Annotated in this window: 44 protein-coding genes, 1 tRNA gene and 2 pseudogenes (1 of these 47 running past the window's edge); 26 read left to right on the top strand and 21 right to left on the bottom strand. The window is 71.9% G+C overall.

Going from position 1 to position 57671, the window contains the following annotated elements:
- The first annotated feature begins 23 nt into the window (after positions 1 to 23).
- Complete coding sequence (locus OG702_RS24310; protein WP_327291052.1) at positions 24 to 524, top strand: MarR family transcriptional regulator; 501 nt, start codon at positions 24 to 26, stop codon at positions 522 to 524.
- 112 nt (positions 525 to 636) lie between these two features.
- On the opposite strand, the gene OG702_RS24305 is transcribed toward OG702_RS24310, so the two are convergent.
- Positions 637 to 1452: a dienelactone hydrolase family protein gene (locus OG702_RS24305; protein WP_327291051.1), complete on the bottom strand. Its 816-nt coding sequence runs from the start codon at positions 1450 to 1452 to the stop codon at positions 637 to 639.
- A gap of 319 nt (positions 1453 to 1771) precedes the next feature.
- Here OG702_RS24305 and OG702_RS24300 point away from each other — a divergent pair, with 319 nt between their 5' ends.
- From OG702_RS24300 to OG702_RS24290, 3 genes are all read left to right on the top strand, one after another.
- Positions 1772 to 2662 (top strand): SIS domain-containing protein, encoded by an 891-nt coding sequence (locus tag OG702_RS24300; RefSeq protein ID WP_327291050.1) that lies wholly within the window; start codon positions 1772 to 1774, stop codon positions 2660 to 2662.
- Between the two features lie 37 nt (positions 2663 to 2699).
- Positions 2700 to 3551 carry a class II fructose-bisphosphate aldolase gene (locus OG702_RS24295; protein ID WP_327291049.1) on the top strand — a complete coding sequence of 284 codons (852 nt, stop codon included), beginning with the start codon at positions 2700 to 2702 and terminating at the stop codon, positions 3549 to 3551.
- A gap of 147 nt (positions 3552 to 3698) precedes the next feature.
- Positions 3699 to 3902, top strand: a complete 204-nt coding sequence (locus OG702_RS24290) for a MarR family transcriptional regulator (RefSeq protein ID WP_327291048.1) — start codon at positions 3699 to 3701, stop codon at positions 3900 to 3902.
- Positions 3903 to 3905: 3 nt separating this feature from the next.
- Here the strand turns inward: OG702_RS24290 and OG702_RS24285 are convergent.
- Positions 3906 to 4211: pseudogene (locus OG702_RS24285) on the bottom strand (MMPL family transporter); the annotation flags it as partial.
- Between the two features lie 20 nt (positions 4212 to 4231).
- Here OG702_RS24285 and OG702_RS24280 point away from each other — a divergent pair.
- Positions 4232 to 4642 (top strand): annotated as a pseudogene (locus OG702_RS24280) (hypothetical protein); the annotation flags it as partial.
- Here OG702_RS24280 and OG702_RS24275 read toward each other — a convergent pair.
- From OG702_RS24275 to OG702_RS24245, 7 genes are all read right to left on the bottom strand, one after another.
- The gene (locus OG702_RS24275) at positions 4611 to 5420 is read right to left on the bottom strand and encodes a DedA family protein (protein ID WP_327291047.1); all 810 of its coding nucleotides are present in this window, start codon (positions 5418 to 5420) and stop codon (positions 4611 to 4613) included. The pseudogene OG702_RS24280 and the gene OG702_RS24275 overlap by 32 nt on opposite strands.
- A gap of 188 nt (positions 5421 to 5608) precedes the next feature.
- Positions 5609 to 6358: an SDR family NAD(P)-dependent oxidoreductase gene (locus tag OG702_RS24270; protein WP_327291046.1), complete on the bottom strand. Its 750-nt coding sequence runs from the start codon at positions 6356 to 6358 to the stop codon at positions 5609 to 5611.
- A gap of 450 nt (positions 6359 to 6808) precedes the next feature.
- Positions 6809 to 8098 carry a citrate synthase gene (locus OG702_RS24265; RefSeq protein ID WP_327291045.1) on the bottom strand — a complete coding sequence of 430 codons (1290 nt, stop codon included), beginning with the start codon at positions 8096 to 8098 and terminating at the stop codon, positions 6809 to 6811.
- A gap of 124 nt (positions 8099 to 8222) precedes the next feature.
- Positions 8223 to 10442, bottom strand: coding sequence for an SF1B family DNA helicase RecD2 (gene recD2 / locus OG702_RS24260; protein ID WP_327291044.1), 2220 nt, complete (start codon positions 10440 to 10442; stop codon positions 8223 to 8225).
- Positions 10443 to 10750: 308 nt separating this feature from the next.
- Entirely contained in the window at positions 10751 to 11596 is an 846-nt protein-coding gene (locus OG702_RS24255) for a sugar phosphate isomerase/epimerase family protein (protein WP_327291043.1), read from the bottom strand.
- A complete protein-coding gene (locus tag OG702_RS24250) occupies positions 11593 to 12747 on the bottom strand; it encodes a dihydrodipicolinate synthase family protein (protein WP_327291042.1) in 1155 nt (384 codons plus the stop codon). The genes OG702_RS24255 and OG702_RS24250 overlap by 4 nt, the downstream gene beginning before the upstream one ends.
- Positions 12744 to 13895, bottom strand: coding sequence for a Gfo/Idh/MocA family protein (locus OG702_RS24245; protein WP_327291041.1), 1152 nt, complete (start codon positions 13893 to 13895; stop codon positions 12744 to 12746). Before OG702_RS24245 ends, OG702_RS24250 begins: the two co-directional genes overlap by 4 nt.
- A 276-nt stretch (positions 13896 to 14171) precedes the next feature.
- On the opposite strand from OG702_RS24245, the gene OG702_RS24240 reads away from it, so the two are divergent.
- The 5 genes from OG702_RS24240 to OG702_RS24220 all read left to right on the top strand — a co-directional run bounded on the left by OG702_RS24240 (position 14172) and on the right by OG702_RS24220 (position 19910).
- Positions 14172 to 15257, top strand: coding sequence for a LacI family DNA-binding transcriptional regulator (locus tag OG702_RS24240; protein ID WP_327291040.1), 1086 nt, complete (start codon positions 14172 to 14174; stop codon positions 15255 to 15257).
- 169 nt (positions 15258 to 15426) lie between these two features.
- On the top strand, positions 15427 to 16224 hold the full coding sequence (locus OG702_RS24235) for a sugar phosphate isomerase/epimerase family protein (RefSeq protein WP_327291039.1): 798 nt from the start codon (positions 15427 to 15429) through the stop codon (positions 16222 to 16224).
- Positions 16225 to 16322: 98 nt separating this feature from the next.
- Positions 16323 to 17225: a LysR family transcriptional regulator gene (locus tag OG702_RS24230; RefSeq protein ID WP_327291038.1), complete on the top strand. Its 903-nt coding sequence runs from the start codon at positions 16323 to 16325 to the stop codon at positions 17223 to 17225.
- Between the two features lie 148 nt (positions 17226 to 17373).
- Positions 17374 to 17913: a hypothetical protein gene (locus OG702_RS24225; RefSeq protein WP_327291037.1), complete on the top strand. Its 540-nt coding sequence runs from the start codon at positions 17374 to 17376 to the stop codon at positions 17911 to 17913.
- A gap of 158 nt (positions 17914 to 18071) precedes the next feature.
- Positions 18072 to 19910 carry a glycoside hydrolase family 3 protein gene (locus OG702_RS24220; protein WP_327291036.1) on the top strand — a complete coding sequence of 613 codons (1839 nt, stop codon included), beginning with the start codon at positions 18072 to 18074 and terminating at the stop codon, positions 19908 to 19910.
- A 31-nt stretch (positions 19911 to 19941) separates the two neighbouring features.
- On the opposite strand, the gene OG702_RS24215 is transcribed toward OG702_RS24220, so the two are convergent.
- Together OG702_RS24215 and speB are read right to left on the bottom strand one after the other, a co-directional pair.
- Complete coding sequence (locus OG702_RS24215) at positions 19942 to 23916, bottom strand: ABC transporter ATP-binding protein (protein ID WP_442814522.1); 3975 nt, start codon at positions 23914 to 23916, stop codon at positions 19942 to 19944.
- A gap of 70 nt (positions 23917 to 23986) precedes the next feature.
- Positions 23987 to 24946, bottom strand: coding sequence for an agmatinase (gene speB / locus OG702_RS24210; protein ID WP_327291035.1), 960 nt, complete (start codon positions 24944 to 24946; stop codon positions 23987 to 23989).
- 202 nt (positions 24947 to 25148) lie between these two features.
- Here speB and OG702_RS24205 point away from each other — a divergent pair, with 202 nt between their 5' ends.
- On the top strand, positions 25149 to 25952 hold the full coding sequence (locus OG702_RS24205; protein ID WP_327291034.1) for a phosphatase: 804 nt from the start codon (positions 25149 to 25151) through the stop codon (positions 25950 to 25952).
- 29 nt (positions 25953 to 25981) lie between these two features.
- On the opposite strand, the gene OG702_RS24200 is transcribed toward OG702_RS24205, so the two are convergent.
- Genes OG702_RS24200 through OG702_RS24190 form a run of 3 tightly spaced genes read right to left on the bottom strand, consistent with a single transcriptional unit; the run spans position 25982 to position 28691 of the window.
- Positions 25982 to 26857, bottom strand: a complete 876-nt coding sequence (locus tag OG702_RS24200; RefSeq protein WP_327293350.1) for an acyl-CoA thioesterase — start codon at positions 26855 to 26857, stop codon at positions 25982 to 25984.
- 5 nt (positions 26858 to 26862) lie between these two features.
- A complete protein-coding gene (locus OG702_RS24195; RefSeq protein ID WP_327291033.1) occupies positions 26863 to 28020 on the bottom strand; it encodes an acyl-CoA dehydrogenase family protein in 1158 nt (385 codons plus the stop codon).
- Between the two features lie 59 nt (positions 28021 to 28079).
- Positions 28080 to 28691: an SACE_7040 family transcriptional regulator gene (locus tag OG702_RS24190; protein ID WP_327291032.1), complete on the bottom strand. Its 612-nt coding sequence runs from the start codon at positions 28689 to 28691 to the stop codon at positions 28080 to 28082.
- A gap of 97 nt (positions 28692 to 28788) precedes the next feature.
- On the opposite strand from OG702_RS24190, the gene OG702_RS24185 reads away from it, so the two are divergent.
- The 6 genes from OG702_RS24185 (at position 28789) to glmS (ending at position 37264) form a co-directional block, all read left to right on the top strand.
- Positions 28789 to 30417, top strand: a complete 1629-nt coding sequence (locus OG702_RS24185) for a carboxyl transferase domain-containing protein (protein WP_327291031.1) — start codon at positions 28789 to 28791, stop codon at positions 30415 to 30417.
- Between the two features lie 8 nt (positions 30418 to 30425).
- Positions 30426 to 32492, top strand: a complete 2067-nt coding sequence (locus tag OG702_RS24180) for an acetyl/propionyl/methylcrotonyl-CoA carboxylase subunit alpha (RefSeq protein ID WP_327291030.1) — start codon at positions 30426 to 30428, stop codon at positions 32490 to 32492.
- A gap of 86 nt (positions 32493 to 32578) precedes the next feature.
- Positions 32579 to 33682 carry a hydroxymethylglutaryl-CoA lyase gene (locus OG702_RS24175; RefSeq protein ID WP_327293348.1) on the top strand — a complete coding sequence of 368 codons (1104 nt, stop codon included), beginning with the start codon at positions 32579 to 32581 and terminating at the stop codon, positions 33680 to 33682.
- Positions 33683 to 33690: 8 nt separating this feature from the next.
- Positions 33691 to 34851 carry an acyl-CoA dehydrogenase family protein gene (locus OG702_RS24170; RefSeq protein WP_327293347.1) on the top strand — a complete coding sequence of 387 codons (1161 nt, stop codon included), beginning with the start codon at positions 33691 to 33693 and terminating at the stop codon, positions 34849 to 34851.
- A 232-nt stretch (positions 34852 to 35083) separates the two neighbouring features.
- Positions 35084 to 35359, top strand: coding sequence for a hypothetical protein (locus OG702_RS24165; RefSeq protein WP_327291029.1), 276 nt, complete (start codon positions 35084 to 35086; stop codon positions 35357 to 35359).
- 90 nt (positions 35360 to 35449) lie between these two features.
- Entirely contained in the window at positions 35450 to 37264 is a 1815-nt protein-coding gene (gene glmS, locus OG702_RS24160) for a glutamine--fructose-6-phosphate transaminase (isomerizing) (RefSeq protein WP_327291028.1), read from the top strand.
- A 66-nt stretch (positions 37265 to 37330) separates the two neighbouring features.
- Here glmS and OG702_RS24155 read toward each other — a convergent pair whose 3' ends face one another.
- Positions 37331 to 37852, bottom strand: coding sequence for a universal stress protein (locus tag OG702_RS24155; RefSeq protein ID WP_327291027.1), 522 nt, complete (start codon positions 37850 to 37852; stop codon positions 37331 to 37333).
- Between the two features lie 772 nt (positions 37853 to 38624).
- On the opposite strand from OG702_RS24155, the gene OG702_RS24150 reads away from it, so the two are divergent.
- From OG702_RS24150 to OG702_RS24140, 3 genes are all read left to right on the top strand, one after another.
- Positions 38625 to 39944 carry a helix-turn-helix domain-containing protein gene (locus OG702_RS24150; protein WP_327291026.1) on the top strand — a complete coding sequence of 440 codons (1320 nt, stop codon included), beginning with the start codon at positions 38625 to 38627 and terminating at the stop codon, positions 39942 to 39944.
- Positions 39945 to 39949: 5 nt separating this feature from the next.
- Positions 39950 to 40567 carry an oligoribonuclease gene (gene orn / locus OG702_RS24145; protein ID WP_327291025.1) on the top strand — a complete coding sequence of 206 codons (618 nt, stop codon included), beginning with the start codon at positions 39950 to 39952 and terminating at the stop codon, positions 40565 to 40567.
- Positions 40568 to 40686: 119 nt separating this feature from the next.
- A tRNA-His gene (locus tag OG702_RS24140) sits at positions 40687 to 40759 on the top strand.
- A 117-nt stretch (positions 40760 to 40876) separates the two neighbouring features.
- Here the strand turns inward: OG702_RS24140 and OG702_RS24135 are convergent.
- Together OG702_RS24135 and OG702_RS24130 are read right to left on the bottom strand one after the other, a co-directional pair.
- The gene (locus OG702_RS24135; protein WP_327291024.1) at positions 40877 to 41374 is read right to left on the bottom strand and encodes a hypothetical protein; all 498 of its coding nucleotides are present in this window, start codon (positions 41372 to 41374) and stop codon (positions 40877 to 40879) included.
- Between the two features lie 342 nt (positions 41375 to 41716).
- Positions 41717 to 44647: a glycoside hydrolase family 48 protein gene (locus tag OG702_RS24130; RefSeq protein WP_327291023.1), complete on the bottom strand. Its 2931-nt coding sequence runs from the start codon at positions 44645 to 44647 to the stop codon at positions 41717 to 41719.
- Between the two features lie 296 nt (positions 44648 to 44943).
- On the opposite strand from OG702_RS24130, the gene OG702_RS24125 reads away from it, so the two are divergent.
- Together OG702_RS24125 and OG702_RS24120 are read left to right on the top strand one after the other, a co-directional pair.
- Positions 44944 to 46488 carry a cellulose binding domain-containing protein gene (locus OG702_RS24125; RefSeq protein WP_327291022.1) on the top strand — a complete coding sequence of 515 codons (1545 nt, stop codon included), beginning with the start codon at positions 44944 to 44946 and terminating at the stop codon, positions 46486 to 46488.
- Between the two features lie 346 nt (positions 46489 to 46834).
- Positions 46835 to 48655, top strand: a complete 1821-nt coding sequence (locus tag OG702_RS24120; protein WP_327291021.1) for a discoidin domain-containing protein — start codon at positions 46835 to 46837, stop codon at positions 48653 to 48655.
- Between the two features lie 161 nt (positions 48656 to 48816).
- Here the strand turns inward: OG702_RS24120 and OG702_RS24115 are convergent, their stop codons facing one another.
- Together OG702_RS24115 and OG702_RS24110 are read right to left on the bottom strand one after the other, a co-directional pair.
- The gene (locus tag OG702_RS24115; protein WP_327291020.1) at positions 48817 to 49095 is read right to left on the bottom strand and encodes a hypothetical protein; all 279 of its coding nucleotides are present in this window, start codon (positions 49093 to 49095) and stop codon (positions 48817 to 48819) included.
- Between the two features lie 115 nt (positions 49096 to 49210).
- Positions 49211 to 50245 carry a LacI family DNA-binding transcriptional regulator gene (locus tag OG702_RS24110; protein WP_327293346.1) on the bottom strand — a complete coding sequence of 345 codons (1035 nt, stop codon included), beginning with the start codon at positions 50243 to 50245 and terminating at the stop codon, positions 49211 to 49213.
- A gap of 309 nt (positions 50246 to 50554) precedes the next feature.
- Between OG702_RS24110 and OG702_RS24105 the strand changes: the two genes are divergently transcribed.
- The 4 genes from OG702_RS24105 to OG702_RS24090 all read left to right on the top strand — a co-directional run bounded on the left by OG702_RS24105 (position 50555) and on the right by OG702_RS24090 (position 55586).
- Entirely contained in the window at positions 50555 to 51913 is a 1359-nt protein-coding gene (locus OG702_RS24105; protein WP_327291019.1) for an ABC transporter substrate-binding protein, read from the top strand.
- 173 nt (positions 51914 to 52086) lie between these two features.
- A complete protein-coding gene (locus OG702_RS24100; RefSeq protein ID WP_327291018.1) occupies positions 52087 to 53088 on the top strand; it encodes a carbohydrate ABC transporter permease in 1002 nt (333 codons plus the stop codon).
- Positions 53089 to 53091: 3 nt separating this feature from the next.
- Complete coding sequence (locus OG702_RS24095) at positions 53092 to 54009, top strand: carbohydrate ABC transporter permease (RefSeq protein ID WP_327291017.1); 918 nt, start codon at positions 53092 to 53094, stop codon at positions 54007 to 54009.
- A 95-nt stretch (positions 54010 to 54104) separates the two neighbouring features.
- Positions 54105 to 55586, top strand: coding sequence for a GH1 family beta-glucosidase (locus tag OG702_RS24090; RefSeq protein WP_327291016.1), 1482 nt, complete (start codon positions 54105 to 54107; stop codon positions 55584 to 55586).
- A gap of 223 nt (positions 55587 to 55809) precedes the next feature.
- Here the strand turns inward: OG702_RS24090 and OG702_RS24085 are convergent, their stop codons facing one another.
- A complete protein-coding gene (locus OG702_RS24085; RefSeq protein WP_327291015.1) occupies positions 55810 to 57180 on the bottom strand; it encodes a HAMP domain-containing sensor histidine kinase in 1371 nt (456 codons plus the stop codon).
- A protein-coding gene (locus OG702_RS24080; protein WP_327291014.1) for a response regulator transcription factor crosses the window boundary here: on the bottom strand, positions 57177 to 57671 show its 3' portion. The gene runs 195 nt beyond the window's last position; 495 of the gene's 690 nt are visible here — the last part of the coding sequence; its start codon lies beyond the right edge, outside the window; it ends in the stop codon at positions 57177 to 57179. Before OG702_RS24080 ends, OG702_RS24085 begins: the two co-directional genes overlap by 4 nt.

Here is a 57671-nt window from a genome sequence, read left to right as displayed (position 1 = left end):
ATCGATGCGAGGATCGTTTGCGTATGGATTCCACACTCCCCGGGGCCACCTCGGCCGCGTCGGCGGCGCGGCGGCGGAGACGGCTGACCCACCGGATCAGGGACGGGCTGCGCGATCTGAGCGTCCAGTTGGCGCTGCTGAACCACCAGATCGGCATGCATCTCGATCTGCGGGACGCCGATCTCGAATGCCTGGACCTGATCAGCCGGTACGGGCCGATCGGGCCCACCGCGCTCGCCAAGCGCGCCGGCATGCACCCCGCCACCCTGACGGGCGTACTCGACCGGCTGGAACGCGGCAACTGGGTGGTCCGCACGCCGAATCCGACCGACCGCCGTGCCGTGCTCATCCAGGTCGTCAAGGAGCGAGCCGCCGAGGTGACCTACCTCCTGTCCGGGCTGAACAGCGCGGTCGACGGAATCTGCGCCGAGTACGACGACGACGAACTGGTCATGATCGCCGACTTCCTGCTGCGTACCGCGCGTGCCGGACGGATCGCCACCGACGAGCTCGCCGACACCTGACGCCCCCGCTCCGGGTGGCCCGCGGCCGTCATCCCGCCGCGGTCCGTCCTGTCCGTGGGCGACGGCGGGCGTCGGACGGCGGGCGGAGGCCGCCGGCGCAGGGCGGCGGCGGTCATCCGGCCGCGGGCGCCAGGCGCTCGCGCAGGAACGCCACCACCCGCTCACGGGCGGCCAGCGCGGGGTGCACGGGGGTGTCCCTCACCTCCGCCGTCAGCACGGAGTGCGCGCTGCTCTTGAAGCCCCCGGCGTTGCCCTTGGACGAGTCAAGCTCGATCACTTCGAAGGCCGCACCGAGGCTGCGGCGCAGCGTCGCGAAGCGGTCGCGCGTGGCCGCCTTGTCCTCGCTGAACCGCAGGCCGAGCAGGCACAGGCCCGACTCCTGGGTGCGGACGACCACGGAGTCCAGCTCCTCCGGCGACACGCCCGGGTCCGCGGCCCGCTTCCCGCCCACCGGGAAGGGCAGCGCGGGCTGGCTCAGCACGGGGGCGAGCACCACGTCGTCGACGGCGGCGGCCAGCGCGAAGCCGCCGGTGAAGCACATACCGATGACGCCGACCCCGCCTCCCGGCGTGCGGGCCGCCAAGTCCCTGGCCAGCGCCCTCAGGTAGTCGGCGAACGGGCGGTGCGCGCCGGTGGCGAAGGCCCGGAACTCCGCGGACACGCACAGCCTGGCGAAGGTCGCGGCCACGTAGCCGGCGCTCAGCTTGCGCCCGGGCACGCCGAACGGGGACGGCATCACGACGGTGAAGCCCTCGTCGACCAGGTGATCCGCAAGGCCCAGCGTCTCCGGCGTCATGCCGGGGACCTCGGGGACCAGCACCACCCCCGGTCCCGCGCCCTTCTCGTACGTGTCGTGGGTCAAGCCGCCGGCGGTGAACGGGGTGCGGCGCCAGCCGGTCAGGTCGGAGGTGGGTGCGGAGCCGGTCATCAGCGGATCTCCTCGGTGGTCTGGTCGCCCGCGGCACGGCCGTGGTGAACGTCCGTCCGCCGCCTGCGGCACGCCGTCGCGCCCGGGTGCCCCAGGGGAGCGCGTGCGCCTCCATACTGCCCACCCGGCGCACCCCCGCACCGGTGGAACGGCGTTTCGTCCCCCGCACGGGAACGGACTGAGCTTTGCCGCCCAGCCGATTCTATGAGCGTTTCTGCTCATTCAGGGGTGGTTTCGCGCAGGACTGCTCACCTACACTGCACGGGACACCCCGCCCGGGGCCGGTCGGCACCGCCCCCTCCCGCATCGAGGAGCCCGCATGCCCGTCTCGTTGACCACTGCCGAAATCGCGTCCCAGCCCGACTGCTGGCTGCGGGCGGCGGACATCGCCACCGCGGCGGCCGGCCGGCTGCCCCACCGGGGCGAGCGCGTGGCGGTCATCGGCTGCGGTACGTCCTGGTTCATGGCCCAGTCCTACGCGGCGCTGCGCGAGCAGGCCGGACACGGCGTCACGGACGCCTTCGCCGCGTCCGAGTTCCCCTCCGCACGTGCCTACGACCGCGTGCTGGCCATCACCCGCTCGGGCACCACCACCGAAGTGCTGCGGGCCGGCGCCCGCCTGCGGGCCGCCGGTACTCCGGTCGTCGCCATCACCGCCGATCCGCACACGCCGGTGCAGCAGGCCGCGGACGAACTGGTCGTGCTGGACTTCGCGGACGAACGCTCCGTCGTGCAGACCCGATTCGCCACCACGACGCTCGCACTGCTCCGCGCCCACCTGGGCCACGACCTCACCGCCGCCGTCGCCGACGCCCGCAGCGCGGTGACCGCCGCCCTCCCGGAGTCGTTGCCCGCCGCCGAGCAGACCACCTTCCTCGGCACCGGCTGGACCTACGGGCTGGCCCAGGAGGCGGCCCTCAAGATGCGCGAGGCCGCGGGTGCCTGGACCGAGAGCTACCCGGCGATGGAGTACCGCCACGGGCCGATCAGCATCACCGGCCCCGGCCGGACCGTCTGGGCCTTCGGCGCCCTGCCGGCCGGGCTGGCCGACGACATCGCCGCGGCAGGCGGCACACTGGAATCCCGCCCCGAACTCGACCCGCTGGCCGATCTGGTGCGCGCGCAACGACTCGCGGTCGCCGTCGCCGAGCACGAGGGCCTGGACCCGGACCGCCCGCGCAATCTCACCCGCTCGGTCGTCCTCGGCTGACCCCGGCCCCGCCGCATCCACGAATCCGAGGGACCGCATGACCGCCACCACCACCGCCGACCTGGTCAGCGCCGCCCACGCGGCGGGCCACGGCGTCGCCGCGTTCAACGTCATCACCCTGGAGCACGCGGAGGCGATCACCGCCGCCGCCGAGGCCGCCGGGCAGCCGGTGATCCTGCAGATCAGCGAGAACGCGGTGGCCTTCCACAGCGGCCGCCCGGCACCGATACTCGCCGCCGCGGTCGCCCTGGCCGACGCCGCCGCCGTACCGGTCGCCGTCCACCTGGACCACGTCCAGGACGAGGATCTGCTGCGATCCGGCGTGGCCGCCGGGGTGTCGTCCGTAATGTACGACGCCTCGGTGCTGCCCTACGAGCAGAATGTGCGGGCCACCGCCCGGATCTCCGCCTGGGCCCACTCCCACGGGGTGTGGGTGGAGGCCGAACTGGGCGCGGTCGGCGGCAAGGACGGTGCCCATGCCCCGGGCGTGCGGACCGATCCGGACCAGGCCGCCGCCTTCGCCGCGGCCACCGGGGTGGACGCGCTCGCGGTCGCGGTGGGCAGCTCGCACGCGATGACCCTGCGCACCGCCCGCCTCGACCACGCCCTGATCGCCCGGCTGCGGGCCGCCGTCGCCATACCCCTGGTGCTGCACGGCTCCTCCGGTGTGCCCGACGACGAACTGCGGCAGGCGGTCGCGGCCGGCATGGTGAAGATCAACATAGGCACGGCTCTCAATATCGCCTTCACCTCCGCCGTCCGTGAGCAGCTGTCCGCCGACCCGGCCGTGGTCGATCCGCGCCGCTATCTGCGCCAGGCCCGGGACGCGATGACGGCCACCGCCGGGCATCTCCTCCACGTCGTCTCCTCAGGGCGCGCCGCCAGTTGACCGCCGTGTTACCCGTTCGCGACATTTGTCACCGTTACGCGGGTTCCCTGTCACAGACGATCAACAAGCCCATGCGGCGCTCGGGTACCTTTCGTTGACCGGACGAGTGTGCTGACAGTCAGTCACCAGCGCTCGGAGGTACCAGACATGACGGACCGGACCCTGTGGTCGTACGCGGACATCGCGGCACATATCCGCGTGCAGGTCGACACCGTGCGCTCCTACCGCAAGCACGGGCACTTGCCCGATCCCGACCGGGTGGAAGGGGGTAAGCCCTACTGGTACGCCGACACCATCAGGACGTGGAGCGCCCGGCGGCCGGGGAACCGCGGCCGCCGGGATCCGGACTGACCGTCATGTCCTGCCGGCCTGCTCGGGGTCCCGCTGCCCGCCGGAGCGCGGGGCCCCCACCGCCGTCGCGGGTGGCCGCGAACCGCCGGCCTCGGATATGCCGAACCTGTCGTGGAATCCGCGCAGCATGGGCGGCGCCCACCAGGTGGCCCGGCCCGTCAACCGCATCGCCGCGGGGACCAGCAGCGTCCGGATCACCATGGCGTCCATCAGCACCGCCAGGGCGATGCCCAGCCCCAGTATCTTGGTGTTGGTCACCCGGGACATGCCGACGGCGACCATCACCACCGCCAGGATGATCGCGGCAGCCGGTCAAGGGGCCCGACGCGCCGGGGAAGGTCGCCGAGGAGCACCACACACTGCACGCGACGCTGCACGACGGCGTGGCGTGGATGCTCGCCCTGTGCCGGCCGTCGCTGTCGGTCGTCGAGCGCACCGCGATAGCGGAGATGTCCTTCACGGTGTTCAAGGGCGCCCTCGACCTGGTGGTGCAGAGCGAGGGGGAGATGCGCGCCGCGTACGCGGTGGAGATGAAGAGCATGCTCTACCGCTATCTCGCGCCCTGCGTCGGCACCGGGCCCGTTACGATAGGGGAGGCGGAGACCTCCGCGGCCCACGCGCTCATCGCCGCGGCTCAGGCGGATCGCGCGGCGGCGGACCAGCGGACGGAGCACACCCGCAGCGCCGGCGGAGCGCCGGCCGCGGCTACTACTTCTCGCGCCAGGCCGACGAGCAGCTGAACGATCCGTCCTTGCCTTCCCTGGACGCCGCGGGCGGTCCGATCGTCGGTACGCCGCCCTTGCCCGGCGACGCGGGCGGTCCCGCGGCGGACGGTGGGGCGCCCTCGCCGGCCATCGACGCCGCCACCACGGCCGAGGGTCGCGTCGTACCGGCCCCCTGACGGCGTTCCCTGGCCCGTGAGGCCCATTGCGCGGCCATGCCGATCCCGGCCACCAGCAGGGATATCCCGAGCCCCAGGGAGAGGGCGTAGAAGGAGTTCGAGGCCGCCCGCCCGCTGATGTAGCCGGCGCCGACCGAATACGAGGCCCAGACCGCCTCGGCCACCCCGGCGCCGATCGCGTAGCGGCGGGCGGGATATCGCATGATCCCGGCCGCCAGGCCGCCGATCACCCGGCCGCTCGGCAGGAACCGCACACCGATCACGAACGGCACGCCATGGCGCTGTATGCGCAGCGCGGCCCACCTGAGCAGGGCCTCGCGGCGTGGCCTGCGGTGCATGCGGTTCAGCACCCGGCTGCTCAGCGCCCGGCCGGTCCGGTGCATCACCAGATCGCCGAGCACAGCGCTGCCGGCCACCACGAGCAGGACGAGTGCGAGATTGAGGTGACCTTCCGCGGCCATCACGCCGCCGGTCACGAGCAGCACCGAGTTGGGCACGAGCGGCGGGGCCGTCGTCGCGGCCAGCAGCGCGTACGCCCAGATGACGTGTCCACCCCGCAGGTGCTCGGCGAGTCCGGAGGTGAAGTCAAGTGCCGACACACTCAGTGCAACGTCCATCCCACCGCCCCTCTTCCCTCCCCTTTACACAACGCTGACAGCGGTGCGCGGGGACGGCAAGCGGGTTGACCTCGCTTCCACCGATTCGCCGGAAAGGTCATCCTGAGGTTTCAGCGGGGCTACTCCTCAGGTAGTACGGCCCGCCGCGGGGGTCACGCCCGCGGGATACACCACGCCGGAAGGGGAGTTCAGCGGCCGAGGAGTTCGCCGCCGTTGCACTGCAGGATCTCCCCGGTGATGAAACCCGCCTCGGGCGACGCGAGGAAGACCACCGCGGCGGCCACGTCGGCCGGGTGACCGACGCGTCCCACCAGTGTCCGGCCGGCCCGCCGGGTCAACTCGGCGTCATTGAGCCGCGAGCCGAAGAACTCGGTGCCGGCGACCGTGCCGGGCGCCACGATGTTGCAGGTCACGCCCTGCGGGCCGAGCTGCGCGGCCAGCGAGTGGTTCCAGGCGTGCAGTGCGGCCTTCGAGGCCCCGTACGAACCGCCGCCGCGCAGGGCGGCCACCGAGGTCACCGTCACCACCCGGCCGCTGTCGGTGCTGAAGCGGTCACGGAGCGACTCGGTGATCAGCACGGCGGTGAGCACGTTGCGCTCGAAGTCCCCGCGCCAGCGCGCCAGCACCCCGTGCGGTCCCGCTCCGACGGCCAGCTCGCGGCTGCCCGCGTTGTTCACCAGCACGTCCACCCGGTCCGGCAGCTGGGACAGCGCCGCCTCGACGTCGTCGGGGTCCGCCAGGTCGCAGACCACCGGGGTGATGTCCAGGCCGTGCTCGGCCCTGATCTGCTCAACGGTCGCATGGAGCACCTCGCGGCGGCGGCCCACGATCGTGACCCGGTGGCCGTCCTCGGCGAACCGCAGTGACACAGCCCGTCCGATGCCGGTGCCGCCACCGGTCACGACGATGTTGCGCACCGCTGCCGTGCTCTGTGCCATCTGCTCCGCCCCTCAGGAAGAGACAGCACGCTACGGGATCCCCCCGAACCGGACGCGAGCGGGGTAGCCTGCGAAAACAGCCTTCGCGAAGAGACGTAGATCACATGGCGGAGAACGTAACCATTACAGTGGTTGGCGGGTCTTATGTCTTGAGCACCGCGCTCCCGGTGGAGCCGGTGGGGGGCTGTAGGTCGGACTGTCTTGGGGGACGGTCCGGAACGCGTCGCCGGGGCGATACCCGGGGAGCTTGAGCGGCCCTCCCGGGCCGTTTTCGTCCCGGCAACGGCGCAGTCGCCACACAAGCGCCCGGTCGGACCCGTGGGGGGATCCGTTCCGGGGAACGGGGAGCGCCCCGTGCCGGACCCGTGGGGGGATCCAGCGCGGGGCGCTTCCTTTTTTGCTCTGTCACATGGCCGCGAAGGCCTTGTGGGGCGCACGACGGCGCCTTTTTCAGCGGGCCTCGACCGAGACGTAGTCGCGGATCTCGACACCCGTGTAGATCTGCCGCGGGCGGCCGATCCGGGAGCCGGGCTCCTTGATCATCTCGTGCCACTGGGCGATCCAGCCGGGCAGCCGGCCGATGGCGAACAGCACGGTGAACATGCTGGTCGGGAAGCCCATGGCGCGGTAGATCAGACCCGTGTAGAAGTCCACGTTCGGGTAGAGCTTGCGCGAGACGAAGTAGTCGTCGCTGAGCGCGTGCTCCTCGAGCTTCAGGGCGATGTCCAGCAGCTCGTCGGACTTGCCCAGCGCCGAGAGGACGTCGTGCGCCGCCGCCTTGATGATCTTCGCCCGGGGGTCGAAGTTCTTGTAGACGCGGTGCCCGAAGCCCATCAGCTTGACGCCGTCCTCCTTGTTCTTCACCTTGCGGATGAAGGAGTCGACGTCGCCACCGCTGGCCTGGATGCCCTCCAGCATCTCCAGCACCGACTGGTTGGCCCCGCCGTGCAGGGGACCCCACAGCGCGCTGATGCCGGCCGAGATCGAGGCGAACTGGTTCGCCTGCGAGGAGCCGACCAGCCGGACCGTGGAGGTCGAGCAGTTCTGCTCGTGGTCCGCGTGCAGGATGAACAGCTTGTCCAGCGCGCTGACCACGACCGGGTCGAGCTGGTACTCCTCGGCCGGGACGGAGAAGGTCATCCGCAGGAAGTTCTCGACGTAGCCGAGGTCGTTGCGCGGGTAGACCACCGGCTGGCCGACGGACTTCTTGTACGCGTACGCCGCGATCGTCGGCAGCTTGGCGAGCAGCCGGATCGTGGAGAGGTGGCGCTGCTCGGGGTCGAACGGGTTGTGGCTGTCCTGGTAGAACGTCGACAGCGCGCTGACCACGGACGACAGCATCGCCATCGGGTGGGCGTCGCGCGGGAAGCCGTCGTAGAACCGTTTGACGTCTTCGTGCAGAAGGGTGTGCTGGGTGATCTCGCCCTTGAATTCCGCCAGCTCGTCGACCGTCGGCAGTTCGCCGTTGATCAGCAGATAAGCGGTCTCCAGGAAGGTGCCGCGCTCGGCGAGCTGTTCGATCGGATAACCGCGGTAGCGGAGGATGCCCTCCTCGCCATCGAGGAAAGTGATCGCGGACTTGTAGGCCGCGGTGTTGCCGTAGCCGCTGTCCAGCGTCACCAGGCCGGTATCGGCACGCAGCTTGCCGATGTCGAAGCCCTTGTCGCCGACCGTGCTGTCAACCACCGGGTAACTGTGCTCGCTGTCCCCATACCGCAGTACTACAGAGTTGTCGCTCACGTCATTCCCTCACCGACGGTTTTGCCTCTTCTTCGAGGTGCCCTGACTACGTCCACTGTCCCCCATTTGGCACGCACGCGTGCACTCGGGGTCGGCCATCGGACCGAAAGGTGGCACGGAGTGCCTATTTTGCGCCTCCGGACAGCCGGTGGTCGAGAGCTGTGAAGCGCCGACCCGCCGAGATCGTGCGCACCGCCTGCCCGATCGCCCGCCGGGAGCCGACCAGCACGACGAGCCTTTTCGCCCTGGTCACAGCCGTGTAGAGCAGGTTGCGCTGGAGCATCATCCAGGCCCCGGTGGTGACGGGGATCACCACCGCCGGATACTCGCTGCCCTGGGAGCGGTGGATGGTCACCGCGTAGGCGTGGGCCAGCTCGTCGAGCTCGTCGAAGTCGTAAGCGATCTCCTCGTCCTCGTCGGTGTGCACGGTGAGGCGCTGCTCGACCGCGTCCAGGGCGGTGACCACGCCCACGGTGCCGTTGAAGACGCCGTTGGCGCCCTTGTCGTAGTTGTTCCTGATCTGGGTCACCTTGTCGCCCACCCGGAAGGTCCGGCCGCCGAATCTGCGCTCCGGCAGGTCGGGCCGTGCCGGGGTGACGGCCTGCTGCAGCAGGCCGTTGAGCGCACCGGCGCCGGCCGGGCCACGGTGCATCGGGGTGAGCACCTGGACGTCCCGCCGGGGGTCGAGGCCGAACCTGGCGGGGATGCGGCGGGCGACCACGTCCACGGTGAGCCGGCCGGCCTCCTCGGAGTCCTCCTCGGCGAACAGGAAGAAGTCCGGCAGGCCCTGGGTGACCGGCGGCAGCCCGGAATTGATCCGGTGCGCGTTGGTGACCACCCCGGACTGCTGCGCCTGCCGGAAGATCCGGGTCAGCCGCACCGCGGGCACCGGGCTTTCGGCCGCAAGCAGGTCACGCAGCACCTCGCCGGCCCCGACGCTCGGCAGCTGGTCCACGTCCCCCACGAACAGCAGGTGTGCGCCCGGCGGCACCGCCTTGACCAGCTTGTTCGCCAGCAGCAGGTCCAGCATGGAGGCCTCGTCGACCACCACCAGATCCGCGTCGAGCGGCCGGTCCCGGTCGTACGCGGCATCCCCGCCGGGCTTCAGCTCCAGCAGCCGGTGCACCGTGGAGGCCTCGGTGCCGGTCAGCTCCGACAGCCGTTTCGCGGCCCGCCCGGTGGGCGCCGCCAGCACCACCTTGGCCTTCTTCGCCCGGGCGAGCGTGACCACGGAGCGCACGGTGAAGGACTTGCCGCAGCCGGGGCCGCCGGTGAGCACGGCGACCTTCTCGGTCAGCGCCAGCCGGACCGCCTCCTGCTGCTCGGGGGCGAGGTCGGCGCCGGTCTGTCCGGCCAGCCAGGTCAGCGCCTTGTCCCATTCCACGTCCCGGAAGGCGGGCATCCGGTCCTCCGGGCCGTGCAGCAGCCGCATCACCTGCGCCGCGAGCGATATCTCGGCACGGTGGAAGGGCACCAGATACACCGCCGTGACCGGCTCGCCGTCCCCGTCGGGAGCGGGCACGCTCTCCCGGACCACGCCCTCCTCCGCGGCCAGCTCGCCCAGGCAGTCGATCACCAGGCCGGTGTCCACCTGCAGCAGCTTCACCGCGTCGGCGATCAGCCGCTCCTGTGGCAGGAAGCAGTTCCCGCTGTCGGTCGCCTGCGACAGCGCGTACTGCAGACCGGCCTTCACCCGCTCCGGGCTGTCGTGCGGTATCCCGACCGCCTGGGCGATCCGGTCCGCGGTCAGGAAGCCGATGCCCCACACCTCGGCCGCCAGGCGATACGGCTGGTTCTTCACCACGGAGATCGAGGCGTCGCCGTACCCCTTGTAGATCCGCACCGCGATGGACGTGGACACCCCCACGCCCTGCAGGAAGACCATCACCTCCTTGATCGCCTTCTGCTCCTCCCAGGCGGCGGCGATCAGCCGGGTGCGCTTCGGGCCGAGGCCCGGCACCTCGATCAGGCGCTTCGGCTCGCCCTCGATGACGTCGAGGGTGCCGGTGCCGAAGTGGTCCACGATGCGCTCGGCGATGCGCGGGCCGATGCCCTTGATCAGCCCCGAGCCCAGATAGCGGCGTATGCCCTGGATGGTGGCGGGCAGGACGGTGGTGTAGTTCTCCACGGTGAACTGCTTGCCGTACTGCGGGTGGGAGCCCCAACGGCCGTGCATCCGCAGTGACTCGCCGGGCTGGGCGCCCAGCAGCGCGCCCACGACGGTCAGCAGGTCGCCCGAGCCGCGGCCGGTGTCCACCCGCGCGACCGTGTACCCGTTGTCCTCGTTGGCATAGGTGATCCGCTCCAGGACACCTTCGAGCACCGCGAGTCCCTGGTCCGTCATGCCGGGCCTCCCTCCCCCGAGTCGATCTGGTCCGAAGGTACCGGCCGGCGCGGACACCGCGTCCCGAGCCTGTGGACAACTCCGCCGGGCGCCGTACGAGCCCGAACAGCGGCCGCGGGCGGCCCGGGACGCGCGAGAGGGGCCCGGCGGCTGCCGGACCCCTCTCGCGTTCCCCCTGCTACCCCCGAAGCCCCCCTCGGGCGCATCTCCTGGCTCCCTGAAACCCCTCCCGGGAGCCGTGATGCCATGTACGACTGGCAACCGGCCCTGAGGGTTGTCCTATGACCGCCGAAATTCTCAAGATTTTTTCAGACGGCGTGCCGGACGTACCGTTCCGCGACCTCCGCCAGCACCTCGGCACCGTCCCGCGCCCACAGTCCCGGGTTGAAGATCTCCACCTCGACGGCCCCGCGGTAGCCGGCCGCGTCCACGCGCCGCCGCCATCCGCTCAGGTCGATACAGCCGTCGCCGAGCTGGCCGCGGCCGAGCAGCACGCCCTCGGGCAGCGGGGTGACCCAGTCGGCCAGCTGGAAGCAGGCGATCCGGCCGCCCGCACCCGCGCGGGCCGTGTGCACGGGTGCCAGGTCGTCCCACCACAGGTGGTAGGTGTCCACCACGACCCCGACCTGCTCGGCGGGAAAGCGCTCGGCGATGTCCAGCGCCTGGCCGAGGGTGGAGATCACGCACCGGTCGGACGCGTACATCGGGTGCAGCGGCTCCAGGGCCAGCCGCACGCCCCGCTCGGCGGCGTAGGGGCCCAGTAGGGCGAGCGCGTCGGCGACCCGCTCCCGGGCCGCGGCGATGTCCCGGTCGCCGGCCGGCAGTCCACCGGACACCAGCACCAGGGTGCCGGTGGCCAGGGCCGCGGCCTCGTCGATCGCCGCCCGGTTGTCGTCCAGGGCGGCCGCCCGCGCCTCCGGCTCCAGGGCGGTGAAGAAGCCGCCGCGGCACAGCGACGTCACGGTGAGCCCGCTGTCGCGCATCAGGCGCGCGGCGCGCTGCACGCCGTACTCCTGGACCGGTGCCCGCCACAGGCCGACCGAGCCGATCCCGGCGGCCGCGCATCCCGCGGCCAGTTCGGGCAGCGACCACTGCTTGACGGTTTCCTGGTTGATGCTCAGCCGGGTGAGGTCCTGGGCCGTGGTGCCGGTCATGCGTCCACTCCGTGCAGGGTCAGCAGGGCGCGCGTCCGCGCCTCGGCGAGCGCCGGGTCGGGGAAGAGCCCGGCGCGGTCGGCCAGTTCGTACGCCCGCGCCAGGTGCGGCAGCGAGCGCGCCGACTGCAGTGCGCCGACCATGGTGAAGTGCCGCTGGTGGCCGGCGAGCCAGGCCAGCAGGACGACACCGGTCTTGTAGAAGCGTGTCGGGGCGCAGAACAGATGGCGGGACAGTTCCACCGTCGGGTCGAGGAGCCGCCGGAAGCCGTCGACGTCCCCGGTGTCCAGGGCGCTGACCGCCGCCGCGGCCAGCGGCGCGAGCGGGTCGAAGATGCCGAGCAGCGCGTGGCTGAAGCCCTGCGTGTCGCCGGCGATCAGCTCCGGGTAGTTGAAGTCGTCGCCGGTGTAACAGCGCACGCCGTCCGGGAGCCGGCGCCGGAGCTCCACCTCCCGCCGGGCGTCCAGCAGCGAGATCTTGACGCCGTCCACCTTGTCCGGGTGGGCGGTGATCACGTCGAGGAAGGTCTCGGTGGCCGCGTCCAGATCGTCGCTGCCCCAGTAGCCGGCGAGCGCCGGATCGAACATCGGGCCGAGCCAGTGCAGGATGACCGGTTCTGAGGACTGCCGCAGCAGATGACCGTAGACCTGGAGGTAGTCCTCCGGGCCCTCGGCGATCGCCGCGAGCGCCCTGGAGGCCATCAGGACGGCCTGCGAGCCGGCCTCCTCGACCACCGCGAGCTGCTCCTCGTAGGCGGCGGTCACCTCGGCGAGGGTCGCGGCGGGGCCGGTCAGCTGGTCGGTGCCGACACCGCAGGCAATCCGGCCGCCGGCGGAGCGCGCCTCCGCCGACGACCGGCGGATCAGCTCGGCGGCCACCGCCCAGTCCAGGCCCATGCCGCGCTGCGCGGTGTCCATGGCCTCGGCCACGCCGAGTCCGTGGGCCCACAGATGCCGCCGGAAGGCCAGCGTGGCGTCCCAGTCCACCGCTGCCGGGGCGTCGGCGGCGGTCCGCAGCGGGTCGGCCACCACATGGGCCGCGGAATACACCACCCGGCTGCGCAGTGGCAGATCCGTGGTCAGGGTGACGGGTTGCGAGCGCGGTACATAGTCGCGCAGAACACCCGACTCGTCGGGCAGCCGGATGCTCACAGGGCCAGCTCAGGAACGTCGAAGCGTCGGCCCTCGGCGGAGGACCTCAGGCCGAGTTCGGCGAGCTGGACGCCCCGCGCGCCGGCCGTCAGGTCCCAGCGCCAGGGCTCGTCGAGGACGACATGCCGCAGGAACAGCTCCCACTGGGACTTGAAGCCGTTGTCGAATTCGGTGTTGTCCGGTACCTCCTGCCACTGGTCACGGAAGGCCTCCGTGGCGGGCAGGTCCGGGTTCCACACCGGCTTGGGAGTGGCCGACCGGTGCTGGACGCGGCAGTTGCGGAGCCCGGCGACGGCGGAGCCGTGCGTGCCGTCGACCTGGAACTCCACCAGCTCGTCACGATGGACGCGGACCGCCCAGGAGGAGTTGATCTGCGCGACGGCGCCGCCTTCGAGCTCGAAGACGCCGTAGGCGGCGTCGTCCGCGGTGGCGTCGTAGGGCTTGCCCTGCTCGTCCCAGCGCTGCGGCACGTGGGTGGTCGCCAGGGCCTGCACCGTACGGACCGGGCCGAAGATCTCGTGCATGACGTACTCCCAGTGCGGGAACATGTCCGCGACGATGCCGCCGCCGTCCTCCGCGCGGTAGTTCCACGACGGCCGCTGCGCGCTCTGCCAGTCACCCTCGAAGACCCAGTAGCCGAACTCGCCGCGGATGGACAGGACGCGGCCGAAGAAGCCGCCGTCGACCAGCCGCTTGAGCTTCTGCAGGCCCGGCAGGAAGAGTTTGTCCTGCACAACGCCGTGCTTGACTCCGGCGGCGACGGCGAGCCGGGCGATCTCCAGGGCGCCGTCCAGCGACGTGGCTGTCGGCTTCTCGCAGTAGATGTGCTTGCCCGCCGCGATCGCCTGACGCACCGCGGTCTCACGCGCCGCGGTGATCTGAGCGTCGAAGTAGATCTCCACCGAGGGATCGGCCAGCACTGCGTCGAGGTCGGTCGACCAGTGCTCGATGCCGTGCTGCGCGGCCATGGAGCGCAGCGCGTGCTCCCGCCTGCCCACCAGGACCGGCTCCGGCCACAGCACGGTGCCGTCGCCCAGGTCGAGACCGCCTTGCTCCTGCAGACTGAGGATCGAGCGGACCAAGTGCTGCCGGTAGCCCATGCGTCCGGTGACGCCGTTCATGGCGATCCGCACAGTCCTGCGTGTCACGTGGGGTCCTCTTCTCGGTGGTTCGGCGGGTCCGGTGCGACGGAACCCATCGCGCCGGGGACGGCGTACGGGCACGTACAGCAAGCGCTTTCTTCCAGCAGCACGCTAACCCGCGGGTCTCGCTTCGGGCAAGAGCCGATCAGGCGCCGGAGAAAGCGCTTACTGTCGCGTCCTGCCGCCGCGCGTACGTACGAATGACGGCGACCGGCCGGGATGAGACCATGACGCGCGCGGAATCCACCGGATTCCCGGCAGACGGAGGAGGACCGCAGCGAGATGGCAGTGACGCTGGCCGATGTCGCCGCACGCGCCGGGGTGTCGTCCGCCACGGTCTCCCGCGTACTCAACGGGAACTACCCGGTGGCGGGCAGCACGCGCGAGCGGGTCCAGCGCGCGGTGGCGGAACTCGACTACGTCGTCAACGGCCAGGCGCGGGCGCTTGCCGCGGCCACCTCCGACCTGGTCGGGGTGCTGGTGAACGACGTTGCCGACCCCTTCTTCGGCCTGATCGCCAGCGCGCTGCAGGCCGAGGTCGGCGTGGGCGCGGCAGAACCGGGCGGCAAGCTGACCGTGGTGTGCAACACCGGCGGTTCCCCCGCGGCCGAACTCACCTATCTCACCCTGCTTGAGCGCCAGCGGGCCGCCGGAGTGGTGCTCACCGGCGGCGCCGTCGACAGCCCGGTGCACAGCGCGGCGGTCCTCGCCCGGCTCGGCCGGCTGGCCGCCTCCGGCACCCGGATCGTGCTCTGCGGCCGGCCGCCGCTGACACTGCCGGGCGAGAGCGGCCCGCTGACCACGCTGGCCTTCGACAACCAGGGCGGCGCCCGGCGGCTGACGGAGCATCTGCTCTCCCTCGGCCACCGCAGGATCGGCTACGTGACCGGCCCGGCCGAACGCAGCACCACAGGGCACCGGCTGGCCGGCCACCGGGCGGCACTCGCCGGACACGGCATGGGGCCGGGCACCGGGGCGGGAGAGGACGCGGACCGGCTGATCGTGCACGGCGGCTACGACCGCGGCGCCGGCTACGACGCCACGCTCGAACTGCTGCGGCGGGACCCGGGGGTGACGGCGATCGTGGCCGCCAACGACACCGTCGCGCTCGGCGTGTGCGCCGCCTTGCGCGACCGCGGCCTGAGCATTCCCGGCGACGTGTCGGTGGCCGGCTTCGACGACCTGCCGTTCAGCGCCGACGCCTCCCCCGCGCTGACCACGGTTCGCATCCCCCTGCAGGAGGCGGGCGCCCGCGCCGGGCGACTGGTGATGGGACGGGTCGCCCCGCCGCCGGGCGGGGTGGCCACCATCGCCACCGAGCTGATGGTCCGCGGGTCGACGGCCCCGCCCGCGGCCGGCCGTTCCTGATCCGAAGGTGTCGACAGCCCGCCCGCACCGCAGTTCGGGCAGGGATCCCGTCGGGCGGGGCCGACGGCTGGCGCCCCGGCCGGCGGGCCCGGCAACGGATCCGGCGCGGGTCCGTGTGTCGGATGGATCACGGTTGACCAGGCCCGATCGGGTGCCTAGTGTCCGGCGAATGAGACTCGCCTTCTCCACCCTCGGTGTTCCCGAACTGCCCGTCGAGCAGGTGGCCCGGCTCGCGGCCGACAACGGCTTCCACGGCGTCGAGCTGCGCGCGAGCCCGGAGGGCCCGGTGCACACCGGGCTGTCCGCGGACGAACGCGCCGATGTGGCCGCCGAGTTCGGCAAGGCAGGCGTGGAGATCCTGACCGTGGCCGGCTACGCCAAGGTGGCCGCCGCCGGCGACGACGGGCCGGTGCTCGACGAGATCGGCGCCGCGTTGACGCTGGCCCACGACCTGGGTGCGTCCTTCGTACGGGTATTCCCCGGTGGCGCGGGCCTCGGTACGGACGAGGCGGACGCGCTGGCGGCACGGCGGCTCGCCGCCGCGGCACCGGTGGCCGAGGATCTGGGGGTGCGGGTGCTGCTGGAGACCCATGACTCGCACCGCGGCGGCGCGGATGTGGCGCGGGTGCTCGGCCGGGTGGGGCACCGCGGCGCCGGTGCGCTGTGGGACGTCATGCACACCTGGCTGGCCGGGGAGCAGCCGTCGGCCAGCTACCCGGCGCTGGCGCCGTACCTCGGCTACCTCCAGGTCAAGGACATCGCGTCCGCCGCCGACACGACACCGCTGCCGCTGGGTGCCGGGGTGCTGCCGCTGGCGGAGACCGTCGAGGTGCTCAGCCGGGCCGACTGGGACGGCTGGCTCTGCTGGGAGTACGAGAAGCGCTGGTATCCGCAGGCCGCGGACCTGCCGGAGCTGCTGGGGCCGGCCCGCGAGCACCTGACACGGCTGCTCACCGAGTCCGCCTGACCCCGGGCAGGTCCGTCCGCCGGGTCAGGCCCGGCTGCCGCGGGAGCGGGCAGCGCACGGCGAGGGGATGCGGGCGCAGGAGGGCGAAGGAGGGACGCATGCTCGATCTGGCGCGCCTGAAGGCGCTGCACGCGGTGCACACGCACGGGTCCATCGGCGCCGCGGCCACGGCGCTCGGCTACACGCCCTCGGCGGTGTCGCAGCAGATCTCGAAGCTGGAGCGGGAGACGCACACGGTGCTGCTGGAGCGCCAGGGCCGCGGGGTGGCGCTCACCGACGCCGCGCAGTTGCTGGTCGCGACCGCCGAGCAGCTGCTGGCGATCGTGGAGCAGGCGGAGGTGGCGCTGGAGGAGCAGCGGGGCAGGCCGTCCGGGCGGTTGACGGTCGCAGCCTTCCCGACCGCGGCCTGCGGGCTGCTGCCACCGGTTCTGGCCGAACTGGCGGCCAAGCATCCGTCGCTGGACCTGCGGCTCGTCGAGGTGGACGCCCATCTGTCGGTGGACCTGGTGGCCCGCGGGGTGGTGGATCTGGCGGTGGCGCACGACTGGGACATCGCCCCGCTTCCCGCACCCGAAGGAGTGGAGCGGGCGGTACTCGGCGACGACCGGTGCGATGTGCTGGTGCCCGCCGGGCACCGGCTGGCGGACCGGGACGGGCTGCTGCGCTCGGATGTGGCCCGGGAGCGGTGGATCTGCCAGCCGCCCGGTTCGGTCTGCCACGACTGGCTGGTCCGGACGCTGCGGGAGGCCGGGACGGAGCCCGACATGGCCTATCAGGTCGGCGAGTACCGCACTCAGGTGGCGCTGGTGGAGGCCGGCCTCGGCATCGCGCTGGTGCCCAGGCTCGGCCGGGGGCGGATTCCCGCGGGGGTGCGGGTGCTGCGGCTGGAACCGACGCCCGTACGGCGGCTCTACGCGCTGTGGCGGGCGGGTGCGTCCCGCAGACCGTCGATCGGGGTGGCGGTGGACACGCTGCGGGCGCACTGGCCGGCTGCGCACTGACGGCGGCCGGACGGCCGACGCGCGGGTCGTGCGTCCGGCACCCGGAAGGTGAGGCGGGGCCCGGCGGCCGCCGGGCCCGGGTCCGTACGTCCCGCCGTCCGGCGGCGGCAGGGAACCGGTACGGCCCGGCGGCCGTCCCATCGGCGTGGTGCTGACGACGACGGTGCGCAGGGCGGTCCCGGCGGTGGTGCTGGCCGCGTCGCTCGCGGTGCCGGCCGCCGGGTGCGGCGGGAAGTCCGGCGCCGGCGGGCCGGATGACGCGCCCGGTCAGGCGCCGGGCAGCGTGACCGCCTCCCGCAGCGCCGGGCAGACCGGTGGCACGGCCCCGGACCGGGTGGTCTATTTCTCGGCCGCGCCGAAGGGCCCGCCGGACGGTCACCAGGTGCTGCACGACCGGGCCGAGGCCGACCGGTACGCCGCCGCCTTCAGCGCAGGCGACCCGCAGGCGCAGGCGCGGATCGCCGCGGCGGCGCGGAGCACCGACTTCACCCGGCAGCTGCTGGTCGGCTGGACGGCGACGACCGGGTGCAGCGCGGCCACCGCGGCGGCGCTCGGGGTGTCAGGCGACCGGCTCGACCTGCGGGTGAGCCAGCCGGAGCCGCCCCAGGAGTGCCTGGTGGCCTTCCGCGTCTCGGTGGTCTTCCAGGTGGCGAAGGAACGCATCCCGGCGCGGCCGGTCTTCGGCTGACGACCCGCCGGCGGCGCGGGCGGAACGGCTGCTACCGCTCCGCGGTCGGCACGGAGGTTCGACCGGCCCATTGACTGGCGAAAACTTCCACGCTATCCGTGTACATCCGGCAGTTTCTTTCACCGCGTGCACTCTCCTCCGCCCAGAAGGAGTCCGTCTTGCACCACCACCCGTCCCGCCGCAGTGTCCTCACCGCAGCAGCAGCCGCGGCCGGCTCCGCCGCCATGGCCACCGCGGCGCCCGCCTCCGCCGCCGGATCCGCGCTGAGCAGCGCCGACCGCCGCCGCATCCGCGCGATCATCCAGCGGATGAGCCTGGCGGAGAAGGTCGGCCAGCTCTTCGTCATGCGGATCTACGGAGCGTCGGCGACCGACCCCGACCCCGCGGACGTGGCCGCCAACCAGAGCGAGATCGGCGTCGCGAACGCCGCGGAACTGCTCGCCACCTACCACGTCGGCGGCATCATCTACTTCGCGTGGGCCCACAACACGCAGAATCCGCACCAGATCGCCGACCTGTCCAACGGCATCCAGCGCGCCGCGCTGTCGCACGGCACCCCCGTGCCGCTGCTGATCTCCACCGACCAGGAACAGGGCGCGGTCGCCCGGATCGGCGCGCCGGCCACCCTGTTCGGCGGCGGCATGGCCCTCGGCGCCGACGGCAGCCCCGCGGACGCGCGGACGGCGGCCCGGGTGATCGGCACCGAACTGGCCGCCATGGGTGTCAACCAGAACTACTCCCCGGTCTCCGACGTCAACATCAACCCGGGAAATCCGGTGATCGGCGTCCGCTCCTTCGGTGCGGACCCCAGCGCGGTCGCCGCGCTGGCCGCCGCGCAGGTCAAGGGCTATCAGGGCGCGGGAATCGCCTCCACCGCCAAGCACTTCCCCGGCCACGGCGACACCGGCACCGACAGCCACTTCTCGCTGCCGATCATCACGCACTCGCTGGAGCAGTGGCAGGCGGTCGACGCCCCGCCCTTCCGCGCGGCGATCGCGGCCGGCATCGACTCGATCATGACCGCGCACATCCTGGTGCCGGCCCTGGACGACTCCGGCGACCCGGCCACGCTGTCGCATCCCATCCTCACCGGCGTGCTGCGCGAACAGCTCGGCTACGACGGCGTGGTGGTCACCGACGCGCTCGACATGGCGGGTGTGCGGGAGAAGTACGGCGACGACCGGGTGCCGGTTCTGGCGCTCAAGGCCGGTGTCGACCAGCTGCTCAACCCGCCGCTGCTGGGCGTCGCCTACCAGGGCGTCATGGACGCGGTGGCCTCCGGCGAGCTCACCGAGGAGCGCATCGCGGTGTCGCTGGAACGCATCCTCGCGCTCAAATTCCGCAAGGGCCTGTTCCGCGACCCCTACGTCACCCACGCCGGGGTCGACCGGCACGTCGGCACCCGCGCGCACCTCGCGACCGCCGACCGGATCACCGAACGCGGCATCACGCTGCTCGCCAACGACGCGGAAGCGCTGCCGCTGCCCCGCCGCTCGCACCGCGACCTGCTGGTGGTCGGCGCCGATCCGGCGGCGCCCTCGGGCACCGGTGGTCCGCCGACCGGGGTGCTGGCCAAGGCCCTCACCGACCTCGGCCGCTCCGCGCAGGCGCTGTCCACCGGCACCGCGCCGGCGCAGGCGGTGATCGACCAGGCGGTGGCCGCGGCGGCGGGCAAGGACGCAGTGATCGTCTGCACCTACAACGTGACGGCCGCGGCGCCCGCCCAGATCGCCCTGGTCACCGCGCTCACCGCCACGTCGGTCCCGGTGGTGACGGTCGCCATCCGCAATCCCTACGACATCGCCTGGCTGCCGCCGGTGGCCGCGTCGCTGGCCACCTACGGCTGGACCGACGTCTCGATGCGCGCGGCGGCCCGGGTGATCGCCGGCAAGGCGGCACCCGGCGGCAGGCTGCCGGTCGCGGTCCCGCGCGCCGACGACCCGGCGACGGCGCTCTACCCCATCGGTTACGGCCTGGACTACGGCAGCCGGGCCTGACGGTCCACCCGGGGTGCGGGCGGACGGCGCCTCAGGCGGCCGCCCGCACCTCGCCGGTGAAGGTCCGCCACAGCTCCGCGTAGTGCCCGTCGCGGGCCAGCAGCATCTCGTGCGTGCCGTCCTCGACGATCCGCCCGTGGTCGAGGACCACCACCCGGTCGGCGCGGGCCGCGGTGCTCAGCCGGTGCGCGACCACCAGGGTCGTACGGCGGGTGGCGAGCCGGTCGGCGGCCTGGTTGACCAGTGCCTCGGTCGCCAGGTCCAGCGCCGCGGTCGCCTCGTCGAGCAGCAGGATCGCGGGGTCGACGAGTTCGGCGCGGGCCAGCGCTATCAGCTGCCGCTGGCCCGCGGACAGATTCCGGCCGCGCTCGGCGACCCGGTGCAGATACCCGCCTTCCAGGGTGGCGATCATCGCGTGCGCGCCCACCGCCCTGGCCGCCGCCTCCACTTCGGCGTCGGTGGCATCGGGCCGGCCGTAGGCGATGGCGTCGCGCACGGTGCCGGCGAAGAGATACGGCTCCTGCGGGACGACGCCGAGCCGCTGCCGGTAGCCGGTCAGGTCGAGTTCCCGGATGTCGTCGCCGTCGACCAGGACGGCGCCGTCGGTCGGGTCGTAGAACCGCGCGACCATCTTCACCAGGGTGGACTTGCCCGCGCCGGTCTCACCGACGAAGGCCACGGTCTGGCCGGCCGGGATCCGCAGCGAGATGCCGCTGAGGGCCTCGGGGCCGTCGGACTGTGGGCCGCCGTAGCGGAAGTGCAGGTCGCGGAAGGCGATCTCGCCGCGCAGCGGGCCGACCGGGCGGGGATCGGCGGCGGCCGGCGTGGTGGTGGGTTCGCGCAGCAGCTCGCGGATCCTGCCCAGCGAGACCGTCGCCTGCTGGTAGCCGTCGAAGACCTGGGAGAGCTGCTGCACCGGCGAGAAGAACAGGTCGATGTAGAGCAGATACGCCACCAGGGCGCCGGCGGTCAGCGTCCCCGCGCTCACCCGGTGCGCGCCGACGATCAGCACCAGCGCGGCGGCCACGCTGGAGAGCAGCTGCACGAACGGGAAGTACACCGAGATCAGGAACTGCCCGCGCACCCGTGCGGTGCGGAAGTCGTCGCCACGCCGGGCGAAGCGCTCGGCACCGCGCCGCTCGCCTCTGAAGGCCTGGACGACCCGCAGCCCGGCGACATGCTCCTGCAGGTCGGCGTTGACCACCGCGACCTTCTCCCTGGCCAGCTCGTAGGCCTTCACCGACTTGCGGCGGAACACCCAGGTGCCCACCACCAGGAGCGGCAGGGTGGCGAAGACCATCAAGGCGAGCTGGACGTCGATGGCCAGCAGCGCGACCAGGATGCCGCCGAAGGTGAGCACGCTGACCAGGGCGGTGACCAACCCGGTCTGCAGGAACGTGGACAGGGCGTCGACGTCGGTGGTCATCCGGGTCATGATGCGGCCGGTCAGCTCGCGCTCGTAGTAGTCGAGCCCGAGCCGGTGCAGATGCGCGAAGATCTTGACCCGCAGCGTGTACAGGACCCGTTCGCCGGTACGCCCGGTGATCAGGGTGGAGCCCCACTCCACCGCCCATTGCACCAGCACCAGGCCCAGGCCCAGCAGCGACGCCACCCAGACCGCGCCCAGCGCCTCACGCCGGACACCGGCGTCGATGCCGTGCCTGATGAGTATCGGCAGCAGCAGCCCGGCCAGGGCGTCGACCGCGACCAGCAGCAGGCTCAGCAGCAGCGGGGTGCGGAAGCCGCGCAGCAGGCTGCGCAGGCCGAAGACGTGGTCCGCCTGCTGCGCCCGCTCCTCGTCGATCCGCGGGGTGTCCAGGGCGGGGGGCAGCGCCGCCACCCGCGCGAGCAGTTCCGGGGTGGCGGGCATGCCCGCCAGGGCGCCGGCCATCCCGCCGGCCGCGGCGACGGGCTGCGGCCGCCCCGCGGCTCCCGCGGGCCCGGCGTCCTCCTCGGGCGTGCGGCGGTCGGCCGGCCAGAGCTCGGGGGTGACGGCGCCCGCCGCGACGCGCTCCGGGTCCGCCTCGGCGGGCTGCTCGACGGGCTGCTCTACGGCCTGCTGCGCCGCCTGCTCGGCGGCGCCCAGGGTGCCGGCCGGGTCGATCTCGACCAGGTCGGCGCCGAGCGCGTCGGGGTCGGTCAGCAGGGCGCGGTAGAGGGCGCTGCGCTCCTGCAGCTCGTCGTGCGTCCCGATGTCGGACAGCCGTCCCGCGTCGAGGACGGCGATGCGGTCGGCGAGGGTGAGCGTGGAGCGGCGGTGGGCGATGAGCAGCGTGGTGCGCCCGCGCATGACCTCGCGCAGCGCGTCGAAGATCTCGGCCTCCACCCGGGCGTCGATGGCCGAGGTCGCGTCGTCGAGCAGCAGCAGCCGCGGGTCGGTGAGGATGGCCCGGGCGAGCGCGACGCGCTGCCGCTGGCCGCCGGACAGGGTGAGGCCCTGCTCGCCGACCACCGTGTCGTAGCCGGCCGGCAGGTCGGTGATGAAACCGTGCGCCTGGGCGGCTCGCGCAGCGGCGAGGATCTGCTCCTCGGTCGCGTCCGGGTGCCCGTAGGCGATGTTGGCGCGCACGGTGTCGGAGAACAGGAAGCTGTCCTCGGGGACCATGCCGATGACCGAGCGCAGCGAGTCGAAGGTCAGCTCGCGCACATCGGTGCCGCCGACCAGGACCGCGCCGCCGGTGACGTCGTACAGCCGGGGCAGCAGCAGCGAGACGGTGGACTTGCCGGAGCCGGAGGAGCCGACGACCGCGACCGTCTCGCCGGGGGCGATGGTCAGGTCGAAGCCGTCGAGGACCCGCCGTTCCTCGGTGTAGCCGAAGCTGACCTGGTCGAACTCGACGGTGGCGGGCGCGTCCGCGGGCAGCGTCCTGGTGCCCTCCTCCAGCGTCGGCTCCGTGTCGATCAGCTCGAAGACCCGCTCCACGCCCGCCCTGGCCTGCTGGCCGACGGTCAGCACCACGGTGAGCATCCGCACCGGGCCGGTGAGCTGGGCCAGGTAGGTGGAGAAGGCGACGAAGGTGCCCAGCGTGATCTGGCCGCGGGTGGCCATCCAGCCGCCGAGCGCCAGCATGCCGATCTGCCCCAGCGAGGGCACCGCCTGGAGCGCCGGGGTGTAGCGGGCGTTGAGCCGGACCCCGCGCAGCCGCCCGGCGAAGAGCCTGCGGCTGACCGTGGCCAGCTTGCCCATTTCCTGCTGTTCCTGCCCGAAGCCCTTGACCACCCGCACGCCGGTGACCGATCCGTCGACGATTCCGGCGACGGCGGCCGCCTGCCCCTGGGCGTACCAGGTGGCGGGGAAGAGCCGCCGGCGGGAGCGGTTGGCGATGAACCACAGCGCGGGGGCGACGGCCAGCGCGACCAGGGTGAGCAGCGGTGAGAGCGTCAGCATGACGACCAGCGAGAGCACGAACAGCAGCAGGTTGCCGATGACCATGGGCAGCATGAACAGCAGCCCCTGGATCAGTTGCAGGTCGCTGGTGGCGCGTCCGACGACCTGCCCGGTGCTCAGCTCGTCCTGGCGACGGCCGTCGAGCCGCATGATCGACCGGAACATCTCGTTGCGCAGGTCGTACTGCACGTCGAGGGCGAGCCGGCCGCCGTAGTACCTGCGCAGGTACGTCAGCGCGTAGACCACGAGTGCGGCGACGATCAGGGCGACGGCCCACGGGGTGAGCGGCTTGTCGTGCTTGACGATCACATCGTCGATGATCAGCTTGGGGACCAGCGGCACCAGCGCCGTGACCGCCATACCGCCCAGCGACGCGCCCAGCGACAGGAGCACCGTGCTCCGGTAGCGCCAGCAGTATCCGGTCAGCCGTCGGAGCCACCCCTGCTCCTGGCCGTCCTTCGCCGCCGTCACCGGCTTCGCCGTCGTCACCCGGTCCTCCCCGCCCCATCGTCTGCCGTCCACCTGCTGATCCCCCACCACGAGGCTCCAACGCCCCGGACTGCGCGTTTCATCCTCCCGCAACACTTCAACGACCAAGGTCGCACACGAGTGCGACATTGGTCGTAGTCCTTTCGAGTGGTCTCCGGTGCCCACCCGCGGCGGGCGGGCGGCTCAGCCGGCGGCCGGCTCAGCGGGCGGCGGCGATCTGCCGGGCCATGATGGTGGTGAGCTCGTAGGCGGTGTGCGAGGCGGCGACCGAGGTGATCTCCGCGTGGTCGTAGGCGGGTGCGACCTCGACCACGTCGGCGGAGACCAGCCGGCAGCCGGCCAGGCCGCGCAGGATCTCCAGCAGCTCGCGCGAGGTCAGGCCGCCCGCCTCGGGGGTGCCGGTGCCGGGGGCGTGGGCGGGGTCGAGGACGTCGATGTCGACCGAGACGTAGAGCGGCCGGTCGCCGATCCGCTCCCGGAGCTGCTGGGCGACCTCGTCGACCCCGCGGCGCATGACGTCGGCCGAGGTCACGATGCCGAAGCCCATCCGCTCGTCCTCGTCCAGGTCCGTGCGCCCGTAGAGCGGGCCGCGGGTGCCGACGTGGGAGAGCGCGGAGGTGTCGAGGATCCCCTCCTCGACCGCCCGGCGGAACGGCGTGCCGTGGGTGTAGGCGGCGCCGAAGTAGGTGTCCCAGGTGTCCAGGTGGGCGTCGAAGTGCAGCAGCGCGACAGGGCCGTGCCTGTGGGCGACGGCCCGCAGCAGCGGCAGCGCGATGGTGTGGTCGCCGCCGAGCGTCATCAGGCGGGCGCCGGTGCCGAGCAGGTCGTCGGCGGCGGCCTGCACGGTCTCCACCGCCTCGCCGATGTCGAACGGGTTGACGGCGATGTCACCGGCGTCCGCCACCTGGGCGAGCGCGAAGGGCGACGCGTCCTGCGCCGGGTTGTACGGGCGCAGCAGCCGGGAGGCCTCGCGGATCGCGTTGCCGCCGAACCTGGCGCCGGGCCGGTAGGACACCCCGCTGTCGAAGGGGACGCCCACCACGGCGACGTCGGCGGCGCCGACCTCGTCCAGGCGGGGCAGCCGCGCGAAGGTCGCGGGACCGGCGTAGCGCGGGATGCGCGAGGAGTCGACGGGGCCGCGCGGCGTTGCGCTGCTCATGGTGGCTGCCTTTCTGCGTGGCTCTGCGGGCTCACGCGTGCGCGGGGGGCGCTGTTCGTGTGCGGTACGGGTCCGGCCGACCGTACGCTGCCGCCGGAAGCCGCCGAAATGTACGTTTCCGCGCATCGGCGTCGTCTATTACGCCTCGGCGTCGATCCGCGAGACGTCGCACGTGGGCGCCCTGGGGCGGGACAATGTCCCCATGCCCAAGGATTCCGCCGCCGCCGCGCCCACCCGCCGCGCCCTCGTCTCCCACCTGATACGCACCCGGATCGCCGGTGACGTCGCGACCAGCCGGGAGAACAACCTCGACCACTACCGCGAGCTGGCGGAGGGCAACCGCTACTACTGGTTCGGCCTCGACCTCGGCAACCGCTGGACGGACCCGGCGGACGTCCTCCACCTGATGGCGGAGCGCTGCGGGGTGGTGCCGGACGCCGGGCACCGCAGCGGGCAGGACACCATCGACCCGGAGCTGACGGTCGACGCCCTGGACCGGATGGCCGTGGTACTGCAGAAGGCGGTGGAGAACCGGTCCCGCGTACTGCTGGCCACCGGGCACCCGGCCGGCCTCTACGCCGTGCACCACGCGCTGGCCGCCGCGCTGCGGGCGGCGGGCTGCACGCTGGTCACCCCGGCCGACCACCTCTACGCGGACGGCGGCGAGATCCGGCATCTTGCCGCGGTCTCCATGCTGCACCGGGCCGGCGGACTGGTGCACACCCACTCCCCCGACCCGATGCGGGAGATCCTGGTGGCGCTCGAACGCTCCGGTCAGGCGGCCCCCGACCTGGTGATCGCCGATCACGGCTGGGCCGGATACGCCGGTGGCCGCGGCATCGACACGGTCGGTTTCGCCGACTGCAACGACCCGGCGCTCTTCGTCGGCGAGGCCGAGGGCAGCCTGCTGGTGACGGTGCCGCTCGACGACAACGTGCCGCCGCACCACTACGCGCCGATGACGGCCTACCTGCTGGCGGCCGCGGGCCTGCCGCAGCCCGCCTGAGACCGCGGCGGGACTGCCGGCCGGGGCGGTCAGGTCCGCGGGATGCGGACCAGGCCCTCCTGGATCACCGAGACGGCGAGCCGGCCGTCCTGGGTGTAGATGCGGGCGGTGCCGAGGCCGCGGCCGCCCGAGGCGGACGGGCTCTGCTGGTCGTAGAGCAGCCACTCGTCGGCACGGAAGGGCCGGTGGAACCACATGGCGTGGTCCAGGCTGGCGCCGACCACGTCGCCGACCGCCCAGCCGCCGCGGCCGTGGGCGAGCAGCACCGAGTCGAGCAGGGTCATGTCCGACACGTAGGTGGCGAGGCACACGTGCAGCAGCGAGTCGTCGGCGAGCTTGCCGCGGGTGCGGAACCAGACCTGGGAGCGCGGTTCGCGGGCGACCCCCGCGGTCAGGAACGGCGGGTCCTCGACGTAGCGCAGGTCGACGGCGGCGCGGGCCTCAAGCAGCCGGTCGATCACCCTGGGGTCGGGGAACTTGTCGGCGTGGGCCGGCAGCAGGTCCGCGGCCTCGGGCAGCGTCTCCGGGTCGGGCGCCCGCGGCATCGGCTCCTGGTGCTCCAGGCCCTCCTCGGCCGTCTGGAAGGAGGCGGAGAGGTGGAAGATCGGCTGGCCGTGCTGGATCGCCACCACCCGCCGGGTGGTGAAGGAGCGGCCGTCGCGGATCCGGTCGACCTGGTAGACGATCGGCGCGCCGGGGTCGCCCGGGCGCAGGAAATACGCGTGCAGCGAGTGGGCGCCGCGCTCCTCGGGGACGGTGCGGCCCGCCGCGACCAGGGCCTGCGCGGCGACCTGGCCGCCGAAGACCCGCGGCACGACCGCCGTGCGGCTCACCCCGCGGAAGATGTCCTGCTCGATCCGCTCCAGGTCGAGCAGGTCGAGCAGGGACTCAAGAGGCTCGTTCAGTTCGCTCACAGGCCCATCGACTTGGCGATGATCGACTTCATGACCTCGCTGGTGCCGCCGTAGATGCGGTTGACGCGATTGTCGGCGTACAGGCGCGCGATCGGGTACTCGTTCATATAACCGTATCCGCCGTGCAGCTGCAGGCAGCGGTCGATCACCCGGGCGGCGACCTCGGTGCAGAACAGCTTCGCCGACGCGGCGTCCGCGGCGGTCAGCTCCCGCCGGTCGTGGGCGTCCAGCGCGCGGTCGACGACCGCCTCGGCCGCGTCCACCTCGGCCTTGCAGGCGGCCAGTTCGAACTTGGTGTTCTGGAAGGACGCGACGGTCTTGCCGAAGACCGTGCGCTCCTGGACGTAGTTCTGGGCGAAGCGGATGGCGGCTGCGGCCTGCGCGTAGGCGCCCACCGCGATGGCCAGACGCTCCTGCGGGAGGTTCTGGCCGAGGTAGGAGAAGCCCTTGCCCTCCTCGCCGAGCAGGTCCTCCAGCGGCACCCTGACATCGGAGAAGGACAGCTCCGCGGTGTCCGAGGCCTTCAGGCCGAGCTTGTCCAGCTTGCGGCCGATCGCGTAGCCCTCGGACCTCGTGTCGACCACGAAGAGCGAGATGCCGGCCCTGCGGTCCTCCAGGGTGGCCGGCGCGGTGCGGGCGCAGACGATGACGCGGTCGGCGTGCACGCCGCCGGTGATGAAGGTCTTGGCGCCGTTGAGCACGTAGTGGGTGCCGTCGGCGGAGAGTTTGGCGGTGGTCTTCATCCCGGCCAGGTCGGAACCGGTCCCCGGCTCGGTCATGGCGATGGCGAACATGGTCTCGCCGCTGGCGAAGCCGGGCAGCCAGCGCTTCTTCTGCTCGTCGGTCGCGTAGGCCGTCACATACGGCAGGCACAGGCCGGTGTGCACGCTGCTGCCGCCGAAGCTGACGCCGGCGCGGGCGCACTCCTCGCTCAGGACCGCCTGGAACTTGAAGCTCCGCTCGCCGGCGCCGCCGAACTCCTCGGGCACCTCGATACCGAAGACGCCCAGCTCGCCGAGCTTGTAGTAGAAGTCACGCGGGGCCTGGCCGGCCGCCAGCCACTCGTCGTAGACGGGGACGACCTGGGCCTCGATGAAGGCGCGTATCGTCTCGCGGAACGCCTCGTGGTCCTCGTTGAACACCGTACGACGCACAGCGCGCCTCCCGTCGGCGAGTGGTGACTGACCGCTGCTCTCTGGTCATAAGCAAGCGCTCAGTAAGTTACCCGCCAGTCCGCCGTACTGTCCAGAGCGGTCAGGGCGCCGAGGGCCAGCCCGCGCAGCAGTTCCGACATCTCCCGGCGGCCGGGAAGACTGGACTGGGCGCCGAGGTGGGGGGTCGAGTTCAGCAGGCCGAAGACCCCGTGGACGGCGGCCCGCACCTCGCGCTCGGTGGCGCCGGGGTGGACCCGGCCGACCACGGCCACCCACTCCTCGACATACTGCCGCTGCAGCTGGCGGACCAGCTTGCGGTCCGACTCGCGGAGCCGGTCCAGCTCCCGGTCGTGCAAGGTGATCAGCGGCCGGTCGTCGATGGCGAAGTCGATGTGGCCGCGGATCAGCGCGTCCAGCGCCTCCTCGGGGCCGGCCGCCTCCGCCACCCGCCGCTTGCCCGCGGCCAGCAGCCGGCCGCTGATCCCGACCAGCAGCTCGGCGAGCATGGCGTCCTTCCCCGCGAAGTGCCGGTAGAGCCCGGGGCCGCTGATACCGACCGCGGCGCCTATCTCGTCCACTCCCACACCGTGGAAACCGCGCTCGGCGAACAGCCGTGCGGCCTCCCTGAGGATCTGGTCACGCCGGCTGACCGCCGTGTTCGTCGAGTTCATGGGATCGAGTCTAGACAATTCTGTTAGCGACCGTTAACGTGGAGTCATCAGTTAACGCTCGCTAACATCCTCATTCGCACCACCCGGGGGCCGAACCATGGCAGCACCCGCCCTTTCCAGCGCCGCAGACCCGGCGTCGGAGGCGTTCCGCGTCAACACGCAGGCCCACACCGCGCTCACCGCGGGCCTGCGCGACAAGCTGGCCGCCGCACGCCTCGGCGGCGGCGAGAAGGCCAGAGCCCGCCACACCGCGCGCGGGAAGCTGCTGCCCAGAGACCGGGTGGACGGGCTGCTCGACCCCGGCTCCCCCTTCCTGGAACTGGCGCCGCTGGCCGCGGACGGGATGTACGACGGGCAGGCGCCGGCCGCCGGAGTCATCGCCGGGATCGGCCGCGTCGCCGGGCGGGAGGTCGTCGTGGTGGCCAACGACGCCACCGTCAAGGGGGGCACGTACTACCCCATCACGGTGAAGAAGCACCTGCGCGCCCAGGAAGTGGCCCTGGACAACCGGCTGCCGTGCGTCTACCTGGTCGACTCCGGCGGCGCATTCCTCCCCCGGCAGGACGAGGTCTTCCCCGACCGGGACCACTTCGGCCGGATCTTCTTCAACCAGGCCACGATGTCGGCCCGCGGCATCCCGCAGATCGCCGCCGTGCTCGGCTCGTGCACCGCGGGCGGCGCCTACGTCCCGGCGATGAGCGACGAGGCGGTCATCGTGCGCGACCAGGGCACGATCTTTCTCGGCGGGCCGCCGCTGGTGAAGGCCGCCACCGGCGAGGTGGTCACCGCGGAGGAGCTGGGCGGCGGCGAGCTGCACTCCCGGGTGTCCGGGGTCACCGACCATCTCGCCGAGGACGACGCGCACGCCCTGAGCATCGTCCGGGACATCGTCGCCACCCTGCCGGCCCGCGGCGCGCCGCCGTGGACCCTGCGGCCGGCCGAGGAGCCCGCGGTGGACCCGGCGGGGCTGTACGGCGCGGTGCCGGTCGACTCCCGCACGCCGTACGACGTGCGCGAGGTGATCGCCCGGCTGGTCGACGGCAGCCGCTTCGCCGAGTTCAAGGCGGAGTACGGCACGACGCTGGTCACCGGATTCGCCCACGTGCAGGGCCACCCGGTGGGGATCGTGGCGAACAACGGCATCCTCTTCGCCGAATCCGCCCTCAAGGGCGCGCACTTCATCGAGCTGTGCGACCAGCGCGGCATCCCGCTGCTGTTCCTGCAGAACATCTCCGGATTCATGGTCGGCCGGCAGTACGAGGCGGGCGGCATCGCCAAGCACGGCGCGAAGATGGTCACCGCGGTCGCGTGCGCCCGGGTGCCCAAGCTCACCGTGGTGATCGGCGGCTCCTACGGGGCGGGCAACTACTCGATGTGCGGCCGGGCCTACAGCCCGCGCTTCCTGTGGATGTGGCCCAACGCCAAGATCTCCGTGATGGGCGGCGAGCAGGCCGCCTCGGTGCTGGCCACCGTCAAGCGCGACCAGCTCGCGGCGGCCGGCGAGAAGTGGAGCGAGGAGGCGGAGGAGGCCTTCAAGCAGCCGGTCCGCGAGCAGTACGAGACCCAGGGCAACGCCTACTACGCCACCGCGCGGCTCTGGGACGACGGGGTGATCGATCCGCTGGAGACCCGCACCGTGCTCGGCCTGGCGCTCACCGCCTGCGCCAACGCCCCCCTGCCCGCCGCCGATCCCGCAGCGCCCGGCTACGGCGTCTTCCGGATGTGAGGGCCGTGATGACCAGTAACACCTCCACCCCCGCCGGCCCGGGCGCCGTGTTCGGCACCGTCCTGGTGGCCAACCGCGGCGAGATCGCCGTCCGGATCATCCGCACCCTGCGCGAACAGGGGGTGCGCTCGGCCGCCGCCTTCACCGAGGCGGACGCCGATGCCCGGCATGTCCGGGAGGCCGACACCGCCGTGCGGGTCGGGAGTTATCTGTCGGCCAGCGATCTGGTGCGGGCCGCCGTGGCCGTCGGAGCCGGAGCCGTCCACCCCGGCTACGGCTTCCTCGCGGAGAATTCCGGCTTCGCCGGCGCCTGCGCCGAGGCGGGGCTGGTCTTCATCGGGCCGCCCGCCGAGGCGATCGAGTTGATGGGCGACAAGATCCGGGCCAAGGAGACGGTACGTGCCGCCGGCGTGCCGGTGGTGCCCGGCAGCAGCGGCAGCGGCCTGACCGATGGCGAACTGGCCGCGGCGGCGGTCGAGATCGGGCTGCCGGTACTGCTCAAGCCGTCGGCCGGCGGCGGCGGCAAGGGCATGCGGCTGGTGCGGGACGCGGCGGTGCTGGCCGAGGAGATCGCCGCGGCCCGGCGCGAGGCGCTGGGGTCGTTCGGTGACGACACCCTGCTGGTCGAGCGCTGGATCGACCGGCCACGGCACATCGAGATCCAGGTGTTGGCCGACGCGCACGGCCACGTGGTGCACCTGGGCGAGCGGGAGTGCTCGTTGCAGCGGCGGCACCAGAAGGTGATCGAGGAGGCCCCCTCGGTGCTGCTCGACCCGGCGACCAGGGCGGCGATGGGCGAGGCCGCGGTGCAGGCGGCCAGGTCCTGCGGCTACACCGGGGCGGGGACGGTGGAGTTCATCGTCCCCGGAGCCGACCCGTCGGCGTACTTCTTCATGGAGATGAACACCCGGCTGCAGGTCGAGCACCCCGTCACCGAGCTGGTCACCGGGCTGGACCTGGTGGCCTGGCAGTTGCGGGTGGCGGCCGGCGAGCCGCTGGACTTCGAGCAGCAGGACGTCACGCTCACCGGGCACGCGGTCGAGGCACGGATCTGCGCGGAGACCGCGCGGCCCGCGGCGGGCCGGGTGGACTTCCTGCCCTCGGCCGGGCCGGTGCTCGCACTGCACGAGCCGGCCGGGCGACCCGGGGTGCGGGTGGACTCCGGGCTGCTGGCCGGTACGGAGGTCGGCACCGCCTACGACCCCATGCTGGCCAAGGTGATCGCCCACGGCCCCGACCGCGCGACCGCACTGCGGCGGCTGCGGGCCGCGCTGGCGGAGACGGTGGTGCTGGGGCTCGACACCAACACCGGCTTCCTGCGCCGGCTGCTCGGGCATCCGGCCGTGGTGGCCGGCGAGTTGGACACCGGGCTGATCGAGCGGGAGGCCGCCGCTCTGGTGCCGCAGGATGTGCCGGACGAGGTCTATGCCGCGGGCGCGCTGCTGCGGCAGTCGGCGCTGGCCCCGGCGCCCGGGCCGGACGGCTGGACGGATCCCTTCTCGGTGCCGACCGGCTGGCGGCTGGGCGGCGAGCCGGCCTGGACCGTGCACCACCTGAGAGTCCCGGGCCATGAGCCGGTGGCGGTCCGGGTCAGGCAGGGCGAGGTACGGATCGCGGACGGCCCCGTGACGGCGGCCAGGATCACCCTCGACGGGCCCCGGGCGCTGCTGCACACCGGAGGTCTGGTGCACACCTTCTTCCAGGCCGGCGAGTGGCTGGGCCGGGACGGCGACAGCTGGTGGGTGCAGCCCTACGACCCGGTGGCCGCGGCCCTGCGCGGCGCCGCGCTGGGCGCGGGCGGCGGCGCGCTGACCGCGCCGATGCCGGGCACGGTCACCGTGGTGAAGGTCGCCAAGGGCGAGGATGTGGTCGCCGGGCAGAGCCTGCTGGTGGTGGAGGCGATGAAGATGGAGCACGTGATCACCGCACCGCACGACGGGACGGTGGCCGAGATCGATGTCGTCGCGGGTTCGACGGTGGCGATGGACCAGGTGCTGGCCGTGGTCACCCCGGCCGGGACACCCGGCGGCGACGCGCAGGACCGGGCGGCCGGCGCACCCGGGGAGGCGTCATGACCAGGACGGATTCCGCGACCGGCGGCGCTATCGCGGGCGCGGCCGGTGCGGCCGGGGTGCCCGAAGTGCTGGGTCTGGGGCTGCCGATGGCCGTCCCGGCCGACGGGCTGCCGCCGCGGGTGCGGATCCACGAGGTCGGCGCCCGCGACGGGCTGCAGAACGAGAAGCAGGTCGTGCCGACCGCGGTGAAGGCGGAGTTCGTCCACCGGCTGGCCGAGGCGGGGCTGACAACCATCGAGGCGACCAGTTTCGTGCACCCGAAGTGGGTGCCCCAACTGGCGGACGCGGCCGAGCTGATGCCGCTGCTCGCCGACCTCACCGGCCCCGCCGGCCCCGCCGGCCCGGGCGGCCCGGGCGGCCACGGCGGGCGGGACGCGGCGGTGCGGTTGCCGGTGCTGGTCCCCAACGAGCGCGGCCTGGATCGGGCGCTGGAGCTGGGAGTGCGGGAGATCGCGGTCTTCGGCAGCGCCACCGAGTCCTTCGCGCGGGCGAATCTCAACCGGAGCGTGGACGAGTCGCTGGCGATGTTCGAGCCGGTGGTGGCACGGGCGAGGGCAGCGGGCGCGACGGTCCGCGGCTATCTGTCGATGTGCTTCGGCGACCCGTGGGAGGGGCCGGTGCCGGTCGGGCAGGTGGCGGCGGTGGCCCGGCGGCTGTACGCGATGGGCTGCACCGAGCTGAGCCTCGGCGACACCATCGGGGTGGCGACCCCCGGCCATGTCACCGCGCTGCTGGACGAGCTGACCGGCCGCCCCGGCGACCCAGGCGACCCCCGAGGCCCAGGCGACCCCCGCGAGCCGGGCCGCCGCCCCGGCGGCTCCGGTGACCCGGAGAGCGGCACCCGCGGCCCCGGCCGCAGCGGGGCCATAGGCGACGGGATCCCGGTGGAGCACCTGGCCGTGCACTTCCACGACACCTACGGGCAGGCGCTGTCCAACACGCTGGCGGCGCTGCAGCGGGGCGTCACCGTGGTGGACGCCTCGGCGGGCGGGCTCGGCGGCTGCCCGTACGCGAAGAGCGCCACCGGGAATCTCGCGACCGAAGACCTCGTCTGGATGCTGAACGGTCTCGGCATCAGCACCGGAGTCGATCTCGACCGCCTCAGCGCCACAAGCGTCTGGATGGCGGAGCAGTTGGGGCGGCCCAGCCCGTCCCGTACCGTCCGCGCCCTCACCCACCGGGAGCAGTAGCCATGCCGATCGACCACCGTCTGTCCGAGGAGTACGAGGAACTGCGCGCCACCGTCGCGGAGTTCGCCCAGGATGTGATCGCGCCGAAGATCGGCGGGTTCTACGAGCAGGAGGAGTTCCCGTACGAGATCGTGCGGGAGATGGGGCGGATGGGGCTGTTCGGGCTGCCGTTCCCCGAGGAGTACGGCGGCATGGGCGGCGACTACTTCGCGCTGTGCCTGGTGCTGGAGGAGCTGGCCCGGGTGGACTCCTCGGTGGCGATCACCCTGGAGGCCGGGGTGTCGCTGGGCGCGATGCCGGTTTTCAGGTTCGGCACCGAGGAGCAGAAGCGGGAGTGGCTGCCGCGGCTGTGCTCGGGCGAGATGCTGGGGGCGTTCGGCCTGACGGAGCCGGACTGCGGCTCCGACGCGGGCGGCACCCGCACCACGGCCCGGCTGGACGAGGCGACCGGCGAGTGGGTGATCAACGGGACCAAGTGCTTCATCACCAACTCGGGCACCGACATCACCGGCCTGGTCACGGTGACGGCGGTCACCGGCCGTACCGACGAGGGCCGCCCGCTGATCTCGTCGATCATCGTGCCGTCGGGCACGCCGGGCTTCACGGTGTCGAAGAAGTACAGCAAGGTCGGGTGGAACGCGTCGGACACCCGGGAGCTGTCCTTCACCGACTGCCGGGTCCCGGCGGCGAATCTGCTCGGCGAGAAGGGCCGGGGCTACGCGCAGTTCCTGCGCATTCTGGACGAGGGGCGGATCGCGATCTCGGCGCTGGCCACCGGGCTGGCCCAGGGGTGCGTGGACGAGTCGGTACGGTACGCGCGGACCAGGGAGGCGTTCGGCCGGCCCATCGGTGCCAACCAGGCGATCCAGTTCAAGATCGCCGACATGGAGATGCGGGCGTACACCGCTCGGCTGGCGTGGCGGGACGCGGCCTCCCGGCTGACGCACGGGGAGCCGTTCAAGAAGGAGGCGGCGCTGGCGAAGCTGTACTCCTCGGAGATCGCGGTGACCAACGCGCGGGAGGCCACCCAGATCCACGGCGGCTACGGGTTCATGAACGAGTATCCGGTGGCCCGGATGTGGCGCGACTCCAAGATCCTGGAGATCGGGGAGGGCACGAGCGAGGTGCAGCGGATGCTGATCGCCAGGGAGCTGGGGCTGACCGGCTGAGCTCCCCCGGCCACCACACCCGGCCACCACACCCGGCCACCATGTCCGGCAACCATGTCCGGCAACCCGCTCCGCAGCCGTCCGTCCGCCTACCACCCGGGGGCACCCCCGATCGAACGAATCCCCAGGTAAAGCCTCGGGAATCACTCCTTTGGCCGTTCTCGACCTGCTTTCCTGCCCGGAATCGGGCAGGATTCTTGCAAACCGAAGATCATCACACCAGTATCAACGGGTGCAAGAACGCCGGACCTCCTACGAAGACCTGATCGATCACCTGGTGCGCACCACGCCGCTGCACCGCGGCGAGGCGTCCCGGGTGGTGCTGGACGTCCTGGCGTACTTCGACGAGACGACCGAGGAGTACGTCCGCCGCAGACACCGCGAACTCCAGGCGAAAGGCCTGGTCAACGCGGAGATCTTCGAGCGGATCGGCGAGGAGCTGCCGCACCGGGCGGTGGCCCCCGCCGCGCTCTCCCAGCGCCAGCTCCGCCGCATCGTCTACGGCTGAAGGTGCCCGCGCCCCGGCGGCGCGAGCACGCACACCACAGGCCTACGGTCACCCAGGGCACAGAGGACGACGGAGAGGGACGGACGGCACATGTGCGGAATCGTCGGATACATCGGCAAGCGCGACGTGGCACCGCTGCTGCTCGAAGGGCTGCAGCGGCTGGAGTACCGCGGTTACGACTCGGCCGGCGTCGTCATCACCGGTAAATCGAGCGAGCTGCGCACGGTCAAGGCCAAGGGCCGGGTGCGCGAGCTGGAGTCGCGCATCCCGAAGCGCTTCTCCGGCACCACCGGCATCGCCCACACCCGCTGGGCCACCCATGGCGCGCCCAGCGACATCAACGCGCACCCCCACCTGGACGCCGACGAGAAGGTCGCGGTCGTCCACAACGGGATCATCGACAACGCCTCCGAGTTGCGCGCCCGGCTGTCCGCCGAGGGCATCGTCTTCGTCTCGGAGACCGACACCGAGGTGCTGGCCCACCTGATCGCACGGTCCGCCGCCGAGACGCTGGAGAAGAAGGTCAGCGAGGCGCTGCGGTCGGTCGAGGGCACCTACGGCCTCGCGGTGCTGCACCAGGACTTCCCCGGCCGGATCGTGGTCGCCCGCAACGGCTCCCCGGTGGTGCTGGGCATCGGCGAGAAGGAGATGTTCGTCGCCTCCGACGTCGCCGCGCTGGTCGCCCACACCCGCCAGGTCGTCACCCTCGGGGACGGCGAGATGGCCACCCTGAAGGCCGACGACTTCCGCACCTACACCACCGAGGGCTCGCAGACCACGGCGACGCCGACCACGGTGGAGTGGGAGGCCGAGTCGTACGACATGGGCGGCCATGACACGTACATGCACAAGGAGATCTTCGAGCAGGCCGAGGCGGTGGACCGGGTGCTGCGCGGCCGGATCGACGACCGCTTCGCCACGGTGCACCTGGGCGGGCTGAATCTGGACGCGCGCGAGGCGCGGAGCGTGCGCCGGATCAAGATCCTGGGCTGCGGCACCAGCTACCACGCCGGCCAGATCGGCGCCGGGCTGATCGAGGAGCTGGCCAGGATCCCCGCCGACGCCGAGCCGGCCTCGGAGTTCCGCTACCGCAACCCGGTGGTGGACCCCGACACCCTCTACGTCGCCGTGTCGCAGTCCGGCGAGACCTACGACGTGCTGGCCGCCGTCCAGGAGCTGAAGCGCAAGGGCGCCCGGGTGCTGGGCGTGGTCAATGTCGTGGGGTCCGCGATCGCCCGGGAGGCGGACGGCGGCACCTACGTGCACGCCGGGCCCGAGGTGTGCGTGGTGTCCACCAAGTGCTTCACCAACACCGTGGTGGCCTTCGCGCTGCTGGCACTGCACCTGGGACGGGTGCGGGACCTGTCGGTCACCGACGGCAAGCGGATCATCGAGGGGCTGCGCAGGCTGCCGGCCCAGATCGAGGAGATCCTGAAGACCGAGCCGGAGATCAAGCAGCTGGCGAAGGCCTACGCCGACGCCCGCTCGATGCTCTTCATCGGCCGGGTCCGCGGCTACCCGGTGGCCCGCGAGGCGTCGCTGAAGCTCAAGGAGGTCAGCTACATCCACGCCGAGGCCTATCCGGCCTCCGAGCTCAAGCACGGTCCGCTGGCGCTGATCGACCCGTCGATGCCGACCGTCGCGATCGTCCCCGACGACGACCTGCTGGAGAAGAACCGCGCGGCGCTTGAGGAGATCAAGGCCCGCAGCGGCCGGATCCTCGCGGTCGCGCACCAGGAGCAGGAGAAGGCCGACCACACCATCGTGGTGCCGAAGAACGAGGCGGAGCTCGACCCGATCCTGATGGGCATCCCGCTCCAGCTCTTCGCCTACCACACCGCGCTGGCCCTCGGCCGGGACATCGACAAGCCGCGCAACCTGGCGAAGTCCGTCACGGTGGAGTAGCCGTACGGCATGCAGGCATACGAGTGGGGGCCGGTCGACCGACCGGCCCCCACTCATACGTTCGTCCTACGGGATGACCACCACCGGCCGCTGCGCCCGGCGGGCGAGCCGTCCGGCGACCGAGCCGAAGATCCGCCCGGCCAGTCCGTGCGTGCCGCCGACCACGATGGCGTCGGCTTCGTACTCCCGGCCGACCTCCTCCAACTCGTGGCAGATGTCGCCGCCGCGCTCGACCAGCACCCAGGAGATCTCGGCCAGGTGGTCGGCGCAGGCCAGTTCGAGCCCGAGCACCTCGGTGCGGTGGTCGGGGACGTCGACGAAGACCGGCGGCTCGCAGCCCGCCCAGACGGTGGCCGGCAGGCGGTTGGCGACATGCACGATGATCAGCGCGGAATGCGTCCTGCGGGCCATGCCGATGGCGTAGGAGAGCGCCCGTTCGCTGGAGACGGAACCGTCGAAGCCCACCACGACGCCGTGCCGGAAGGCGGGATCACAGGCGTGGCTCAGGGCTGGAGTCTGCTCGGGCAGTGCCGCCGATTCGGCGAGCGGCCTGCGGTCGGCGGGCTCGGGGAAGTCATGACCGGCCATGATGCGGATTCTCGGCAAGGGCGGCGCTGACGCGCCGGGCAGCGGACAGGACAGTGCGTGCGGGGCGGGCCGTCAAATCGGCCGTTTTAGGCCAGTTCGCCACTTCCCGCCCCACTCTCTCCAGAGTACGGCTGCAAAGTCAGCCTGCACAGATGTGACGGTGACTTCACAGGGCGCGTACCCCGAGTTCCCAGGAGAATGCCGGAGCGGCGCCGAGAGCGCAACGCCATCCCGCCAACCGGCTGCACGCCGCGGCGCACCGGAGCATCCCGGGGGCGCATCGGATCACCCGCGGGCGACCGTGCGCCCTGTCGGGGGTCTTACCCGCTCCGGCCACGCATTATCCGCTGGAATGAACCATTCGGCAGGGTCACCGCCCGACTCCCGTACGGCTGCGGGGCGCACCCCCCGGCGCCTTTTACGCGCATGCGGCTCCTGAACGGCGTTTTTCGGCCAACTTCTCAGCCCTGCGCCCCGGTTCGGATTCGTGCTCGCTAACACCTCTGCCACCTGCGGTTCTACGATGCGGCGTGTCGCGGATGACGCGCTGCGTGGCCGAAGTGACGGGAGGCGTACTTCCCTCCTGGCTCCACGAGTGAAACGCTTCGTGATCGAATGCTTTACGCCACGTTGTCTTGTCGACTTAGCGTCAGGTGCCGAAGGTGTCACTGGCGCCCCACCTGACACAGTAGATTTGATCATGGGTGGCCTCGCGGGGGGAACGTGCAGGACCGAGGTGACGACGCGTCGATTCGAGGGGGGCTTGAGCTCCATGAGCCAGGAGTCCGGTTCCGGTACGGCGACGGAGAGTCCGTCGCAAGCAGCATCGGCATCACCTCGCGCCATTCGTAAGCTTTCCGCGCGTCGGCGACCCGAAGTGGTCGCCGTGCTGCTCTTCAGCGGTGGCCCGATCTTCGAGAGCTCCATACCGCTGTCCGTCTTCGGCATAGACCGCCAGGACGCGGGGGTGCCCCGCTACCGGCTGCTGGTCTGCGCCGGCGAGGACGGTCCGCTGCGCACCACCGGCGGCCTGGAACTCACCGCCCCCTACGGCCTGGAAGCGCTCTCCCGGGCCGGCACGGTCGTGGTGCCGACCTGGCGGTCGATCTCCCAGGCGCCGCCGCCGGAGGCGCTGGAGTCGATCCGCAGGGCCCACGAGGAGGGCGCCAGGATCATCGGGCTGTGCACCGGGGCCTTCGTCCTGGCCGCGGCCGGCCTGCTGGACGGCCGGCCGGCCACCACGCACTGGATGTACGCGCCCACGCTCGCCAAGCGCTACCCCTCGGTCCATGTGGACCCCAGAGAGCTGTTCGTCGACGACGGCGACGTGCTGACCTCCGCGGGCACCGCGGCCGGGATCGACCTGTGCCTGCACGTGGTGCGCACCGACCACGGCGGCGAGGCCGCGGCCGCGCTGGCCCGCAGGCTGGTCGTACCGCCGCGGCGGGCCGACTGGCAGACCGGGCAGCGGCACCTCGACCGGTCTTTACCCGAGGAGATCGGCGCCGACCCGCTGGCCGAGGTCGTCGCCTGGGCGCTGGAGCACCTGCACGAGCAGTTCGACGTCGAGGCGCTGGCCGCCCGCGCCTACATGAGCCGGCGGACCTTCGACCGCCGGTTCAGGTCGCTGACCGGCAGCGCGCCCCTGCAGTGGCTGATCACCCAGCGGGTGCTGCAGGCGCAGCGGCTGCTGGAGACGTCGGACTACTCGGTGGACGAGGTCGCGGGCCGCTGCGGCTTCCGCTCCCCGGTCGCGCTGCGCGGCCACTTCCGGCGGCAGCTCGGCTCCTCCCCGGCGTCCTACCGGGCCGCCTACCGGGCCCGCAGGCCGCAGGACGAGCAGGACCGGGCCCCGGTGCCGCCGGACCTGGCGGCGCTCCGCCGCGGTTCCGGCCTGCCCGCCGCCGGCCACGGGCCGGTCTCCCAGGTCCTCGCGGCACCCGGCAAACCGGAGAGCGACACCTTCGCCGCCCGGGTCCCGGACCAGCCGGGCCGGGGCGATCCCGCGGACGGGCCGCCGCGCAGCAGGCTGCGCGCCGGACGCGGTCTGGGCGCCGCGCTGCCGGCACCACGTGATCGCCCCGTAGGGTGAGACGCATGAACGACCGGATGGTGTGGATCGACTGTGAGATGACGGGCCTGTCGCTGGCGCACGACGCGCTGATCGAAGTGGCGGCCCTGGTCACCGACTCGGAGCTGAACGTGCTCGGGGAGGGGGTGGACATCGTGATCCGCCCGCCCGCCGAGGCGCTCGACACCATGCCGGACGTGGTCCGCACCATGCACACCGCGTCCGGCCTGCTGGACGAGCTGGCCGGCGGGGTCTCGCTCGCGGAGGCCGAGCAGGTGGTGCTCGACTACGTACGCTCGCAGGTCGCCGAGCCGCGCAAGGCGCCGCTGTGCGGGAATTCGGTGTCCACCGACCGCGGCTTCCTGGCCCGCGACATGCCCACCCTGGAACAGCACCTGCACTACCGCATCGTGGACGTCTCCTCGATCAAGGAGCTGGCCAGGCGCTGGTATCCGCGGGCCTACTTCAACAGCCCGGACAAGAACGGCAACCACCGGGCGCTGGCCGACATCCGCGAGTCCATCGCGGAGCTGCGCTACTACCGCGAGGCGGTCTTCGTCCCGCAGCCGGGCCCCGACAGCGACACGGCCCGCGCGATCGCCGCCCGGCACGTCGTCCAGGCCGACCCGCCGGCCGCCCACTGACCACCGGACGCCACGCGCCCGGCCCGCGGTAAAGCGGGGCGCGACCACCCCCCGCCACCCTGTACACTTTTCGAGGCGGCGCCACCCCAGCGGAAAAAGCCGGGACAGCGCCGCTCATGGTGGGTGTAGCTCAGCTGGTAGAGCACCTGGTTGTGGTCCAGGATGCCGCGGGTTCGAGTCCCGTCACTCACCCTCCGATAAGAGGACGTCCGGCCGCGGCAACGCGGGTGGACGTCCTCTGTCGTTCCCGGCGTCCGTGCGGGCGTGCGTCCGTGCGGGCGGCGCCGCCCGCAGGCGGCGCCGGGGGGCCTACGGCCTGCCCGCCGACGTGGCGTCGCGGGCGGCGCCCTGGGGCCAGATCACCCGGACCGGCAGACCGGTCCTGTGGGCGTACGAGACGGCGTCGGCGGTGCCGCCGTAGCCCCGGGCGGGCCGGCCGTCCCAGACGGCCACCAGGATGTCCACCAGGCCCATCATGATCTCGTTCCCGATCTGGTACGCCTCGGGGCCCGGCTGTATCAGCCCGGTGGTGTGCACCTGCGAGGACCTGCGCACCAGGTCGTCGTACAGCGGGTGGTGGGAGCCGGGGAGGCTCTCGCGGTACTCCTCCGCCGGCAGGACCGCCTCGATCCGGCCGCCGTTGCGCAGTATCTCCTGGGCGAACCAGGCGTCGGGGCCGTCCGCGAGGCACGAGACGCCCACCAGGTCGTCGCCCGCGTACTCCCGGACCACCGTGCCGAGCGCCGTGCGGACGACGTGCTCCACGTCCTCGGTAAGACCGCGGTGGCCGGTGATGCCCAGTCGCATGGTCGGATCCTTTCGCTCGGTGTTCGCGGGGCGGGGAGAACCGGGGTCCTGCCCAGCGCGGTGCGAGCGTACTCGACGTGGGGCCGGGTGGCGGGCCCGGGTGACGGCTGATCAGGACCGTTGCCCGCGGCGGGATTCCGGGCGGCGCGACCGGCGTTCCCGCACGTCCCGCGCCGGCGGCCGTACCCACGACGCGGTAGGCGGCATACCGCGGCCCCGCCCCTCCGAGTGGCAGGGAGGGAGCGGGGCCGCGGCCCGGGTCCGGCGGGGGCCGGGGACGGGCCGGGTGACTGTCAGGAAACCCGGGTCATCCCCCGCCCCGGCTCCCGCCGGTGGTGTGGGTCACGCTCCGAAGAGCAGTCCGTAGGCGCCCATCGCCATCGCGATGTCCGCCTGGGCCCAGAAGCGGTGATAGGTGAAGCTCGGCGCGTTCCCACCGCTGAGGTAGGCCTGGACCTTCGACCAGTTGGGGTCGTTCTTGTAGAACGACCGCAGCTCGATGAAGGTGGAGTTCGCGTCGATCTTGTCGCCGTTGGGCATGGTGCCGGAGAAGCTGGACGGCACGTAGACCGGGTCGTCGAACCGGTTGAAGTCGGTCCTGGTCTCCGGGGTGGCGATGCCCAGCGGGTCCTGGTAGTTGCCCCACATGCCGTCGAGCAGCGCCTTGGCCGTGGTCTTGGCCGCGGTGTTGCCGGACTTGGCGGCGTAGTAGGACAGCGTCTTGGCATAGGCCGCCGCGACGCCCAGGTCGTTGCCGTAGGCGGAGACCGTCACGTGCAGTCCGGTGTTGCTGCCCGGGCTGCTGGCGTTCCAGGTGTCCGGCGCGCCGGACCACTGGAGGTCGGAGGGGATCTTGAAGGTGCCGTCGGCGTTGATGGTGGTCTGGGAGATCGCCCAGGTCACCCACTTGTCCAGGATGGCCTTCGCCTTGGCGTTACCGGTCTGCTGGTAGTACTCCGCGACCCGTTCCATCGACCAGGCCTGCATACCGAACCACTGGTTCGACGGCGGGTCGTGGTAGACGGGCTCCCAGTCGTACGCCATCCCGTAGAAGGTGGGCGTGCCGGACGGGGGCTGGGCGTAGGCGCCGTTCCAGCTGTTGGTCGCGCCGCCGGCGATCGCGCCCTCGGAGGACTGCAGCCACTGGTAGAACTCCAGCTGCCGGCTGAGGCTGGTGGTCCAGTCCTGCTTGCCGGTGGCCGACTTCGGCGCCATCGCCGAGTCGGTGGTCAGCGCGTAGGCCGCCAGCGGGTTCTGGTAGCCGAAGTGCGAGGCGCCGTCGCCGATCCGCCAGGACCAGCCGCCGCCGGAGCCGGACGAGCCGCCCCAGGCGTAGTACCAGGACAGCAGGTAGTGCTCGCTGTCCTTGCCGGTGCCCGCGGCGCAGGTGCTCGGGTTGGTGCAGTTGCCGATCTTCTTGAAGTACTTGTCGAAGAACGAGTACCGCAGGTAGTCACCCATCTTGCCGGCCTTGGCGACGGTGGTCGCCACGTCCGCGCCCTTGCCCTGCGCCTTGGCCCAGGTGTCGGCCCAGTAGGCGGCCTGGATCGCGCGCGCGTCGGCGTCGGGTGCGTCGGTGTACTTCCACTGCTGCGCGTAGTTCGAGTCGCCGGTGAACAGGTCCAGATAGCCGTTCTTGCCGCCGTACTTGAACGCGTCGCAGGTCGGCTGCGGCACGGTCTCCCACACCGACTCCTGCTCACCGCGCTGGAAGGTGTTGATGTAGGAGGGGCCGCTCGCCGTCGGGCCGAGCTCGCAGCCGCCGCCGGGCGTGTCACCGAAGCCGTAGATGTTGTCGACGTCCTGGAGCCAGTGCATGCCGTAGATGTCGTCCGTGCCGTAGGCCGACTTCAGCTCGCTTGCGATCGGGTCCACGCCGACCTTGATGTTGCCGTCCAGCTGCGACGGGTAGTCCGACGGCAGCGGGTGCTCGGGAGCGTAGGTGGCCGGCGAGCTGGGGTTGTACGAGGCGTTCGACGGCTGGTCCGCGTGCTGCGGGATCATGTACTGCTCCATGGTCGCCCAGGCCGCGTTGAACTTGGTCCAGTCGCCGCTGACCTGGCCGTACATCGCCTGCAGCCAGATCATGTACGAGTACGCCTCGGACGTGGTCTCGTGGCCGTAGTCCGGGGCCTCCACGATCAGCGTCTCGACCGAGTGGTAGGGGATGCCCTCGGGCGAGAAGTAGCCGCTGGCCGGGTCGGTGATCTTCCCGTAGAGCGACAGGAACCGTGCCGCGTAGTCGCCGCCGGTCGCGCTGATCTCGTTGACCGTGACAGCCGCCGTGCTGTAGCCGGTCGCGGTGGCCGAGAAGGTCGCCGAGCCGGAACCGGTGGTCGCCGCGGCGACCGTGACGGTCTGCGCCGTCGACCAGTTGGCCGGGGTGAAGGTCAGGCTCGCCCCGGACTGGACGCTCAGCGAGCTGTTGCCCGCGGTCCGCGCCACGGCGACGGTCACGTTGGACGCCGGGGCGCTGGAGAGCTTCACGCCGAAGGTGCCGGTCTTGCCCTGCTGGACGGACACCGTCGCCGGCGAGGCGACGATCGCCGGGCCGCTCGCGACGTGCACGCCCACCGGGGTGGACTCCGCGGACGCGCCGAGGCTGTCGTACGCCTTGGCGTAGACCGAGTAGTCACCGGCGGGCACCGAGGCCCAGTCCACCGCGTAGGGCGAGGTGGTGTCGGTACCCAGCAGTGTGGTGCTGCTGTAGAACTCGACCTTGGTGATGGTCGCCGCGTCGGCGGCCACCGCGGTCGCGGCCAGCGGGATGGTGGCGCCCGCGCTGTAGGTCGCACCGGACGCCGGGCTGGTGAGGACCGGCAGCGGAGGCTGATGAGCGCCCCCGCAGACCGTGCCGTTCACGCTGAAAGCGGTCGGCTTGGCGTTGGTGCCGCTGTAGTTGAAGTTGGCACTCGCGGTGACGTTCGCGTTGGCGGCGATTGTCTTGTTCCAGTCGAGCGACTTGACAGTGACGTTCTTGCCGGACTGCGACCAGGTGCCGTTCCACCCGCTCTGCAGCGTCTGGTTGCCGGTGTAGGAGTACGTCAGTGTCCAGCCGTCGATCGCCGCGCTGCCGAGGTTGGTGATCTTGGCATTGGCGGTGAAGCCGGAACCCCAGTCGTTGGTCGTGTAGTCGACACTGCACTGCAGGCCGGCCGCGTGCGCGACGCCGCCGCCGGTGGCCATGGTCAGGCCGAGCGGCAGGGCGAGGGCGGCGGTCAGCGCCGTCAGCAGTCGCCTGGTCCGCTTCCCGATCGGTCTTCCTCTGGGCATGCGAGAGGTCCTCCTCGCGGTTCGTGTGGGGGGATGGGTTCTGCGATGTGACTGTGAACCAGTGGGAGCGCTCCCACCATCAAGGCGTTGACGAAGAACTGTCAAGGGGGCAGCCAGAACCGCCTGTTGACGGTGTCCTGTCTGGGGAGGACGCCACCGACGAGCGGAGGTCGCGCCGTCCCCTCTACCGCCCGACCGGACTTGACGCTAAGGTCTGCGGCGGACCAATGGGAGCGCGTCCACTCATCTCGTTCACCCGATTTCTCTCGATCCCCCCACGTCATGAGGAGTCGCACATGCGACGACCCACGCGCACCGCGGCGCTGTCCATCGCCGCCGTCACCACGGCGGCCGCGGCCGCCGCGCTGCTCCCCGCGCTCGGCGCCACCGCATCGGGCGCGGTGGCGAGTTGCACGGTCACCTATGCGGTGACCAACCAGTGGACAGGCGGTTTCCAGGGCAACGTTGTCGTCGCCAACAACGGCGCCCCGACCACCAGTTGGGACCTGGCCTTCGCCTTCACCGGTGGCCAGAAGGTGACCCAGGGCTGGAACGGCACCTGGACCCAGTCGGGCAGCACCGTCCACGTCGCCTCGATGTCGTACAACGGCGCGCTGCCCACCGGCGGTTCGGTCAGCACCGGCTTCCTGGGCAGCTGGTCGGGCACCAACACCGTCCCGACGGCCTTCACCCTCAACGGCGCCGCCTGCTCGGTGACCGGCGTCCCGACAGAACCACCGCCGACCACGCCGACCACCCCGCCCACCACGCCGCCGACGACGCCCCCCACGACGCCGCCGACCACCCCGCCGCCCGGCGGTGACTCCGCGCCGCCCAAGCTGCACGTGGCCGGAAACAAGCTGGTCGACTCCACCGGCAAGCAGGTCGTGCTCCACGGGGTGAACCGTTCCGGTACCGAATTCGCCTGCGCGCAGGGCAACGGGATCTTCGACGGCCCGGTGGACGACGCCGCCATCGACGCGATCACCAGCTGGAAGGGCGTCACGGCCGTCCGCGTACCGCTCAACGAGGACTGCTGGGAGGGCCTGTCGTACGTCCCGGCGGCCGACGGCGGCGCCAACTACGTGGCGGCGATCACCGGCTGGGTCAACCGCCTGGTGGCGCACGGCATCACGCCGATCGTCGAGCTGCACTGGTCGCACGGCACCTACACCGGAAACTCGGCGGGCTGCACCGACGTCAACGCCACCTGCCAGAAGCCGATGCCGGACGCGCAGTACGCGATCCCGTTCTGGACCAGCGTGGCGAACGCCTTCAAGTCCAACACCTCGATCGTCTTCGACCTGTTCAACGAGCCCTACCCGGACCGGGCCACCTCGACCACCGAGCAGGCCTGGAGCTGCTGGCGGGACGGCGGCAGCTGCCCGGGCATCGGCTACCAGGTGGCGGGCATGCAGGACATGCTGGACGCCGTGCGCGGCACCGGCGCGCGGAACGTCGTCCTGCTGGGCGGTCTCGCCTACTCCAACGACCTGACCGGCTGGGTCGCCCACGAGCCCACCGACCCGACCGGCAACCTGGCGGCGGCCGTGCACGTATACAACTTCAACACCTGCGCGAACACCTCCTGCTGGGACTCCCAGCTGGCGCCGGTCGCGGCCAGGGTGCCGCTGGTGGCCGGCGAGATGGGCGAGAACACCTGCGGCCACTCGTTCGTGGACGGCTTCATGAACTGGCTGGACGCGCACCAGCTGTCCTACCTGGGGTGGACCTGGAACACCTGGGACTGCTCCTCGGGCCCGTCACTGATCTCCGGCTACGACGGCACCCCGACCGCGTACGGCCTCGGCCTGAAGAACCACCTGGCGTCGCTCGGCTGATCCCGGCGAGCCCTCGAACGGGGGCGGTCCCGTGCATGGATGGCGTGCACGGGCCCGCCCCTCCCCCATGTCCACCGGCGGACGGCGGCAGGGGCCGGGACGGCCGCAGGGGGCCCGCGCGGCGGCGGACCGCCCGCCTGAGCAGGGCCTGAGCAGGCGCTGAGCCGGCGGCGGCGGGCGGGGCATCCGTTCGAGTCTCGTAGTCGCGAGAAGTCTCAACTGGCCATTATTGAACAACTTATTGACGCGGAAGTACCCGCCTTGTAAACATCACCTCGCCAAGAGAGCGCTCTCACCGCGCTCTGGCGGCCTCCGTCACGGACCCCCACCCGGTTGAGGAGAACACATGTCAGGCAGCACTTCCCCGCTGGTGCGCCGAGGGCCAGGGCGCCACCGCGGACGCCAGCCGTATCTGGTCGTCACCGCCCTGCTCGCCCTGCTGGCGGGGCTCGTCCTCGTGGTGACCTCGCAGTCGCCGGCACGCGCCGCGGGCACCCTGCTCTCGCAGGGCAAACCGGCCACCGCGTCGTCGACCGAGAACGCCGGCACCCCCGCCTCGGCGGCCGTCGACGGCAACACCGGCACCCGCTGGTCCAGCGCGGCGGCCGACCCCCAGTGGATCCAGGTCGACCTCGGCAGCAGCCAGGCCATCAGCCAGGTGACGCTCAACTGGGAGGCCGCGTACGCCAAGTCCTTCAAGATCCAGACGTCCGACAACGGCACCGCCTGGACCGACGTCTACTCCACCACCACCGGCACCGGCGGCGTGCAGAACCTGACCGTAAACGGTTCCGGCCGTTACGTGCGGGTCTACGGGACCGTGCGGGCCACCCAGTACGGCTACTCGCTCTGGGAGTTCCAGGTCTACGGCAGCGGCGGCGCGACCCAGCCCGCCGCGTGCGGCACCGCGAACACCGCGCAGGGCAAGACGGCCACCGCCTCGTCCGCCGAGAACGCCGGCACCGCCGCCTCGGCGGCCGTCGACGGCAACACCGGCACCCGCTGGTCCAGCGCCTTCGGCGACCCGCAGTGGCTCCAGGTCGACCTCGGCTCGTCGCAGCAGGTCTGCGGCGTCGGCCTGAACTGGGAGGCGGCCTACGCGACCGCGTACCAGATCCAGGTCACCGACAACCCGTCCGGCACCTGGACCACCGTCTACTCCACCACCACCGGCACCGGCGGCGTGCAGAACCTGAACGTGACCGGCACCGGCCGCTACATCCGGGTCTACGCCACCGCCCGCGCCACCGCCTACGGCGACTCCCTGTGGGAGTTCCAGGTGCACACCAACGGCGGCGGCACCAGCACCAACGGCGGGACCACCGGCGGCACGACCACGCCGCCCGACTCCTTCTGGGGCACCACGGACGACATCCCGGCCGCGCACAACGTGATGGAACTGAAGATCCTCAACCGGACGAACGGGCAGTACCCGGACAGCCAGGTCTACTGGAGCTTCAACGGCCAGGTGCACTCCATCGCCGAGCAGCCGTACTTCGACATGCCGGCCAACTCCTCGGGCCGGATGTACTTCTACCTCGGCTCGCCGAACAGCCAGTACTACGACTTCATCGAGTTCACCATCGGTGCCACCGTCTTCAACGGCAACACCACCCGGGTGGACGCCTGGGGCCTGCCGCTGGCGATCCGGCTGCACTCGCACGACGGCCAGGACATCCAGCTCGGTGACAGCCAGGACCTGTTCAACCAGAGCCGCGAGGCGACCTTCCAGCAGTTCCAGAACGCGGTGCCGCAGCAGTTCAAGGTGCTCGCGCAGACCCAGGCGCCGTACCGGATCATCGCCCCCGGCAGCGACCCGAGCTTCCGCACCGGCGGCGTGAACGCCAACTACTTCACGGCGTACGCGAACTCGGTCGGCGTCAACGAGCCCACCTCGAACATCTTCGGCTGCGCCGGTTCGCTGGCCGGCAACCCGTCGATGTGCGCGGCGCTCAACCGGCACACCGCGAACCTCCCGGCGGCCCAGCAGCAGGACCCGACCAAGTTCTACACCGGCGGCGACCCCGCCAACTGGTACGCCAAGTTCTGGCACGACCACGGCATCAACCACCTCGCCTACGGCTTCCCGTACGACGACGTGGCCGGCCAGGCCGCCTACGCCTCCCAGCAGAACCCGCAGTGGATGGAGGTCGCAGTCGGCTGGTGACCGGCTGACGGCACGCACCGCCTGAACCGCTTCCCCGGTCCCCCCACATCCCCCCACCGCCGCCGGGGGCGGGTCCGGTACACGCCCCACGTGTACCGGCTCCCGCCCCCGGCGGTGTCCTTGCGGGCCGCGCGACGCGGCACCCGCCGCCCGCGCCCGCCTCAGGCCGTCCGGGCAGCCCGGCGGCGCAGCCGGTCGCCCGCCCAGCGGCTCGGCGCGGCGAGCGCGATCGCCAGCGGGTTGAAGAAGAAGGACCGGCCGTCCAGGGGGCCCTGAGGGCCGTTGTGGACGGTGACGAAGCCCCCGCCGGGCAGCGGGGTCGCCCGGGCCTGCGCGCGGCGCAGGGCGGCGTTCGCCAGCGGGTCGCCGGCGAGCAGCAGGACCGGGGACGCCACGACGACGGCCGCGTAGGTCAGCGGGCGGATTCGCTTGGACGGCATGACCGCCCAACGTCCGGCGCCCGCGGCGCGGTTCCCCGCCGCCACCACGGGCCCGGACCCGAGCGGACAGGCCGTGTCCGACGAATCGCGCCTGGACCGCGGCGCCCGGTACGGCCTAGACGGAGTCCCGCTGGACCAGCTCGGTGGCCAGCACCACATGCCGCCGCACCGAGTCGCGCTCGGCGATCTCCTCAAGCAGCACCCGGGCCATCGTGCGGCCCATCTCCTCGGTGGGCTGCCGCACGCTGGTCAGGGCCGGGTCCATGTGCCGGGCGATGGCCGAGTCCTCGAAGCCGATCAGCGCGACGTCGTCGGGCACCCGGCGGCCGGTCTCGCGCAGCACCGCCCGGGCGCCGGCGGCCATCACGTCGGAGGCGGCGAAGACCGCGTCGATGCCGGGGCGGCGGATCAGCAGCTCGCGCATCGCCCGCCGGCCGCCCTCCTCGGTGAAGTCGCCGCGGGCCACCAGCGCGGTGTCGAAGCCGGTGTCCAGGCCGCCGGACGCGGCCTCGACGGCCTGGCGGTAGCCGTCGAGGCGGCTGCGCGCCACGTACATGTCCGGCGGCCCGGTGATGGTGGCGACCTGCCGCCGCCCGCGGGCGATGAGGTGGGCGACCGCGGCCCGCGCGCCGCCGACGTTGTCGGCGTCGACGTAGGAGACCGACTCCAGGTCGCTGCGCCGGCCGTTGAGCACCGCCGGCATCTCCAGCTGCTCCAGCAGGTCGGGCAGCGGGTCGTCCTCGTGCACCGACACCAGCAGCACCCCGTCGACCCGGTGCGCGGCCAGATACTGCGCGAAACGCGCCCGCTCCTTCGGGGTGCGGATCAAGGTCAGCAGCAACTGCATGTCGGTGTCGGCCAGTTCGGCACCGATGCCGCGGATGATGTCGGAGAAGTAGGGCTCGGCGAACAGCCGGGTCTCCGGCTCGGGGATGACCAGCGCGATGGCGTCCGTGCGGTTGCCCGCCAGCGCCCGGGCCGCCCGGTTGGGCACGTACCCCAGTTCCGCGATGGCGGCCTCGACGGCGGCCTTCGCGCGGTCGCTCACCCGGGGGGATCCGTTGATCACCCGGGAGACCGTGCCCCGCCCGACTCCGGCGCGCAGCGCCACCTCCTCAAGGGTGGGACGCCCGCTGTGCCGCCCGTTCATGGCCACTGCCGCCTCCAGGTACTCATTTCGCGTCACCTTAGCGCCCGGTCCTTCTCCGCAGGAGCGGTTCTTGAGAGCGCTCCCACACTACAAGCCCCAGGCAGGAGCTTCCGTTCAAGAAGTAATCATCAGTCAGCTCCGGACACGTTCCGGCAACGAAATCGACTTCACATCTTGACACTGACCCCTCCGAGGCGTGAATGTTCCGGAAAGCCTACGTGGGAGCGCTCCCACAGCGCCATCCGTTCGTACGCCCCCGGGGACCCCCGCACCACCCGCACGCCGACCCACCCTGACAAGGAGAGTGGAATGCGCACTTCCGGCAGAACCCGCAAGACCGCCGTCATCGCGGTCGCGGGTCTCGCAGCCTGCGCGACCCTGATCACCGGCTGCAGCAGCGACAGCAACAAGGACGACAAGAGCAGCTCAGGCAGCTCCTCCTCGTCCACCGAGAAGATCACCCTGCACGTCGGCGACTTCGGCTCGTTCGGCTACGACGACAAGACCGGTGCGGCCCTCTACGCCGAGTACCACAAGCTGCACCCGAACATCACCGTCGTCGAGGACGCGGTCGCCGACGGCCAGCAGTACTGGAACTCGCTGAAACTCCACCTGACCCAGAACAGCGGCCTGGACGACATCCAGGCCATCGAGGTGGGTTACATCGGTCTGGCCATCCAGCCGAACCTGGCGTCGAAGTTCGTGGACTTCAAGACGGTCGACGGCTTCAGTGCCGACGACTGGCTGCCGTACAAGGAGAAGCAGGCCACCACCTCCGACGGCAAGGTCATCGGTGTGGGCACGGACGCGGGCCCGACCGCGATCTGCTACAACAAGGACGCCTTCAAGCAGGCCGGCCTGCCGACCGACCGCGACCAGCTCGCCACCCAGTGGAACGGCGACTGGGAGAAGTTCATCGCGCTGGGCAAGCAGTTCGCGGCGAGCAAGACCGCGCCCAAGGGCATGAAGTTCTCCGACTCCGGCAGCGGCCTGTTCAACGCCGTGCTGGCCAGCCAGCCGACGCAGTACTCGGACGCCGACGGCAAGCTGATCTACGACACCAGCGCGGGCGTCAAGACCGCGTGGAACGTCGCCACCGAGGCGGTCGAGGACGGCCTGACGGCCGGCTACCAGCAGCTGGACCCGAAGAACGCCTGGGCGGCGGCCTTCAAGACCAACAAGTTCGCCACCGTCACCTGCCCGAGCTGGATGGTCGGCCTGGTGGCGACCAACTCCGGTGACGCGGGCAAGGGCAAGTGGGACGTGGCGGCTCCGCCGCAGGTCGGCAACTGGGGCGGCTCGTTCCTGGCCGTGCCCAAATCCGGCAAGCACGTCAAGGAGGCGACCGCGCTGGCCCAGTGGCTGACCGCGTCGGCCCAGGAGATCAAGGTGTTCCAGAAGTTCGGGAACATCCCGTCCTCCACCAAGGCGCTCGACGACCCGGCGGTGCAGAACCTGACCAACCCGTACTTCCCCGGCACCCCGATCGGCAAGATCTTCGCGGGCGCCGCGAAGAGCATCACCCCGGCCCCGATCGGCCCGTGGGACGGCAACGTCAAGGACATCATCACCAAGAACGGCATCCTCGACATGGAGACGCGGCACACGGCCAAGGACAAGGCCTGGTCGAACGCCGTGAAGCAGATCAAGGACACCGTCGTCGAGTAGTACCAGGCGGGGCCGCCCGGCAGTGTCTCCCACCTGCCGGGCGGTCCGTATTCAGGACCGGATACGAGAAGTGAACGCATCCGGCCCGGGCCACTACATCCTCTGAACGCTTCTGGACAACCCTCCGCCTCCCCCGGTCCACCGCCCGCATCCCTACCGGAAGGACGCCACTCGTGGCCACCTCCGTCAGGGCGACGTCCGACGGCAGCCCGCCGTCGTCCCGGCCCGCCCCCCGCCCGACCGACCAGAGCGGCAGCCTTCCTCCCAGCTGGCGCACCCGGCTCTACCGGTTCGACACCAAGGCGTCCCCGTACGCCTATGTCGCCCCCTTCTTCGTCCTCTTCGCCGCCTTCGGCCTCTTCCCGCTGATCTACACCGGCTGGCTCTCCCTGCACGAGGTGCAGCTGGGCGCCCACGCGAACTGGGTCGGCTTCGACAACTACACCAACCTGTGGCACAACGAGTTCTTCTGGAAGGCGCTGCGCAACACCTTCACGCTCGGCGTGATCTCCACCGTGCCGCAGCTGGCGATGGCCCTGGGCCTGGCGCACCTGCTCAACTACAAGCTGCGCGGCCGGGGCTTCTTCCGGGTCGCGGTGCTGGCGCCCTACGCGACCTCGGTGGCCGCCGCCACCCTGGTCTTCATCCAGATGTTCAACCCCGACTACGGCATGATCAACCAGCTGCTCGGCCACGTCGGAGCCGGCAACATCGACTGGGAGTCGTCCAAGTGGCCGGCCCAGATCGCCATCTCGACCATCGTCACCTGGCGGTGGACCGGCTACAACGCGCTGATCTACCTGGCCGCGATGCAGGCCGTGCCCGCCGACCTCTACGAGGCGGCGGCGCTGGACGGCGCCTCGCGCTGGCGGCAGTTCGTCAGCGTCACCATCCCGTCGATCCGGCCGACCATCCTGTTCACCATCATCGTCTCCACGATCGGCGCGACCCAGCTGTTCGGCGAGCCGCTGATGTTCGGCGGCGGCGTCGGGATCACCGGCGGCACCGACCACCAGTACCAGACGCTCAGCCTCTACATGTACGACAAGGGCTGGAACACCGGCGAACTCGGCCAGGCCTCCGCCGTGGCCTGGGTGATGCTGCTGATCCTGCTGCTCATCGGCGCCGTCAACCTGGCTGTCGCGCGCATCAACCGCCGGAAGCTGGGGGCCTGAACCATGGCTCAACTCACCGAGGCCGCGCAGACCGCAGGACCGCGCCACACCTCCACCGCGCCGGCCCGCCGCCGGCGGGTGAAGGCCGGCGGGGCGGGCAAGCAGCAGCACGCCGGACCGGTCGCGTACGTGCTGCTGATCATCGCCGCGGCGGTCTCGCTCTTCCCGCTGTACTGGACGGTCGTCGCCGCGTCGCACACCGACACCGACATCACCCAGCCGCCGACCCCGCTGCTGCCCGGCAGCCACCTGGTGCAGAACCTCAAGGTGGTGTGGGACGAGGTCGACATGACCACGGCCCTGGTCAACTCCACGGTCGTGGCGAGCTGTGTCGCGCTGAGCACTGTGCTGTTCGCGACGCTGGCCGGGTTCGCGTTCGCCAAACTGCGCTTCCGCGGCCGGAACATCCTGCTGATGATCGTGGTCGCCACCATGACCATCCCGCCGCAGCTCAGCGTGATCCCGCTCTACCAGATCATCACCAACGTGGGCTGGGTGGGGCATCTGCAGTCCGTCATCCTGCCCTCGCTGGTCGCCGCGTTTGGGGTGTTCTTCATGCGGCAGTTCCTCGCCGAGGCGCTGCCCATCGAACTCATCGAGGCGGCCCGGGTGGACGGGGCGCACAGCCTGCGAATCCTGTGGCACGTGGTGTTCCCGATCGCCCGGCCCGCGATGGCCGTGCTGGGGATGCTGGTGTTCGTCCAGTCCTGGAACGACTTCTTCTGGCCACTGATCGCCCTCAACCAGCAGAACCCGACCGTGCAGGTCGCGCTGGCGGGCGTCGGATCGGGCAACCACACGGTCGACCATGCCGCGGTCGTCACCGCCGCGCTGGTCGCGACGCTGCCGCTGCTGCTGGTCTTCGCCTTCCTGGGCAAGCACATCGTCGGCGGCATCACCGCGGGTGCCGTCAAGAGCTAGACCCCCCGCCCGCGAGCCGTACCGCCGCGCCGCGTGGGCCGATGGGAGCCCCCCTCTCCCCCAACTACCCCCTGATTCCCCTGGAGTCCCCTGTTATGACAGCTGTCCGTTCAGAGAGCACCGAGCTTTCTGCCAGCTCGGTCTCGCTCCGCTTCCCCCCGGGCTTCGTCTGGGGGGCGGCCACCGCCGCCTACCAGATCGAGGGTGCCGCAGCCGAGGACGGCCGTACGCCCTCGATCTGGGACACCTTCAGCCACACCCCGGGCCGGGTCCGCAACGGGGACACCGGCGACATCGCCGCCGACCACTACCACCGGTTCCGCGACGACGTGGCGCTGATGGCGGACCTCGGGCTGGGCGCGTACCGCTTCTCGGTGTCCTGGTCCCGGGTCCAGCCGACCGGGCGCGGCCCCGCGGTGCAGCGCGGCCTCGACTTCTACCGGCAGCTCACCGACGAGCTGCTCGACAAGGGCATCACCCCGGTCGCCACCCTCTACCACTGGGACCTGCCGCAGGATCTGGAGGACGTCGGCGGCTGGACGGTCCGCGACACCACCGAGCGGTTCGCGGAGTACGCCGAGATCGTGGCGGGCGCGCTCGGCGACCGGGTGCCGTACTGGACCACGCTCAACGAGCCGTGGTGCTCGGCCTACCTCGGTTACGGCTCCGGGGTGCACGCCCCCGGGCGTACCGAGCCCGAGGCGGCGCTCAAGGCCGTACACCACCTCAACCTCGCCCACGGCAAGGCGATCGGGGTGCTGCGCTCCGTCCTGCCCGCCACCGCGCAGACCTCGATCACCCTCAACCTGCACCAGGTCCGCCCGCTCACCGAATCGGCCGCCGACCTGGACGCCGCCCGCCGGATCGACGCGGTCGGCAACCGGGTCTTCCTCGGCCCGATCCTCGGCGACGGCTACCCCGCCGACCTGCTGGACGACACCGCCCACCTGGTCGACTGGGAGTCGCTGGTCAAGGGCGGCGACCTGGCCGAGATCAGCCGCCCGATCGACCTGCTGGGCATCAACTACTACACCCCGACGCTGGTCTCCGACGGCCGGCAGCACACCGAGGGCCCGGCGGTGCCGCGCAACGACGGGCACGGCGCCAGCGACTACTCCCCGTGGCCCGGGTCCGAGCACGTGGCCTTCCACCTGCCGCCGGGCGAGACCACCGCGATGCGCTGGGCGGTCGACGCGACAGGCCTGCGCGACCTGATCCAGCGGGTCAGCCGGGAGAACCCCGGCCTGCCGCTGATGGTCACCGAGAACGGCGCCGCGTACGACGACTACATCTCGCCCGAGGGCCAGGTCAACGACCCCGAGCGGATCGCGTATCTGCACGGCCACCTGTCCGCGGTGCACCAGGCGGTGAGCGGCGGCGCCGACGTGCGCGGCTACTTCCTGTGGTCGCTGCTGGACAACTTCGAGTGGTCCTACGGGTACAGCAAGCGCTTCGGCGCGGTCTACGTGGACTTCGGCACGCAGCGCAGGATCCCCAAGCAGAGCGCCCACTGGTACGCCTCGGTGGCGCGCGCGAACGTCCTTCAGGATCTCCCGGAGGAGGACGGGAAGTCCTGAGGCGACGGAGAAAAAAGGAGCGGTGCGGCAGTTCGAGGGTGCTGCCGTACCGCTCCTCACCGTTCCTCTCCCGTGGGGGTGGGAGAGGACCGGGTCCCGGCCGGGCCAGGGTGCCGGTCGGCGGTGACGCGCTGCACGCTAACTGCTGACAGTCGGGCAAAAGCCCTGTTCAGGGCGCCAGGTCGGCTTCTTAATGCGGGCTTAAGCAGCGGCAAGGGACCCGTTAAAGGTGGTGGCCGCGTGCCGCGGTCCTGCCGCGGCGCTTGTGGCCGGGCGCGGCGGGGGCGGGGGCGCCGCCGAGCGCGAGCCACAGCCGTATCTCGGCGCCGCCCAGCACGCTGCGGCCGATCCGCATGTCGCCGCCGGTGGACTCCGCGACCCTGCGCACGATGTCAAGACCGAGCCCGGTGGAGCCCTGCCCGCCGTCACCGTGTCCGCGGCGCACCGCGGCCGCCGGGTCCGCGACCCCGGGACCCGCGTCCGAAACCAGCACGATGACCGCGTCCTCGGCGCGGTGCACGTCCACCGCGAAGGCGGTGCCCTCGGGGGTGTGCCGGAAGACGTTTCCGAGCATCGCGTCCAGCGCGGCGGCCAGCTCGCCGCGCGCCACCGGGACCCGTACCGGCCGGTCGGCGCCCGCGGTGCGCACCTCGCGGGCCTCGTCCTCCGCCAGCGCCGACCAGAACGCCATCCGCTCCCTGATCACCTCGGCCGCGTCGCAGCCGGCCGCCGACGCCGGCCCGCGCTGCTCCCGTGCGGCCCGGATGATCTGGTCGACCTCCCGCTCCAGCTGGGCGGCCGCCGCCCTGGTCTGGTCGGCGGCCGGACCGTCGCCCAGCGACGCGGTGTTGAGCCGCAGCACGGTCAGCGGAGTACGCAGCCGGTGCGACAGGTCGGCGGCCAGCTCCCGCTCCGCGGCCAGCAGGCGCACCACCTGGTCGGCCATCGCGTTGAACGCGGCCGCCGCCGACCGCAGTTCGTCCGGCCCCGCCTCCGGCACCCGTACCCCGAGGTCCCCTTCGCCCAGCCGGTGTGCCGCGCCCGCCAGGCGCACCGCGGGCCGCACCATGCGGCTGCCCAGCCGGTCCGCGACCGCCACCGAGCCGATGATCAGCGCGAGGCCGACCCCGGCGAGCACCAGCCACGCGGTGGCCACGCCCCGGGTGATGTCGGCGTCCGGCACGAACACCTCGACCACCGCGATGGTGCCCGAGCTCACCGCGGTCGGCCGCAGCAACGCGTAGCCGCCCGCGACCCGCACGGTCGCCGCCTCGCCGTGCGCCGAGGCCGCGTCCAGCGCGGCCTGCGCCGCCCGGGGCTGCCCGATCCGCACCTCGGCGGTGTCCGGGGTCGGCGGGATGCGCAGCGCGATCCTGCGCAGCGCGCCGGCCTGCGTGGTGGCGACCGCCCGCTCCAACTGCCCCCGGTCGGTGGTGATCGCCAGCGCCGGGGCGATCGCCGCGGCCTGCCGCTCGGCGTTGGTCAGCGCCCGGTCCCTGGCCAGCTCCTTGACCACGAGGCCCAGCGGGACCGCGAAGGCGATCACCACCATCGCGGTGACCGCCAGCGCGACCCGGACCAGGGACCACCTCATACCGGCGGCTCCAGCTTGACCCCCACCCCGCGCAGCGTGTGCAGATACCGCGGGCTGGCCGCGGTCTCCCCCAACTTCCGCCGCAGCCACGACAGATGGACGTCGATCGTCTGGTCGTCGCCGTACGACTGCTGCCACACCTCCGCGAGCAGCTCGCGGCGGGCCACCACCACGCCGGGCCTGGCGGCCAGGAAGCTCAGCAGGTCGAACTCCCGCCGCGTCAGGTCCAGCGTCGCCCCGTCCAGCACGGCAAGCCTGCGCCGCACGTCGATGGTCAGCCCGCCGACCATGATCACCGCGTCCGCCGCGGGCGCCGCCGACCTGCTGCGGGCCCGCCGCAGCACCGCCGCCAGCCGGGCCGACAGATGCTCCACCGAGAACGGCTTGACCAGGTAGTCGTCGGCGCCGGCGTTCAGCAGCCGTACGATCTCCGCCTCGTCGTCCCGCGCGGTCGCCACGATCACCGGGACGTCGCTCAGCCCGCGCAGCAT

It is taken from the genome of Streptomyces sp. NBC_01198 (assembly GCF_036010485.1).
In the GTDB taxonomy this organism is placed as follows: Bacteria; Actinomycetota; Actinomycetes; order Streptomycetales; family Streptomycetaceae; genus Actinacidiphila.
Note: the sequence above shows the minus strand (reverse complement) of the source record. Positions and strands in the feature narration are given on the sequence as shown.

What these genes read in the sequence shown, in the direction of transcription:
- OG702_RS24310 (WP_327291052.1), top strand. Translation starts at nt 24, where the DNA reads ATGGATTCCACACTCCCCGGGGCCACCTCGGCCGCGTCGGCGGCGCGG.
- OG702_RS24305 (WP_327291051.1), bottom strand. Translation starts at nt 1,452, where the DNA reads ATGACCGGCTCCGCACCCACCTCCGACCTGACCGGCTGGCGCCGCACC.
- OG702_RS24300 (WP_327291050.1), top strand. Translation starts at nt 1,772, where the DNA reads ATGCCCGTCTCGTTGACCACTGCCGAAATCGCGTCCCAGCCCGACTGC.
- OG702_RS24295 (WP_327291049.1), top strand. Translation starts at nt 2,700, where the DNA reads ATGACCGCCACCACCACCGCCGACCTGGTCAGCGCCGCCCACGCGGCG.
- OG702_RS24290 (WP_327291048.1), top strand. Translation starts at nt 3,699, where the DNA reads ATGACGGACCGGACCCTGTGGTCGTACGCGGACATCGCGGCACATATC.
- OG702_RS24275 (WP_327291047.1), bottom strand. Translation starts at nt 5,420, where the DNA reads ATGGACGTTGCACTGAGTGTGTCGGCACTTGACTTCACCTCCGGACTC.
- OG702_RS24270 (WP_327291046.1), bottom strand. Translation starts at nt 6,358, where the DNA reads ATGGCACAGAGCACGGCAGCGGTGCGCAACATCGTCGTGACCGGTGGC.
- recD2 (WP_327291044.1), bottom strand. Translation starts at nt 10,442, where the DNA reads ATGACGGACCAGGGACTCGCGGTGCTCGAAGGTGTCCTGGAGCGGATC.
- OG702_RS24255 (WP_327291043.1), bottom strand. Translation starts at nt 11,596, where the DNA reads ATGACCGGCACCACGGCCCAGGACCTCACCCGGCTGAGCATCAACCAG.
- OG702_RS24240 (WP_327291040.1), top strand. Translation starts at nt 14,172, where the DNA reads ATGGCAGTGACGCTGGCCGATGTCGCCGCACGCGCCGGGGTGTCGTCC.
- OG702_RS24235 (WP_327291039.1), top strand. Translation starts at nt 15,427, where the DNA reads ATGAGACTCGCCTTCTCCACCCTCGGTGTTCCCGAACTGCCCGTCGAG.
- OG702_RS24230 (WP_327291038.1), top strand. Translation starts at nt 16,323, where the DNA reads ATGCTCGATCTGGCGCGCCTGAAGGCGCTGCACGCGGTGCACACGCAC.
- OG702_RS24215 (WP_442814522.1), bottom strand. Translation starts at nt 23,916, where the DNA reads ATGTCGCACTCGTGTGCGACCTTGGTCGTTGAAGTGTTGCGGGAGGAT.
- speB (WP_327291035.1), bottom strand. Translation starts at nt 24,946, where the DNA reads ATGAGCAGCGCAACGCCGCGCGGCCCCGTCGACTCCTCGCGCATCCCG.
- OG702_RS24205 (WP_327291034.1), top strand. Translation starts at nt 25,149, where the DNA reads ATGCCCAAGGATTCCGCCGCCGCCGCGCCCACCCGCCGCGCCCTCGTC.
- OG702_RS24190 (WP_327291032.1), bottom strand. Translation starts at nt 28,691, where the DNA reads ATGAACTCGACGAACACGGCGGTCAGCCGGCGTGACCAGATCCTCAGG.
- OG702_RS24185 (WP_327291031.1), top strand. Translation starts at nt 28,789, where the DNA reads ATGGCAGCACCCGCCCTTTCCAGCGCCGCAGACCCGGCGTCGGAGGCG.
- OG702_RS24180 (WP_327291030.1), top strand. Translation starts at nt 30,426, where the DNA reads ATGACCAGTAACACCTCCACCCCCGCCGGCCCGGGCGCCGTGTTCGGC.
- OG702_RS24175 (WP_327293348.1), top strand. Translation starts at nt 32,579, where the DNA reads ATGGCCGTCCCGGCCGACGGGCTGCCGCCGCGGGTGCGGATCCACGAG.
- glmS (WP_327291028.1), top strand. Translation starts at nt 35,450, where the DNA reads ATGTGCGGAATCGTCGGATACATCGGCAAGCGCGACGTGGCACCGCTG.
- OG702_RS24155 (WP_327291027.1), bottom strand. Translation starts at nt 37,852, where the DNA reads ATGGCCGGTCATGACTTCCCCGAGCCCGCCGACCGCAGGCCGCTCGCC.
- OG702_RS24150 (WP_327291026.1), top strand. Translation starts at nt 38,625, where the DNA reads ATGAGCCAGGAGTCCGGTTCCGGTACGGCGACGGAGAGTCCGTCGCAA.
- orn (WP_327291025.1), top strand. Translation starts at nt 39,950, where the DNA reads ATGAACGACCGGATGGTGTGGATCGACTGTGAGATGACGGGCCTGTCG.
- OG702_RS24135 (WP_327291024.1), bottom strand. Translation starts at nt 41,374, where the DNA reads ATGCGACTGGGCATCACCGGCCACCGCGGTCTTACCGAGGACGTGGAG.
- OG702_RS24130 (WP_327291023.1), bottom strand. Translation starts at nt 44,647, where the DNA reads ATGCCCAGAGGAAGACCGATCGGGAAGCGGACCAGGCGACTGCTGACG.
- OG702_RS24125 (WP_327291022.1), top strand. Translation starts at nt 44,944, where the DNA reads ATGCGACGACCCACGCGCACCGCGGCGCTGTCCATCGCCGCCGTCACC.
- OG702_RS24120 (WP_327291021.1), top strand. Translation starts at nt 46,835, where the DNA reads ATGTCAGGCAGCACTTCCCCGCTGGTGCGCCGAGGGCCAGGGCGCCAC.
- OG702_RS24115 (WP_327291020.1), bottom strand. Translation starts at nt 49,095, where the DNA reads ATGCCGTCCAAGCGAATCCGCCCGCTGACCTACGCGGCCGTCGTCGTG.
- OG702_RS24110 (WP_327293346.1), bottom strand. Translation starts at nt 50,245, where the DNA reads ATGAACGGGCGGCACAGCGGGCGTCCCACCCTTGAGGAGGTGGCGCTG.
- OG702_RS24105 (WP_327291019.1), top strand. Translation starts at nt 50,555, where the DNA reads ATGCGCACTTCCGGCAGAACCCGCAAGACCGCCGTCATCGCGGTCGCG.
- OG702_RS24095 (WP_327291017.1), top strand. Translation starts at nt 53,092, where the DNA reads ATGGCTCAACTCACCGAGGCCGCGCAGACCGCAGGACCGCGCCACACC.
- OG702_RS24090 (WP_327291016.1), top strand. Translation starts at nt 54,105, where the DNA reads ATGACAGCTGTCCGTTCAGAGAGCACCGAGCTTTCTGCCAGCTCGGTC.
- OG702_RS24085 (WP_327291015.1), bottom strand. Translation starts at nt 57,180, where the DNA reads ATGAGGTGGTCCCTGGTCCGGGTCGCGCTGGCGGTCACCGCGATGGTG.